The sequence below is a fragment of the Paenibacillus sp. FSL K6-2441 genome (assembly GCF_037964765.1).
Taxonomy (GTDB): Bacteria; Bacillota; Bacilli; order Paenibacillales; family Paenibacillaceae; genus Fontibacillus; species Fontibacillus phoenicis.
This window is the reverse complement of record NZ_CP150174.1, coordinates 4,060,001-4,117,671: the sequence shown is the minus strand read 5'-3', so window position 1 is coordinate 4,117,671 and position 57,671 is coordinate 4,060,001. Positions and strand designations below refer to the sequence as shown.

The window sequence follows — 57,671 nt, the reverse complement described above, 5'->3', positions numbered from 1 at the left end:
GCGAGAATTGAAGAGCGGTCCCACTTGCTCGACACCCGCGTTCGGTTGATGTATACGGATGGCGTCGTTTCCTATTTGGACGTGCTGCTGTCCTCCACCAGCTTTACCGATTTTCTTGAGCGGGCGGACTCCCTGCAGGCGATTGCCAATCAGGACCATATCCTGCTGGATGAGCATAAACGGGACAAGGAACTGATCGTGCAGCAGCAGAAGCAGCTGGAGCAGGATTATGCAAAAGTGAAGCAGCTTTATGCGGATGCCGAGTCGCGTAAGAGCGATCTGGAAGCTAAGGAGATCGAGAAGCAGCAGCTGATCGCGAAATACAACGCTGACATCGAGGAATCCGAAGATATCAGCGAGGAGCAAGAAGCGCTCCTGGTTGAGTTGGCGAAGAAACGGTCGGCGCTTGAGCAAGAGAAGAACAAGCTGAAGGCTGCTCAGGTATACAAATATAAGAAGAGTTCTTCCGGATCCGGCGGATTTAAGGGCAACGGCGGTTCGTTTGGATTGCCGGTGGATGGCGCCCGAATCTCCTCTGGATACGGTTCACGAATCCATCCGATTACCGGCGTGAAGAAAATGCATACCGGTGTGGATTTCGCCGTTGCCCAAGGGACGGATATCCATGCGGCGGAGGATGGCGTCGTCATCGTTGCAGAATGGTGGAGCGGTTACGGCAACACAGTAATCATCGACCACGGTGACAACGTATGGACGCTTTACGGCCATATCCGCAATGGCGGGATTAAGGTAGAGAAAGGCCAACACGTCAAGAAAGGCGAGAAAATTGCCGAAGTTGGAAGCACGGGCAACTCCACCGGCCCTCACTGCCATTTCGAAGTCCGGATCAACGGCAACCCAGTAGACCCGATGCCTTATTTGTAATAAAATAACTATAGTGTTCGAGCGAAAACGGATACCGCCTCTCTGGGGCAGGGTCCGTTTTCACCGTTAAATTGCAATTTTGGGGTTTAGTGATAAGAAGCCAATTTTAAAACCACCTGGTTAGCATGGAAGATTTAAAATTGGGTTATTAGCACCGAGAAGGTTGGATGAAGCTAGAGGCTGAGTAGCGGAGCGTAGGCAAATCCTACGTGAGCAACGGAAGACTCGGCTGAATTCAAGATTCGACGTCGATTATGCTCCTTAGAAAGTGCATCGTGATAAGAAGCCAATTTTAAAACCACCTGGTTAGCATGGAAGATTTAAAATTGGGTTATTAGCACCGAGAAGGTTGGATGAAGCTAGAGGCTGAGTAGCGGAGCGTAGGCAAATCCTACGTGAGCAACGGAAGACTCGGCTGAATTCAAGATTCGACGTCGATTATGCTCCTTAGAAAGTGCTTCGTGATAAGAAGCCAATTTTAAATCCACCTTAAATTGTAAATATTTCTCATGGGTGGAACATATACTATGTGACGTTCAAATTCGGACGTGCCGGGCACGCCGCCCGGACATGTTCATTTTTCGGAGGCGGTGATCAAGGATGTTTAAAGGTCGTACGGTAGCCCTGCTCGTTGTCGCAGCCATGCTGGTCAGCAGCTTGTTGACGTTAACGCTGACGGGGGAATGGAGCTTTGCTGGAACGGGACCGCTGCGCAGCGGAAGTTTTGCCGACACGGCCAGCACCGGCTCGAAGCAAGACATCAAAAAAATCGAGACGGCGTTGCAGCTTGTCCAAAAAAACTACGTCGAGGACGTGGATACGAACAAGTTAATTGATGGTGCGATTGACGGGATGATGAATGCGCTGGAGGATCCATTCTCCTCATACATGGCCCCGGATACGGCGCAGCAATTCTCGGAGCAGATTGAGGGGTCTTTTACCGGAATTGGGGCAGAGGTGTCCATGGAGAACGGCAATGTCGTCGTTGTTTCCCCGATCAAGGGCTCTCCTGCAGAAAAAGCTGGCATTCAACCGAAGGATATCCTGTTGTCGGTGAACGGGGAGTCGTTTGAGGGCTTAAGCTTGAATGAGGCGGTGGCCAAAATTCGCGGCCCGAAAGGCACAACGGCTAAGGTGAAGGTTAAACGGGCGGGAGTTGCGGATACGCTGGAATTCGAGATCGTCCGTGATGACATTGCGCTGGAAACGGTCTATGCCGAGATGAAGGATGGCAAAATCGGGGTCATTACGGTGACCGAGTTTTCGTTGAATACGGCGGATCATTTCAAGAAAGAGCTGGAAAACCTTGAGAAACAGGGCATGAAGGGCTTGATCATCGATGTGCGTAACAACCCGGGCGGGGTGCTGGACGTCGTTGAGGCGATGTCGGAGCAGTTTGTGCCGAAGGGGAAAGCCATCGTCCAAATCGAGGATAAATATAAGCGTCGGCAGCAGTCGGTTTCCAAGGGAAGCGGCAAATCCTACCCGATCGCTGTGTTGACCAACAAGGGCAGTGCAAGCGCCTCGGAGATTTTGGCCGGAGCCCTGCAGGAATCCGCAGGAGCGAAGCTGGTCGGTGAAACGACTTACGGCAAAGGAACGGTGCAATCCAGCTATAGTCAGGAAATGGGCGACGGCAGCATGCTGAAGATCACCATCGCCAAGTGGCTGACGCCAAACGGCGAATGGATTCATAAGAAGGGGATCAAGCCGGATGTTGAGGTGTCCCAGCCGGACTATTTTACGGTAGCTCCGATCAATAAGGAAAAAACGTACAAATACGATATGCTCGGTGAGGATATCAAAAGCGCCCAAACGATGCTGGACGGACTCGGATACAATCCGGGCCGGAAGGACGGTTATTTCGATAAAAACACCGAGAAGGCGCTGAAAAAGTTCCAAACAGACCAGAAGCTTACGGCAAACGGTGTGCTGGACGCGAAAACCGCCGAGGCTTTGGAAGCCAGCATCATCCAACAAATCCGCGATCCGAAAAACGACATGCAGTTAAATCGTGCGCTGGAGATCATGCGGAAGGAAATTGCGAAGTGAATGTCGAATCCCTTAGAGGGCTGATGTGCGGCCCTCTTTTTTGCTGAATTTCGTTGGAGTACATAGGTAAACCGATCATTACTCCTAGGGCAAGATGACAAGCTTGAACTTATACACCAAAAAAGGAGCGTGAATACCTCTTGGATCTCATTCTGGAAGGATTGTGGAGTCTGGCGGAAGCAGGGGCGCAGCTATTGCTGCAGCCGTTCTACTATATCTCGATCATCGTCATCCTGCTGCTCTATCGCAGACAGGTTGTGCTGGAACGCCGTCTGTTTCATGTTCGCCTGCACAGATGGGGCTTGCAGACTTGGCGAACCGCCCTTGGCGGGCTGCTGGCGGGGCTGGCGGTTTCCGTCGTCTTCGTCTTCCTCGGAATGAATCTGACGATGGAGGGAATTCTCTGCCTTTGGGTGGTTACGCTGGTGCTGATGCTGTTCCGCATCCGCTATTTGTGTCTCGCTTACGCCGTGGGCTTGCTGGGGGTACTCCAGTTTGTATTCAATCTGATCCCGGATACGGCAGGGGTTGCGGTTCTGAGCGACGTCGTTCGCGTCATTCGGGAGCTGGATATTCCGGCATTGCTTTGTCTGGTCGGCCTGCTGCATTTGGCCGAGGGACTGTTGGTCCGGTGGCAGGGCGCTTCGTTTGCGGGGCCGTTGTTTTTTGAAGGCAAACGGGGCAAGCTGATCGGCGGGTATCAAATGCAAAGCTTGTGGCCGGTGCCGCTGTTCCTGCTCGTCCCGGCGCAGACGTTGGGCGGGGTCCTGCCGTGGACGCCATTGTTTGGCGGGGAAGCATGGCAAGACGGCTTTAGCCTGATGGGGCTGCCGATCGTGCTCGGATTTTCGGAGATGACGTTGGGGATGCTGCCTAAGGATAAGGCGCGCGTTTCGTCTGGTCGACTGCTGGGGTATGGTGCAGTCATCACCGTGCTGGCGCTGCTTGCGGCGTGGTGGAGCCCGCTGATGCTGGTGGCCGCAATCGCGGCGTTTGGGCTGCACGAAGCGTTGATTTGGCTGAGCCGCTATGAGGAGCAGCAGCGCAGCCCGATGTTTGTCCATCCGCAAGGGGGACTCAAGGTGCTCGCGGTGCTGCCGGGCAGTCCGGCGGAAGAGCTGGGCATCCGGGCCGGCGAGTCGATCGTGAAGGTCAACGGCATGCCGGTGACAACGAAGGAAGATCTGCATGCGGCGCTGCGGATCAACCCGGCTTTTTGCAAGCTGGAGGTGCAGAATCTCGCGGGCGAGAGCAAATTCCTCCAGCGCGCCATCTACGCCGGCGATCACCACCAGCTCGGCGCGATTCTCGCGCCGGACGAGCTGGCGCCGGCGGCAGTAAGGCTGCAGCCGCTCTCGCTGCTGCAGCTGCTGCGCCCGCGCGCGAGCGCCCGTGCGACGCGCGGCGCTCGGGGCGCCACGCCCGAGCCGCAGCGCGATGCGCGGGCGGGCGGCGGCGCGCCGGCGGCGGCCGATGGGCCGGCCGCCAAGGCGTAAGGGTGCGCCCGCGCCGCGGGGGCTGTGCACCCCGCGGCGCCGTGGCGCCATGCCCGTGCGCAGCGCGGATGCACGCGTCTGCGGCGGCCAATGGCTGCACCGCGGTGGCGGGCTGCCGCGCGGTGCGACGACAAACCCGCCTGGGAGAGGCAAGGCCTCCCAGGCGTTTTTTGCGTTCGCTAACGGACCCCAGGTGACGCTATTTGCATGAGATAAGCAGCCATGAGAATGTAACGGACCCAGATGCTCTTATTTGATTGAAATTAGGGATGAACTGTCCTACTTTACCTGAAATAAGGCCACCTCAGTCCGTTAGAACGGGAAATGATGCGGGAAATCGAAAATAAGGTCATTTGGGTCCGTTGCTATGAACGTTTTTGTCAAGCCCTCGGTTTTAAATCTGCCTGAGCACGTGGCGCGAGAGCAAAAATGCGAGCGACGGTCGGCACGCTGCTATCCGTGGGTTGGTTACTTTCGTCAAGGAGAGCTTTTGCAAGCTAGAAACGCACGGTCAGTTTCTTTCAAAACCTAGTGCAAACGGACCACGCAAATTCTCTCCCAAACCTTCGTTTGCTCCCGGGCCTCGTGCTCCGGCGTGAGCTTGTCAAGTGTCTCAAGGGTAATGGCTGTAAGCAATCCAATCCCCCGTAGGGACTGAAGAGCTTGGATCAGAGAAGCCTTAGAACCGGTCGCAGCTTGCTGGACCAGTGCTTTTTCTAGGCGCCCCTTGCGCTGCTCGATTTCATCTAAGGCATGAAGCATTTCACTGAATGCCACGTGCACGGACTCATATGGGAACGTAAGCTGCCCTAACCAGACGCGATACTTCTTGGTCCAGCGACGCTTTATGGTGGCTGGCGGTTCAATCTGGTGACGAAGCAGGAACTTCAAGATCCGCTGACGAGCCCGATGGGCATCTTCCTTGGCCGTTTCCCGGGTGCGAACCAATTCTCGCAGAGCCTTATCTTCCCGTTCGGGTACGTAAACGGGAGTGAGCTCTCCTGCACGAAACAAACGTGCGAGTTGCTCGGCATCCCGTCGATCTGTTTTCACTTGGTCGCCGGGGCGTTTGGGAATAAGTGAAGGCGCAATGACAACGCACTCGGCTCCCATGGAAGTAATCCACCGGTAAGTTTCATAGCCTGTGGGACCGGCCTCATAACAAAACGAGAGGTTTTCGGCCGGACCCAGTTCCTTGATAAGTTTGCGTAATGCCGCCGCCGTATGAGGGATAGTCCCATAATAGCGGGGTGACTCCCCACCCACATCTGCAATCGCAACCGAAATTTTTTCTTTGGATACATCTAAACCGACGAATTTTGTGGTAGACTACATAGTATCAGCTCTCCTTTGCTATGTAGCTCTGAAATGGTTTGGTTTACACTTTCCATTTTAACCTACGAGATGTAGCAATTTGGAGGGCTGTCTTTTGTTTACGTTCATCTTAGCTAGAAATCCGGAGCAGAGGGCCACGTCTCACATCACATATGGGTAGACCCACCATACGGCAAATCCACTGCTGGAAGTTGCCCGACCCCCGCTTCTCAACGCACAAGACAATATGTCCGATATCGGTGCTTCCCGCTTGCAACAGATAATTGCTGTTTTTGAGCTAACCCGTGCAATATGCGTCTGGCGTGTCGATCCGTAATCCGCAAATGCTCCGAAAGTTCCAATGGACTGAAGGGCCGTAGCAGACGTCTCGCAAAACGTACTGTTTCCGCCTCAAGCCAATCTAAATCTGGTTGTACTGCAAGGGTCATGAATTTGCCGACAAAAGACAGGACCAGCTGTTGGCATTGCTTCGGCTCCTCTACAATAGACAAGTAAGCGATAGGGAGTAACGTCCAACCATCCAAAGCCAATAAACTGTGACGCCAACATAAATCTTTAAAACGTCGGACATCTAGATCTCTTGCATGGGGGCCGTATCCTTGAATCTCAATCGCCCCCTTAGCCGAGCCTGCCCCTGGGAGATAAGCGAGGTCCAAGTATCGGTAACCGTTATTAAAGTCGCGTACCTCCCATTCTGGATATAAGTGATCAAATTGTCCAACGGCAGGGAACCATACGAACCTCAAAAACTCCATGGTGCCGTGCCCCAACCCCTTTTTGAGGAGCTCCAATCGTCTAGGATTCTTCTCCTCCTCCATTTGTTGTGCCATCCACGCATCAAATGCTTGTTCAAATTTCATCCCATCTCCACCTTTCTCCAATTGTGAAAACAAAAACGCCGTCCCGATACCTTTTCACCACTAAGGGGCGAGGTATCAAGACGGCGTGTGCTTCACGTCCGATTTGAGCTTAGTTTATCTCGTTTGACGTATGCATGCAATGGTTGAGTGCTTCATAAAAAGCTCAGGTGTTATGTTGTCTGTAACGGTAACGGACCGTAGAGCCCTTATTTCGTTCACAGTTCCCCCTCGTGAAATCTAACGGACTCCAGTGACGTTATTTGGCGTGATATCAGACATAAATAACGAAAAAACAAGTAATAAGGTCATTCCGGTCCGTTAGCCGGGGAAATCGTCCGGGAAATAGCAAATAACGTCATTCCGGTCCGTTAGAGCGCGGGATAAGGGAAAAGAGCACCAGCATCATTGCGGACGCTCAAACAAACGTAGTCCCATTCCACATCCCCCCTACTGCTGCAACTGCCGCAACACCGTGATTTCCACCCGGCGGTTCTTCTGGCGGCCTTCGGGGGTGTCGTTGTCGGCGGCGGGGCGGGTGTCGGCGTAGCCGGCGTATTGGAATTGCTGCGGATCCAGCTTCTCCTTGTCGACGAAAAACCGCAACACCGAAAGTGCCCTTGCCCCCGACAGCTCCCAGTTGTCTTTGAACTCCGACGCGTACACAATCGGCAGGTTATCGGTATGGCCCTCGATACTGATCACGGTGTCGAGCTGCCGGAACAAGCTGGCTAGCTTGGCGAGCGTTTTGGCGGAGCCGCTTTTGAGGTCGGCCTTGCCGGTGTCGAACAGAAACCGGTCGCTTAACGTGATCGAAATGCCCTGAGGCAAGTCAGCCACGTGGATTTGATCCTCCAGCGAATTGTCCTTGATGTAACTCTCAATGAGCTTCATCAAGTTGGCGAGCTCTTCCTCCTGCTTGCGAAAAGCAAGCTCCCGTTCGGTCAACGGAGCCTGTCCGCTGCTGTCCGCTTGTCCTGTCGTGCCTTGTCCTTCGCCTTGCTTGCTGCCGCTATCTGCCGAGGCCGGCGGATTTTTGTGACTGTACCGGGCTGCGGTGCCTGTAATCCCGCTGCCTAACTCCAGAATGGAATCGCCGCCTTTAAACGTTTGCTGGAGGGAGGAGGTCACAACTTCATATTTTTCCACGTCTAACCGGCTCATGGCATACATCATCACGAAAAAAATCAACAACAGCGTAATCAAATCCGCATAGGTGATCATCCAGCGGTCCTTCGCATCGTTTCGTTCCGAGCGGCGTGCACGCCTGCGGGATTCACGCGTCGAAACGTCCGGCTCGTTTATTTTCCCCGATTTGCTGGACGGTCTCATAGTTCATTCTCCTCGGAGGCTTGAATGCGAGCGCCGCTTCCGAAGCTGGCGGGTTTTTCCGCCGGACCGTCATCCGGCAGAAGACGCGCGGTTTCCGCGGTAAAAGACTCCAGCTTCCGCCGCACAAGCAGAGGATGGTCGCCGTTTTGGATCGACAAAATCCCCTCCAGCATCATCTCCATCCGGTCGATTTCGTCTTCGCCGCGCGCTTTGATTTTGGAGGCGATCGGAAGAAAAATCAGGTTGGCGCTGGCCACCCCGTACAACGTCGCCGTAAAAGCAAGCGCAATCGAAGGCCCCAATGCCGTTGGTTCGGACAAGCTGCCAAGGACGTGGATGAGCCCCATCACCGTACCGATGATCCCCATCGTTGGGGCGTATCCGCCGGCTGATTCGAAGATTTTGGCGTAGCCGTCATATTTTTTCGATACCGCATCGATTTCCAGCTCCATGATTTGCCGCACCATCGCCCGATCCGTTCCGTCCACCACCAGTTGAATACCCTCGCGCAAAAAAGGATCCCGATGCTCCGCCGCCTTCTTCTCCAAAGCCAAGACGCCTTCGCGCCGGGAAGTGGAAGACATCTCCACGATATCCTCGATCACGCCGTCCTGCGCCGGGGATTTGGTCATAAACGCGAGTGCCAGCGCCTTCGGAACCGTTCGCAGCTTGGCGACCGGGAAGCTGATCAACACGGCTGCAAAGGTGCCGCCGAACACAATTAAAGCGGCTGTAACCTGCAACAGACCGCCTAATTGACCGCCTTCGAGCGTAAATCCGCCAACAAGGGCGGCGAGACCAACAATGATGCCTATCAACGTTGCAATATCCATGAAATATGAACAACTCCTATCTTCGACTTACCGTTTGCATCTATAGGATGAAAAAGGTATAATACATGGGAACACCTATTCCTATTTTGATAAATTTAGGAAAGGCTCAGGCGTTAAGCTTGGTTTATTCATCGGAAGGATGACGATCCTAGTTTATATGTAGAAACAAACTTCTTGAGTAACCAACTCATGTCATAGATAAAAATAATGTCAAATGATGCCTCTAGTATTCCATTTTAGACGATAGGGTGATGTTGGACAATGAGTGAAATCGTGGTTAGCGACAATAAATTCGAGCTGATCTCCGAATATACGCTGCAAGGCGACCAGCCGGAGGCGGTGCGTCAATTGGTGGAAGGCGTGCTGGCCGGGAAAAAGCACCAAACTCTGCTCGGGGCCACGGGGACGGGTAAAACGTTTACGATCGCGAATACGATAGCGAAGCTCGGACGGCCCACCCTCGTCATTGCGCACAACAAGACGTTGGCAGCGCAGCTGGCCAGCGAATTTCGTGAATTTTTCCCCAAAAACTCTGTTGATTACTTCGTCAGTTACTACGACTACTACCAGCCGGAAGCCTACATTCCTTCCTCCGACACCTACATCGAGAAAGATTCCAGCATTAATGAAGAAATCGATAAACTGCGGCACTCGGCGACTAGCGCGCTGTTCGAGCGGCGGGATGTCATCATTGTGGCGAGTGTGTCGTGCATTTACGGTCTCGGTTCGCCGATGGAGTACCGGAATTTGGTGCTGTCTCTGCGGGTAGGGATGGAGAAACCGCGCAATCAGATTTTAAGCCGGCTGGTGGATATCCAATACCAACGGAACGATATCAATTTTGTACGCGGTACGTTTCGGGTGCGCGGCGATGTGCTCGAGATCTTCCCGGCTTCGCATGGGGAGAAGGCGATTCGCGTGGAGTTTTTTGGCGATGAGATCGAGCGGATTACAGAGATTGACGTGCTGACCGGCGAGTTGGTTGGCGAACGGGAGCATGTGGCGATTTTCCCGGCGTCTCACTTTGTGACCCAGGAAGAAACGATGAAGATCGCCCTCCAGAACATTGAACGCGAGCTGGAAGAGCGGCTGGCGGAATTCCGCGCGCAAGGCAAGCTGCTGGAGGCGCAGCGCCTGGAGCAGCGGACACGGTACGACATCGAAATGATGAGGGAGGTCGGCTTCTGCTCCGGCATCGAGAACTACTCCGGACCGTTAACCTTCCGTGAGCGGGGGGCGACGCCGTATACGTTGCTGGATTATTTTCCGGACGATATGCTGATCGTCATCGACGAGTCTCACGTCACACTGCCGCAGATCCGGGCGATGTACAATGGAGACCAGGCGCGTAAGAATGTGCTGGTAGAACACGGCTTCCGCCTGCCGTCGGCGCTGGATAACCGTCCGCTGCGGTTCGAGGAGTTCGAGGAGAAGGCGACGCAGCTGATTTACGTCTCGGCGACGCCGGGGCCTTACGAATTGGAGCACTGCGACACGATGGTCGAACAGATTATCCGTCCGACAGGTCTGCTGGATCCGGTCATCGAGGTGCGGCCAACGAAGGGGCAGATCGACGATCTGATCGGAGAAATCCGCGATCGCATTGCCAAAGACGAACGCGTACTGGTGACGACGTTAACCAAGAAGATGGCCGAGGACTTGACCGATTACCTCAAGGAAGTCGGAATCAAGGTAAGGTATCTTCACTCCGATATCAAAACGCTGGAGCGGATGAGTATTTTGCGCGACCTGCGATTGGGGACGTTCCATGTCCTGATCGGGATCAACCTGCTGCGGGAAGGGCTGGATTTGCCGGAAGTTTCGCTGGTGGCGATTTTGGATGCCGACAAAGAAGGGTTCCTCCGCTCGGAGCGATCGCTGATTCAGACGATTGGGCGGGCTGCGCGGAACGCGGACGGCCGCGTGCTGATGTACGCCGATACGATCACCGAGTCGATGGATAAAGCCATCAAGGAAACCGAGCGGCGGCGCAAAATCCAGATCGCGTACAACGAGAAGCACGGCATCACGCCGCAGACGATCCGCAAGAAGGTCCGCGACGTGATCGAGGCGACCAAGGTCGCGGAGAGCAAAGCGGACTACCTGGCCGATGCCAAGGGCAAGATGTCCAAGCGCGATCGCGAAGCGATGATCGCTCGTCTCGAGGCCGAGATGAAAGAAGCGGCCAAGAACCTGCAATTCGAACGCGCTGCCGAGCTGCGCGACGCGATCCTGGAGCTGCGGGCAGAGGCATAAGCGTAGGCGAGCTGCTGCCCCGTTTAGCAAATATGAGCCAGCCATAGGGTAGCCAAACAAGAGCGCTGACCTATGGCACTTGGCTTGGGGCGGCTGATACGGGGCTCTTAGGTTGTAAGTTGCTGTAACGGAACGGAGAGACCTTATTTGCTCTAGAGAGCAAGGTTTCTCGTTCTAACGGAACGAGGAGACGCTATTTGGCTTGATAATGCACTAAACGTCGTTATAGCTGGTGAATAAGGTCTCTGGGTTCCGTTAGGACGGGAAATATCCAGGAAATCAACGAATAACGTCGCTACGTTCCGTTAGAATCCGGGCGCCCTGGAGTGGAGCGTCGGCAAACCAACCCTATGTGAATAGCATCGTGATGGGAAGCCGGTTTTAGAGAAGTGAAAGTTAAATCAAGTTTAAAAATCGGGTTTTCAGCACCGAGAAGGTTGGATGAAGGAGGGAGTGAGTAGCGGAGCGTAGTTAGGGCTACGTGAGCAACGGAGCGACTGACTGAATTCAAGATTCGACGTCGAAGATACTCCTGTGAGTGAATAGCATCGTGATGAGAAGCCGATTTTTAAACATCATATAAAAAAGGGAGATGAAGTTGTTGGGTCGCGAGAATATAGTCATCAAAGGCGCCAGAGCGCACAATCTGAAAAACATAGATGTCACGATACCGCGCGACAAGTTTGTCGTGCTTACGGGGTTGAGCGGCTCCGGCAAATCATCGCTTGCCTTCGATACGATTTATGCCGAAGGGCAACGCCGTTACGTGGAGTCGTTGTCTGCGTATGCCCGGCAGTTTTTGGGGCAAATGGATAAGCCGGATGTGGATTCGATCGAAGGATTGTCCCCAGCCATCTCCATCGACCAGAAGACGACAAGCCGCAACCCGCGTTCAACGGTAGGGACCGTTACGGAAATCTATGACTATCTTCGTCTGTTGTACGCCCGGATCGGTCATCCGCACTGCCCGGAGCATGGCATTGAAATTACGTCGCAGACCGTTGAGCAGATGGTTGACCGCATCATGCAATATCCGGAGCGAACGAGATTGCAGATCTTAGCTCCTGTCATTTCCGGCAAAAAGGGCGAGCACAAAAGCCTGCTCAGCGAAATCGCCAAGCAAGGCTTCGTCCGGGTTCGGGTGGATGGAGAGCAACGCGATTTGTCGGAAAATATTGAACTGGAGAAGAACAAGAAGCACACCATCGAGGTCATCGTCGACCGGATCGTGGTGAAGGAAGATGCGCGCAGCCGGCTGGCTGATTCTATCGAAACGGCGCTCAAAATGTCCGGCGGGCAAATTCTCGTTGATATTATTGGCCAAGAGGAGCTTCGCTTTAGCTCGAACTATGCTTGCCCGATCTGTGGGTTCAGTATCGAAGAGCTGTCGCCGCGGATGTTCTCGTTTAACAGTCCGTACGGGGCTTGCCCAGAGTGCGACGGACTTGGTGTGAAAATGATCATCGATAAGGACCTGCTCATCTCGGATCCTTCCAAATCGATTGAGGAGGGTGCATTTGAGGCTTGGGCCGGCGGCACCTCCAACTACTATCCGCAGTTTTTGAGATCGGTTTGTGAGCACTTTAATATCCCGCAAAATGTACCGGTTTCCGAGCTGACAGCGGACCAGATGGACAAGTTGCTGTATGGCACAGGTGATGTTAAGGTTCGGTTCCGCTATGAGAATGATTTTGGCATGAGTCGAGAAGCCTATGTGACGTTTGAAGGGATTATCCCTAACCTGGAGCGGCGCTACCGGGAAACGGCTTCGGAGGGCATTCGTGAGTTCATCGAAGAGTTTATGGGCTCCAAGCCCTGTGGTACCTGTCATGGCCACCGTTTGAAGAAAGAGGTTCTGGCCGTAACGGTGAACGGTCAGAACATCGCCCATGTGACGTCTTTGTCGATCGGCCAAGCAAGGGAGTTCTTTGGGAATCTGGAGCTGACGGATAAGGAAAAATCCATTGCCCACCTGATCCTGAAAGAGATCAATAACCGGCTTGGGTTCTTAGTGAACGTCGGCTTGGACTATTTGACGCTTAGTCGTGCAGCTGGAACCTTGTCCGGCGGCGAAGCGCAGCGCATCCGGCTGGCAACGCAAATCGGCTCGAGCCTGATGGGCGTCCTATACATCCTGGACGAGCCTAGTATCGGGCTGCATCAACGGGATAACGATAAGCTGATCTCGGCGTTAACCCACATGCGCGATCTCGGCAATACATTGATCGTCGTTGAGCATGACGAGGATACGATGCTAGCCGCGGACCATATCATCGATATCGGGCCTGGGGCAGGGATTCACGGGGGTCAAGTGATCTCGCAAGGGACACCTCAGGAAATCATGAACGATCCGCGTTCCCTAACGGGTCAATATTTGAGCGGCAAGAAGTTTATCCCGGTACCTTTGTCTCGGCGGAAGCCGGATGGCCGTTGGTTGGAGATCAAAGGGGCGAAGGAAAACAACCTGAAGAACATCAACGTGAAATTCCCAATCGGTGTGTTTACGGCGGTGACCGGGGTATCCGGCTCCGGTAAGTCGACCCTGGTCAACGAGATTTTGTATAAAACGTTGGCTCGCGACTTGAACCGGGCGAGAGTGCGTCCAGGCCAATACAAGGAAATCAAAGGCCTCGAGCACGTGGAGAAAGTCGTTGATATCGACCAGTCCCCAATCGGGCGTACGCCGCGATCCAATCCGGCAACGTACACCGGAGTGTTTGACGATATTCGCGACCTATTCTCGCAGACGAACGAGGCGAAGGTACGCGGCTATAAGAAAGGCCGCTTCAGCTTCAACATCAAGGGCGGTCGCTGCGAAGCCTGCAAAGGCGACGGGATCATCAAAATTGAAATGCACTTCCTGCCGGACGTATACGTTCCTTGCGAAGTCTGCAAAGGCAAACGGTACAACCGGGAGACGCTGGAAGTCAAATATAAAAACAAGAGCATTGCCGATGTGCTGGAGATGACGATCGAGAATGCTACGGAGTTCTTCCAGAACATCCCGAAAATTCACCGCAAGCTGCAAACGCTGATGGACGTTGGTTTAGGTTATGTGACCTTAGGGCAGCCGGCAACGACGTTGTCTGGCGGGGAAGCCCAACGTGTGAAGCTGGCTTCGGAATTGTATCGCCGCAGCACCGGCAAAACGATTTATATTCTCGATGAGCCTACAACCGGCTTGCATGTCGACGATATCGACCGATTGCTCAAGGTGCTTCATCGCCTGGTTGATTCCGGCGAGACGGTGCTTGTGATTGAGCACAATCTGGACGTGATCAAGACGGCCGACTACTTGATCGATCTAGGGCCGGAAGGCGGCAGCGGGGGAGGAACGGTGATCGCTACCGGCACGCCGGAGGACATCGTGAAGGTAGACAAATCCTATACCGGACGATATCTGGCGCCGATTCTCAAGCGGGATACGAAACGCACCGCGGAACTCAACCAAGTCGAAGAGAAAGATCGGGAAGTCGTTTAGAAGAAAAAGGAGCAGTCTCTGTTTAGAGGTTGCTCCTTTTTTGGCTTGATCGATAAACGAGGACAATATAGCTGTCCGATCCCCTCTTGGCCCCCTCTTTTTGAGGATTATCCCGTTGCATCAGATCGTGGAAATGAGATACAGAAAGTAAGGCATGCCCTTTTCACACGGCACTCCCAGTCTCGCTTGATCCACACTCTGAACGAAAGGGATAATCGTGCAAAAAGGGCCAAAAGAAAGAACTAGACCGGCCCCCATAGGGTACCAGTCTAGTTCAATAGATGTCGAGTGAAGATGCTCAAGCATCTCTACTTAAGAGGCGATTCCCGCAGCTAAAATTTGGTTCAGCTGTTCTTGGAATGCCGGAACTCCGACGCGCCGAACGAAATCATGGAAGGATTCGGAGGCATTGCGATTCGTTTTATAGAATAATAGCAACTGCTCGAGAACATATGCCACTTGGTCGCCTTTGACGCGGCCTTTAAGCGCTTGGTTAAACTGGGCATGCGGCCCGTTTGCTCCACCGCCTAATGTACCGCCTACGGCAATATCAAATGCATCCACCATACCTTCCGGCGTCTTGATCAGAGAGCCCTGCAAGCCGATATCGGCAATATGCTTGTGGCCGCAGGCATTCGGGCAACCGATAAAGTGGATGCGAACCTTCTCGTCCAGTTCGACATGCTGGTCCAGGTATTCTGCAACTTCAGCGGCACGGCGTTTCGTTTCAACGATGGCCAAGTTGCAAAATTCATTGCCTGTGCAGGAAACGGTCCGGCTCATAAAATGCTTCGGAAACGGAGTTAACCGCTGAAGAACTGGCGCTTTGAGCGCTTCTTCCACCTTGTCGTCCGGAATACCGCTGATCAAAATATTTTGCGACATTGTGGTGCGGATTTTGCCTTCGCCGTATTGGTCAGCTACATCGGCCAGTTGCTCCAGTTCATCGGCGTTTAACCGGCCAACCGGTACATTAAGGCCTATATAATTGAGGCCTTCCTGTTTCTGCGGGTGCACCCCGTCGAAATAGGCAGCTTGCCAGCCGACGGTTTTATCTTCCCCGCGCGACTCCAGCTCACCAACCAGCTCGATCAGCTTCTCTTTAAATTTCTCCGGTCCCCAGTCGGCGACGAGGAATTTCAGGCGAGCGTGGTGGCGTTTCTCCCGGTAGCCGTAATCGCGGAAAATCGTGGTGACTCCAATCGCAACCTTCAGCACTTCCTCCGGTCTGACGAAAATATCCAGCGGTTTCGCTAAATGCGGCTTCGCGGATAAACCGCCGCCTACCATGACATGGAACCCGATGGTCTCTTTTCCGTCGATCACCTTGACCGCTGGTGTAAAGGCTAAATCGTTGATTTCCGCTTGCGCATTATTGTAGATGTTTGCGGAGATCGACATTTTATATTTTCTCGGCAGGTTGGAGAAGTCACGGTTTAGCAGGAAGAATCGGTTCACTTCCTCCACGATCTCCGTCGTATCGATTAATTCATCCTTGTCGATCCCGGCGAGCGGATTCCCTACGATGGTACGCGGGCAGTCACCGCAGGCTTCAAACGAATACATACCAACCTTATCTAGACGCTCGAAAATATCCGGCAAGTTCTCCACCCGCAGCCAGTGGAATTGAATGGCTTGACGTGTCGTCACGTCCACCAGGTTGCGGCCGTACAAGCGAGAAATTTCCGCCAGCGCACGTGCTTGCTTCGTGGTCATAATACCGGTATTGATGCGCACGCGCATCATGAAGTGACCATCCTTTGGTTTTTGCTGATATACGCCGGCCCATTTGAAACGATCCATATCGTCAGCTGGAATCGAGTCGTAGCCTTTCACCGCGTACTCCTCAATAATCGTGCGGATGACGTCCAGCCCGTCTTTTTCCAATTTGACGAACTCGAATTTGTTTAATTTCTCCGGCTCTTTGGTCCATATCGGTTCATAAGCCATGCGATAACCTCCCTATGTTACGTTTGGGTAAAGAATCCTCAATGGATCCCGTTCATTAATTCCGACAATAAAACTATGAATAAGGTTATTTTTCATGGTACCATAGAAGCCTGAGAGCGTAAATAAAGTAAGGGGGCTTTCGGGCATAAAACTTCCTTATGAACAACTAAAGATCTGGTGATAATGTATTTGTCAATGATATCCTGCATAAAATAAAGCTTGAATCCGGCAACAAACACGTAAATTCAGCGAAAACTTTGACAAAATCTTGTCTTTCCTCTTGCATCCGAACCAGAGGGAAGATAACATAGAAGAAGAGTTGTGATTTCGTGGATTTCAAGAGGAGGTTTCGCGATGTTGCTCCAGGCAGCGGAAGAAACAGCAAAAACAACGAATTTTAACGGGTTCGATATTTTTATGATTTTGTTTACGATTGTGATTTTTATTGGCGTGATCCGCCTGTTGAGAGAGCGTCCGAAGAAGAACCTGTTTGCGATCGCTTTCGGGATTATCAGCTTGCTGGTCTTTTTGGCATCGGATGCGATCATGATTAAGACCTGGTTTAGCTAAGCCAAGGCGAGCGATACATATTTCATTATGTGAAATAAGCCAAGGCACTTTATTCTTGATAAAGGAGTAAGGTGTCTTTTCATTTTACAGGATCTGGATTATAATAAGGCCAGGTGAAGCACACCTTGACATCTTTTGGATGGCGAGGTGTGTTTTTTTATTTGCAACAAATGGATGATTTTATCAGAAGAGCAAGAACAAAGGAGGTATACAGCGAATGGTAGCGAATAAGTGAAGATACATATTTTTCCTTTGCATGAAAATCTAAAAAATTAGGCGTGGGAGTGATGAAAGTGAAAAAGATGCTGATGGTGTGGCTGGTTGGATTGTTGGTGATCAGCTTGATACCGGGTGAGCCTCACCTTCATGCTGCTGGCGGGTTCCCAGACGTTAAGCAGGGGCACTGGGCTGAAGCGGCGATTGATTCAGCCGTGGCCAAGGGATATTTCAAAGGCTATGCAGATGGAAACTTCAAGCCGAATGGAACAGTAACTCGAGCTGAATTTGCGGCCTTATTGGCGCGGGTAGCTAAAGCTGAGGAGTCAGAGGTGACGGGGCATTCGTTTTCGGATTTATCGGGACACTGGAGTGAAGCGGAGGTCGAACGTGCGGTATCCCTTGGTTTTATTCAGCCGAGCGACTATCCGAACGGGTTTCAGCCGAATACGCCGATCACCCGCTTTGAAATGGCCAAGTGGATGACGTCGGGACTGGCAGCCAACAATGATGACTTTAAGCAAGCGTTGGAGGACACCAAGACAACGGTAATCCCGGTGAGAGAATATTTTAAACCGGGGATTCCACAGTCGAAATCTTCGTACGTTGCCGTCGCGTTAGGGACAAAGCTGATGAGCGGGTATCTGGACGGCTCCTTTGGGTTGGATAAGAAAGCGACTCGCGCGGAGACAGCCATCATTCTGCAAAATTACGAGCAGGTAAGTAATAGAGAAGCGGGGAGTTTTTTAGGATTAAATGAACTCCGAGAAGTCGGAACTCAACGTACAAATATGGAAACGATCAGTCCATTTACGACTGGAAATAATCCTTTGACAAATGTAGTAGATAAGACGCTGACGTTCCGAAACCATGCTGGCAGTTTAAAACTCCGCAACTATATCATTACGGATAGTCAGGACTTTAAGGACATTAAAAGTATTTACGCGCCATTATTTATTGATCAAACCGATTTTGACGCTCGCTTGGATCAACCGGGTAGATACAGAGCATACATTCAAATTACTATTTATCCGAAAACAAAGGATTTTGACTTGGATCATTACATGAACGGTTCAATTTATGGCCTTGTCAATGGCAGTAGAATTGCAAATACCAAGCTAACGGAAAAGTATGGGTATCTTACATTACCTAATATGTACACTAAAGAATTTTTTAAAGAGCACAATTCCAGTGACGGTATCACTCTATGGGTAAAAACAATTCTAGATGTAAAGAAGAATCCTAATGATCAACTTACAACAGATGATGGCTCGTTTTCATCATTAAGAGTTAAATAAGGGGGAAAAGAATGAAAAAATGGAGTGTCGGATGTTTATTACTCACTCTATTTATCGTTCCCTGGAATGTTGCCGATGCTGCTTTTGAAAATGGTTACCCTGCCGAAGGAATTGAGATTTCCCCAGCTGGGCCAGCTCAAATGCAAACAGTTAGAGTAGAGGTGAAGGGAGAGGCTTCTGCCAGACCAAAGGTAGTTTGGGTACAAAGCGATACAGATATTTGGACTGCTACCTTTGATGACGGAACTCGTGTAGACACGGGTACACATGATCGAGGCTCCAGTGCTGAGCCCTTAAAAAAACGAATCGATTTCACTCTTGACTTGACTTCATATACTCCAGAAACTATGCAGGATGTTCTTGGTAATAAGTTCTTAAAATCATATATTAGAGATTTGTCCATCGAAGATATGGAGTGGAGAGATGAGGATAGTTATGAGCCGGTTGGAGCTAAACCAGTATTTAATCAAGGGAGCATTAATGCAACAATTAAAGTTTCGACTGGATATCCTTTAATCGTTAGCAACAAGTACAAGTACGCGACCCGGTATGATGGCGAAGATAAATTTATGGCGGAATATTATATCCCTATGTTTGTTAAATTCAAGGGCTATGTAGTTGAGAAAAAGAGAATGCGCGTGTTGGATAATGCTACGTTGGCGGTAGGCCAAACCAAGGAATTGAAGGCTCAAGTCAACACGTTGGAGTACAACATGTCCGACTGGAGCGATAAATGGTTTGATGTTACATCAGCTAGTGAGACGTCTTGGTCCTCCAGTAACGCTAGCGTGGCAACAGTTGATGGGGACGGAAAAGTGACCGCGAAATCACAAGGAACCGCCATGATCACAGCCCAATGGAAAAAAGGACCTTACTGGTTATACGGATCAGCCACAATAACCGTAGGAACCGGTGGGGGAGGCACGCCGAATCCTACAGACCCTCCCCCTGGCGGCCAATGCACGCAGCCAGCCCCGAGCGGCAATGTCATTGATGTTCCCTTAAATGATCCTGCAGTAAGCGCAGTTATTAAAGCAGATAGTCGGGGGGCTGAGCGATTTAATGTGTTGGATGGGATTCCGACTTCCGAAAGCCTTTATGGGAATGTCTTTGCCAAAAGCTACTTATCGAAAAATAAATTCGTTGAGATGGCCGGGAAATGTACCTTTGAGATTACGGTTAATCGTGAGTATACGTTAACGTGGGATCCAGGCAAAGAGGTGGAAGGGCCGGATGGCACAACCTATAAGGAGCCGGATCCGCAAACGGACACGGAAACCGTGACGAAATCGTACACGATTGAACGTCCATACTCTTTTTGGGTGATCGATAACCTGGAAGTGTATCAAATTAACGAGGCCGCATTGATAAATTACGCTTTTGAAGGCAATGGCATTCGGATACGGCCTTCAGGGTACACGCCACCGACATATTCAACGGACCTTTCACATGGGTTTACGCCACCGGATCCGGAAAATCCGGTAGAAGCACCGCCGGGCAGTATGTCAGGAGGGGAGGAGAGACCTGATCCAAGCGGGGAGGATTTGAGTTCTTTTGCTGAGAGTGCCGTAGAAGATGTGAAAGTGAAGAATGACACCCTGATATTCAACGGAAACACCATTATGAATGGTGCTGAAACGAGCCGATCGGGAGCACGGCCGGGTCAGATCCCAGCAGCACCGCAAATCAACGAAAATGTGCTGTACAGTCCAGGTCATGTGATTCCGACCAGCAAGACGAATAAGGCGAACCAACCTGGCACCGGCACGATTTATTACGGGCTGATGAGCGGCAACATCAATGGCGGTTCTGACAAAAGCTTCCCTATTAACGGGATTAACAGTGTGACCGTACATACGCCTGTAGTGATGTACCCCGGTGTCTCCGACGACCAGGCGCATAATCAGAAAACGACGCCAGCGGCGGGACGTTCGGCGGTGATCTTGGACCGGCCGTTTACCGTCACGATGCCAAACAGCGGCCAGCATGCCAATTACCTGGGGTATGGCAACCGGGACTATTTGAAGTATATCGGCAGCAAGCAGGTTCGCTTCCCGTTTGATGTCTATGAGGGGGCGAAAGCGAGATTTTATCCGAAAAATACCTGGATTGAAGTCGACAAGGCTCGGGAGCAATTTGACTTCTACCTGCCCGTTTGGGTGGATGAAGGGTTCTATACCGTGGAATTCCGCACCATCGCGCATAATGCGCCGGCCGGAGCGACGGAGCAGACGAACGCCAACTTGAACCTCACCCATCATATCGCTTATGGCACGGTGCCGGTTGACGTGATTGGGCGGGTGTTCGATCTTAACGTGACGGATATCGCCGATTACAACTGGGAAAGTGTGTTTCGGACGGCTCCGGGAAGTCCGGTGCCCACAGGGGCCGTTTACTGGGTTGGGCTCAACGGAATTGATGGGGCGCCAAGAGGTAATACGCCGCAGTATACGCTGCCGATCCGCCCCGGAAGCCATCCGCTGTACAAAAACGCGGTCATCAAAACGGGATACCACTTCAAGTTTGATCTGAAAACGAAAGGGAATATGTTCGGGCCTTTAGATCAAATCGTGATTACCCCCTCGTTTGATTTCATCGACGCCGTAAGCGGGAAGCGTCAGCCCGTCGATCTGTATTACCATACCGGGAACAGGAGTTACGTTCGGATTGGGTCAGCCCTGGATCAGGTGCAGCGCTACGTGATTCTGAATGATCGTCTGCGGAATGTGCCGATGGAAGAGTTGACGGATACAGCGCTTTACAAATACGATCACGACTACACGTTTGACCAGATAGCCGGGATTGGTCGCAGCCAGTTCGTGCAGCGGTTTATCCAGAAGCAGTCGATGCAAAAAACACCCGTCGGCAGCTTTAGCCTGCTGCGGTTACCGGAGGGCGTCCGCACGCTGATCGGTCCGAAGACGGGAATTCCTGCGGGCGTTGATCCAGCTCGGGTTAATGCCGCAGTGCAACGATGGTATGGCGAATATAGCCTACCAGCTGAGCTTTACGCCGTCCCGGCGGGGACGAACGTAGCGGAGTATGGACGGACGCATGGCGGGTTGACGGATCGGTCGGAGATCTTTTTGAAAAAAGGGTATATCGTGGTGAACTTCAACATCGAGACGGTGCGAAACGGGGAGACGGAGAAGCCATATCTTCAATATATCCGCGCGCCGCTGATGAACCAGTGGACTGGCATGGAAGGATTTGCACGGAGCGTTGTAGACCCTTACGGTCGGCGCTTCACGCTGAAGGATGGGGATGTGGCGTTTTACCATGCGGATCTGTCGAGTCGGGATGATTTCAGGCCGCTCGTGACGCATTAATTGTATTCGGACTAATGGCTCCTTTCCCTAGAGGGAGGAGCTTTTTAGGTTTGGCCATCCTTTTTCATCGTTTTCATAGCTGGATCGGATTGTCTTAATTCCTGGAGTAGTTGACTCACCCGACTCTGGGAAATGCCTATCCTTCTGGCCCATTCGCTCTGTGTGGAGTTGGGGTGGGTGCGCATGGCTTCCAATAGCTTTTCGTAGGTTTTACCGCGTTTTCGACCTCGTTTTCTTGCAGCGATATCCTTGGTGGGACGACCCGGCCCCCTATTTTCTGCGGATGCGGTTACCGCAACCTCCTCTGTTCCCGGCGAGGCAGGTGGTGAACTGAGTTCCAGGGTAGCCTGAAGACGAAGCTCCTGGATGCAAGAGGGACAAATAAATTTTTCATGATAATAGAGCAGGTTATCCAGGGTCTGGCAGAACATGCAGGCTTGAGATTGATATTTACGAATCATGATCCATCGAGAATCGGGGTCAATGAAAAACTCCATCGGATCCTTTTCCTCGATGTCTAATACCCTTCTCCATTCAATCGGCAATACGATACGCCCGAGTTCATCCAGTGCTCGAACGATTCCTCTTCTTCTCATCGGCTTACCTCCTATAGGTTCATCCATACAGTAATTCGACATAACTTCAAAATTTCCTGTAAGCTCAAACCATAAATACCTTTTTCTCCAAATCATTTATCGCCTCTCTTCTACTAGCCTACTTAAAATGAAAAAGCCGTTTGCCTGAATTCTGTGATACAATATTCTAGTCTATTTTTCAGGCAAGTGAGATGTGGGAGGACCCTCAAGTGAAGAAGCCATGCCCGTTTATCGCCGTGGAAGGCGCCATCGGAGCCGGAAAAACCACGCTGGCCACGATGCTCGCTGAGCGGTTTGATTTTCCGCTGTTGAAGGAGATCGTGGAGGAGAATCCGTTCCTGGACAAGTTTTATCAAAATATCGAGGAATGGGCGTTTCAGCTGGAAATGTTCTTTTTGTGCAACCGGTATAAGCAATTGGAGGATACGGTGAAAAACTATGTGTCCCGGGGGGTGCCGGTCGTGTCGGACTATCATATTTATAAAAACTGGATTTTTGCCCAGCGGACGCTGCAAGGGGACAAACGGGAGAAGTATCGGCAGATTTATCATCTGCTGACCGACGATCTGCCTAAACCCAATGTGATTGTGTATATCCGGGCGGAATTGGCGACCTTGTTAAAAAGAATCGAAAAACGCGGCCGCAGCTTTGAGCAGGACATCGATCCCGGCTATCTGGAGCGGTTGATCGAGGATTATGAAACGGCGATTACGCAGATTCAAACGCGTGAACCGGAGACGGTCGTGATTACGATTGATGGCAATATGCTGGATTTTGTGGAGCATCCGGAGCATTTTGAGCAGATCGTTGCGAAGATAAAGGAGCACTTATAAAAGATGAGTCATGAATTGCACATCCCTAAAGACGCCTTAATCACGGTAGCAGGTACCGTCGGCGTTGGTAAATCCACGTTGACCACTGCGCTGGCTGCCCGGCTTGGCTTTCGCACTTCGATGGAGAAGGTCGATAACAATCCGTATCTGGAGAAGTTCTATCAGGATTTCGAGCGCTGGAGCTTTCATCTGCAGATTTATTTTCTGGCGGAGCGGTTTAAAGAGCAGAAGGCAATCGTTGAAGCGGGCGGCGGGTTTGTTCAGGACCGTTCGATTTACGAGGACACCGGGATTTTCGCCAAAATGCATGCCGATCAAGGCACGATGTCCAAGACAGATTACGAGACGTACACCAGCTTGTTTGAGGCGATGGTGATGACGCCGTATTTTCCGCATCCAGACGTGCTTATTTACCTGGAAGGGAATCTATCGTCCATCCTGAATCGGATCCGGCTGCGGGGCCGGGAAATGGAGATCCAGACGGACGTCTCCTATTGGGAGCATATGCATGAACGGTACGCAAAATGGATCGAGGAGTTTGATGCCTGCCCGGTGCTGCGGCTGAACATTGATGAGTACGATGCCACAGATGAAGCATCATTGGATGAAATTATCCGCCAGGCGGCAGAAATCATTCATGCGTCGCGGGCGAAGTGAAACGGTTAAGTATAGCAAGAGGTCAATGGAAGCTGGGGCTTCTGTTGGCTTCTTTTTTTATGTTGATAGGGGATTTCGTGGTGGAGGGTGGGCTTGGCTCGGATAGGATAGGTGTGTTTGGGGCTCTCTTTGATGATTATCCCGTTGCGTCAGAGCTTGGGGACAGAGAATACTTGCAAAAAGAGAATAGGTTGCGCGGACAAGGCTACCTCATTTCGCCCCCTCTCTTGATCCCCTTTTCTGAACGAAAGGGATAATGGTGTAAAAGAGGCCTGAGAAGGGGCGTAAGGACCCTGAGGGCGGGCGCCATGTTTTTCCTTGCGAATGGATGGAAAAGCTAGAGTGCACGGGCAATGTCTGCTAGAATATATAAGTTGATAATTCGCTTAAATTTTGAATTTTTGCAATCAAGTAGAATAGACGCCGGCTGCGGCCGGATTGGGAGGACATACATGAGCAAGACGACGTTAACGCGGCAGGATGTGGAGCTGCTGGCGCCGGCCGGCGATTGGGATTGCATGCGGGCGGCGGTGGCGAACGGAGCGGACGCGATCTTTTTTGGCGTAGAGAAGTTTAATGCCCGGGCGCGGGCGAACAATTTCCGGATGGACGAGCTGCCGGAGATTATGGCTTTTTTGCATAGCTATGGGGTGAAGGGGTTCCTGACCTTCAATATTCTTGTGTTCGAGGACGAGCTGCGGGATGCGCAAGAGTTGGTTGAGGCGTGCATCAACGCGGGGGTGGATGCGGTTATTGTGCAGGACCTCGGGTTGGTGAAGCTGATCCGCGAGTTGTCGCCGGATTTTCCGATTCATGGCTCGACGCAGATGACGATCACTTCGCCGGAAGCGGTGGAGTTCGTGAAGCCATGGAATTTGGAACGCGTGGTGCTGGGCCGGGAAAATAACCTCAAGCAAATCAAAGTCATCGGGGAGCAGGCCAAGCTGCCGATGGAGGTGTTCGTGCACGGGGCACTGTGCGTGTCTTACTCTGGCCAATGTCTGACGTCAGAAATGTGGGGCGGGCGCTCGGCCAACCGCGGCGAATGCGCGCAGGCGTGCCGGTTGCCGTACGACCTGATCGTCGATGGGGAGCAGAAGCCGATGGGCGATGTCGCCTACCTGTTGTCGCCAAAGGATTTGGCGGCGATCGACATCATGCCGGAGCTGATTGAGGCGGGCGTGACCTCCTTTAAGATCGAAGGACGGCTGAAAAGTCCGGAGTACGTTGCCAACGTGGTGAGCAAATATCGGAAGGCGATTGACCGTTATTTTGACGGGGACGATACGCGTCCGTCGAAGGAGGAGATCCGTGAGCTGCAGCAGAGCTTTTCGCGCGGCTTTACGCATGGCTTCCTGGAGGGGACGAACAATAAGAAGCTGGTCGACGGGACGTTCCCGAAAAGCCGGGGCGTGTACCTGGGCCGCGTAGAGAAGGTGCTGCGCGACGGCGTCGTCTGCAAGCTGGAGGCGCCGCTGAAGCGTGGGGACGGGATCGTGTTTGATGCCGGGGATCCGACGCAAAAAGAAGAAGGCGGCCGCGTCTACGACCTGCGCCGTCAAGGCGTGAAGCAGGAAGGCGAAGCCGGAGAGGGTTGGATCGTCGATATCGTGCCGGGACGTAATGACGTGGATCTGCGCCGCGTGCACGTCGGGGATCGCATCTGGAAGACGAACGACCCGGCGCTCGACAAGCGGCTGCGCCAGACGTACGAGACCGAGAAGCCGTACCGCGTCTTCCCGGTGCATGTGCGGGCGGTGGGCTACGCCGGCGGGCTGCTGAATACCTTCTGGACGGATGTACAGAAGGGAACGACGGTGCAAGTCGACTCGGAGCTGGAGCTCGAGGTCGCGCAAAAACGGCCGATGGACGCCGCTCTGCTCGAAGAGCAGTTCGGGCGTCTCGGCGGCACGGTGTTTCAGCTCGAGAAGCTGGATGCGGAGCTTTATGGCGACGTCATCCTGCCGATTCGAGAGCTGAACAGCATCCGCCGGCGGGCGGTGGAGCTGCTCGCCGCCGAGCGGCCGAAGCCGCCCGTGTGGACGCGCACACGGGCGGCGGGGGTGTTGGACGCCCCAGCCGTGGGCGGGGCGTCTTCGGCGCCGCTGGCGCCGGCGGCGGCAGCCGCTGCGGTTGCGGGGCAACCGCAGCAGGCGCAGGGCCGCGGGCCCGCAGCGCCCGTGAAGCACGGCGAAGCGCAGCTCGCCGCGCTGTGCCGCAGCCTGCCGCAGGTGCAGGCTGCCTTGGAAGCCGGCGTATCGTTCATCTACGCCGACTTCGAGTTTATCAAGCAATTCCCGGCAGCAGTTGAAGCCGTTCGCGCAGCCGGAGCTAGAATCGCGCTGGCGACGCCGCGCATCCACATGCCGGGCGAAAACGGCTACCACAACAACATCCTGCGCCTCCAGCCCGACGCAGTGCTGGTGCGCAACACCGGGGCGCTGTATTACTACCTGCGCCACCGGCAAGAGAACCCGTCGGCCGTGCATCCGCGGTTGATCGGCGATTTTTCGCTGAACATCGCCAACCACCTGACGGCCGAGCTGTTCCTGGAGGTCGGCTGCGACGTGGTGACGCCGTCCTACGACCTGAACATCCAGCAGATGGTCGACCTGCTCCGGGTCAGCCCGACGGCCGACATGGAGATCGTTATCCATCAGCATCTGCCGATGTTCCATACGGAGCACTGCGTGTACTGTACCTTCCTCAGCGAAGGTACGGACTACACCAACTGCGGGCGCCCGTGTGAAAAGCACCGCGCTTCCCTGCAGGACCGGATCGGCATGTCCCACCCTGTCCGCGTGGACGAAGGCTGCCGCAACACGGTGTACAACGCCATCGAACAGTCGGGCGCAGAGTATCTGAACCATTTTCTCGAGCTGGGCGTGTCCAAATACCGTGTTGAGTTCCTCGAAGAAACGCCGGAGCAGGTGCATGAGGTCATCGACCTCTACAACAAAGCGTTACGCGGAGAAATCAGCGGCACCCAGGTATGGAAAACCCTCAAAGCGACCAACCAACTCGGCGTCACGCGCGGACAGTTGGTAAAATAAAAAACGAAGGGAGCCCCATGGTTCGCGGTAGCTATACCGTAGGGGGCTCCCTTCCATAAACACAAATAGACCGCCCTCGGCAAAGGAATCGGTCTATTTGTGCCCATTCTTACACAGCCTACCGCCCTTAAAAGCGGTTGTTGCCCGGGGCCGTGCCCCAAGCACGGCTCCTTAATCGTTACTTTCATTGTATCACAATCAAAATAAAATATACACGTTTGCGAACATTTTTCGCAGAGAAGCCTAACATTGCTCGTATTCAGGACATTTTCCACTAGACGCCAAACGGAACCAAGCAAGCCGACACGAACCAACCGCCTCAACGCAAATCACCCCGACTCGCTCCTGCCATCCAAGGTTTGCGAGATCTAAGGGGTGAGAGGATGTCGGACAAGCTCATCTGTACCGGTGAGTACTTCCGTGAGGAGGGAGGCGCCAAGCCTGAAACCGTATTTAAACACTGCCATCGAATGCATGTCGTTAGCTTGTGCCTGCAGATCCATCAGGTATTCCAGTTCGCTAAATTCTTCTTCGGTCAGCTTCTTACGCCATGATTCCGTAAGCTCCGAGATTTGCCGGCATAGAGGACGATACTTCGGATCTCGGGAGACAATCATTTCGTCCGGCAAAATATGCCCGGTATAAAGCTCTTCAATCAGACTACTCATACGCATCCTCCTTATTGATAGAGAGGCAGCGCCTTGAAAGGGAGGGCAGCACATGGTAGCATATTTATGCGGCCTTCCTTTGGAGGGTTGCCTCTGGGGGGAAGTGGCGGGTTCTTTTGCGAGATTGCGCCGCTTCCCTTTACTTTTGTTCGGACAAAAGCTTCTTGATCCCCAGCCGTATCGCCTCGGTGACGGTAAGTTGATGCTTGTCACAGTAAGCGATTAAGGCGTTATAAGTTTCTTCATCAAAACGTGCCTTGATAATGTATTTCTTGGGACTTTCCGCTTTTGGCCGCCCTGTTCGTGGGCTCAGTTTACCCACCTCACTTTCTGTGCCACACAATAAATATAATATTTTGTGACACAAAAAGTCAATCCTAAAAATTCCAGAATCTTGAAGAAAAACACCCTGCAAAGACATCTGTTTTCCTATCAAATACAACTTGTGGAACGTTTGTGAATTCGCTGTTCAAAGAGGCGATAACCCTTCTTTATCGCTTATAAAAATCTTGTCGATATGCTATAATGAAAGCGTAAACAAGCGAGTTGTAGAGCGGGTTTTAGCGATGTTCAGATCGCGTTGAAAAACTAGACGATTGTAAGTTGAACCCCGTCTAAATCTCGCTTGTGCCGTAGTTTTCACAAACCTTTAGGAGGGTGAAGGTGATGTTTGAAGGTTTCCTCGAGATGCAGTCAGTCGTGACTCGTGTACACGGACAATTGGAAATTGACGGCGAACAAGAATACCGCAAAATCGAGTTCGGCACGGAACGTTTCCTGCACACGCCGGAACCGGGGAATCGGATCCGAAACGAGGAAGAGCTTCCTCAGCGCTTCACATGGCGGAGATTTTGGACTCATTAATTTCGTTCTGTTTCTAAGAAATAAAATATCTTGTGCTTTAAGTCGGGCTCGGGGGAATCCCCGGGTCTTTTTTGCTAACCGTCAACTTGGAGTATGATATAATGATACTAGATAGATCATTTAAGAACGAGGGAGTCACAATTTCATGAAAATCCGCAAAGCCATCATTCCCGCGGCCGGGCTGGGAACGCGTTTCCTGCCTGCCACGAAAGCCATGCCCAAAGAAATGCTGCCCATCGTCGATAAGCCGACGATTCAATATATTGTAGAGGAAGCCGTGGCTTCGGGGATCGAGGATATTATTATTGTAACCGGTAAAGGGAAACGGGCGATTGAGGACCACTTTGACGCTTCATTTGAACTAGAGTATAACCTTAACGAGAAGGGCAAGTACCAATTGCTTGAAGAGGTCCGCAAATCATCGGAAATGGCGGATATTCATTACATTCGTCAGAAGGAACCAAAAGGTCTTGGACATGCCATTTGGTGTGCGCGCAAGTTCGTCGGTGACGAGCCCTTCGCGGTATTGCTTGGCGATGATATTGTGGAGTCGGAAGTCCCTTGCCTGAAGCAGATGATCGATGTATATAGTGAACATCAGGCTTCCATCGTAGGGGTTCAACCGGTGAGCTGGGATGAGGTATCCCGTTACGGGATCGTTGATCCGGTGGCGGTTCGGGATCGCGTCTACGAGGCGAAGCAACTGGTGGAAAAGCCAGAGGTTGGCCAAGCCCCATCCAATCTGGCGATTATGGGACGTTATATTTTAACACCCGCGATTTTTGACATCCTGGACAACCAGCGCATTGGAGTTAACGGTGAAATCCAATTAACCGACGCCATTTCGCGGCTCGGCGAAACTGAACGAGTATTGGCCTACCACTTCGAAGGCACCCGCCACGATGTCGGCGAGAAGTTGGGCTTCATCAAGACTTCGATCCACTACGCCCTCGAAAATCCGGAGCTTCGCGATGAGTTAATTAAATATATGTCAGAGATTATCTTGGATAGCTTAAACTAAATAAAGCCGGCCTCTCCTTAAGGAGAGACCGGTTTTTTGTTGTACGTTTTTAGAATGTTAGGTTAGCCAACTGCTCAATCGATTCCTTCTCGGACGGATCGACCTTCAGCAATTGGTCGTACACCGCTTGGTCGGTAGCTCCCGTCTTCTGCAAAGCTGCTAGATACCAACGAGCAATTTCGCGGTTTGTACTATCGGACAAATCATCCTTAATTCCGACTTTGAAGATTTCCGCCGCCTTGGCCGGTTCATTCATCATAAATTGCATTTTACCGGCATTTAAGACCATTGGCTGCGTAATCTCAAACGGATTCCCCTGCATTTGCCCCTTAGGCAACGTCTTCAGGTGCTCTACACCATCGACAACATGCTGATAGGCAGCTAACCCGGTTTGGAAATATTGCTCCTTCTGAGCGATATCCTGCTCACCAAGCTTTTGATATCCAAGCTCATAGGATTGAACGATCAGGGTTTCGTACCAACTCATATCATATGCATAACGATTCGCGTTATCGCGGTAAACCTCATAAGCCTTGTCGTATTCGCCTTTGGACTGGTATAGCTTAATCAATTGTTTATACATGTCCTTATTGAAAGGTTCTTTTTTCAGCGCATTCGTAAGGAGCGCCTGCTCCTGATTGTAGAATGCTTCGTCTTTCGTTTGATCAAACCCGGCTTGCAACAGAGAGCTTAAGTACAGCACCGCATCGGGTTGGCCGCTGCGTTTCTTGAGCGCTTTATCCAAAGGAGCCTTGATCTCCTGGAAATCTGTGCTGGTCGCGATCAATTCTTTGCCTTTGGCCGCAGCATCGACGGCTTGAATATTCCGGATCGATACAAAGATCAAGATCAAGGAAGCGACCACCATGATCGTACTGTACAACCCGCGCATCATTCCCGGTTTAACGGTGAATTTTTCGACCGGTCGGCTGTCCATCGCTGCTGCCATCCCTGCAAGCCCCAGGAATACTAAGATGCCCAGGAACACATAGCTCATGTTAAAGTCCATCAAGCTGTGCATCAGGATCGAAAGGACAATGATGAAGTAGACGAAATAGGACTCCTGCTTCTGTTCATCTGCTTGGATATATCCACGAATATATTTATAGAAAATAAAAGCCAAAAATGCGATCAACACAAGGAAGCCTAAGAGGCCTACCTCAACCAAGTACTGCATCACAAAGCTGTGTGCTTGACGGCTGGTGTATGGGTTGTTCTGGTATTTTTCATAGATCGACGCCCAGGCACCGCCGCCGGCCCCAATAATCGGATAGTCTTTGACAACCTTCGCTGCATCCTTATAGAAAGTCATCCGTTCCAGGAAGCTGTGCTGCTGCAGGTTAAGGTTCTCCAGGCGTTCCCCGATATTCCCCGGCAATATATGCTTCAGGTTCGTCCCGAGGAATAACGCAGCTAAAACAGCAACCGCAAGTACCGAAACGAGAGGCAGCCACAAGCTGGCAAGTTTCTTGCTTGCCCATTTGCGAGTTCCGTTCTCCAATCGAGGAGCAACAAAACGTTGAATCAGGCAAGCAATGACAGCCAGCACGATGGAAGCTGCCAGGACGTAGAACCAGCCCTTGGCCGGGTCACCGATCTGTCCCAGATGGAATTGCTGTCCCAGCTCTGTGACAGGCTTGGCAATGACCAGCGTACCGATTCCGGCGATCAGGCAGTATACGATCCAGAGGATTTGTTTGGCCGGCTTTAGGAACAACAGTAAGATGATAAATACGATCGGCAAAAACACCAAACCGCCCCGGGATAACGTTAATAGAATCGAAAGGGCGATCGGTACAAGCATAAATGCATGGATTGCTTGGCTGTACCATCTTTTTGAACGTGTAATGGCGAAGACGGCTACAAAGAAAAATGCCATCAAAAACGCCGCATACGTATTCGGATATTGGAACACCGAAGCGAGACGTGGACCGTTCGCGTCCACCCAGATCGCTTGGGTGTATTGCCCGTTAACTACCGTACCTGTAAACCAGCCAACGATGGCCGACACAGTTTTCCCTTGTCCCAGCCAGTTGAACAGGCCAAAAAGCATAATGATATATCCAACGGTGATTACCGTCGTTTCAATGACAAGGTTCGACTTGCGGTTTTGCAGCAAATACAATGAAATGACAAACATAAAGGCATAAAGCGACTGAATCAGCACCATATTGGAAGCAAAGTACTGGCTTGCTGCCGAAATCAGTGCGATAATGTAAGTTATGGGAATAAGCAGAACGAACAAAACCGTCCAATCCCGCTGGTCTTCTAGCTTGAGGCTTTTGAAATAGGTGGCAACCCAACCTAGCATTAGTAGACTTCCCACAAGCACCGCCCAATAGATGGGTCTCTCGAAGTCTAGGACAAGCCCGTTAAACAACCCGGCTTGAAACGGCGCCCAAACCAGGAACAAAATCAACCCAATCATCAACACCAACAGCGCCGCAGGTAACTTCTCCCGATTTCTCGACGCTGCGGCCATTTTCCCGTATACTGGTTTCGACACGTGTTTATCTCCTTTGCGAATAGATACGGGTATTATTTTAGCATAAATTTGTTTCTTGTAGGTACCAGGACACAGTACTTACAAGTTTCATAAGGAGAATGGCATGAGAACTCATATTTATAATTTTATTAAATATAAGGATTTATTTTTTGAGTTAATAAAGAAAGATATAAACTTGAAATATAAAAACTCATATTTGGGAGTGCTCTGGAGCTTACTTAATCCTTTACTGATGATGGTCGTGCTGACGATTATCTTTTCTGAGGTTTTTAAAAGCAAGATCGAAAACTTTCCTGTATATGTCCTTACTGGCAGGATGCTGTATTCCTTCTTCTCGGAAGCAACCAACTTTGCCATGAACTCCATTATTAATAACAGCCAATTAATTAGAAAGGTGTATGTTCCAAAGTATTTCTTTCCGTTATCACGAGTTTGTTCATCGTTCATTACATCATTAATTTCACTGATACCGATTATATTGGTAATGCTGATCACGGGTGTAAACTTCTCTGTATATAATTTTCTTATCGTTATTCCTTTGGTTCTATTATTAGTGATTGCAATGGGGGCGGGTTTGATCTTGTCCACCATCTTTGTGTTTTTTAGAGATATGGGACATTTGTATTCTGTAGTTCTAATGATCCTGATGTACATGACACCAATATTTTACCCGGCCACCATTATTCCGGATAAATACCATTGGATAATTGAATTGAATCCACTGTACCCACTGCTTAAGATGTTTAGAGACCTGATGCTGTATGGACAAATGTTTGAATGGAATGAACTGCTTATTGCTGGTGTGTATGCCGTCATCTACTTCTTGATTGGAGTCTTCGTCTTTTATAAAAAGCAGGATCGATTTATATTCCATATTTAAGTTATGGAACCAGATAAGGGGAGCATTATGAACGCAATTGAAGTCAATAATGTATCAATGAAATATAAACTAGCTACGGAGAAAGTTGATTCCATTAAACAATATCTGATTAAGCGCGCCAAAAAAGAGATTCATTATGAGGATTTCTATGCACTTAATGATATCACCTTTTCTGTACCAAAAGGCGAAGTATTTGGAATTATTGGACTGAATGGCGCTGGTAAAAGCACATTGCTAAAAGTTATTTCGGGAATATTGAAGCCTACTTCGGGTTCAGTGAAGGTTCATGGATCAATTGCTCCACTGATTGAACTTGGTGCAGGATTTAATGGTGATTTAACCGGAATAGAGAACATTTATCTTAATGGACTTATTCTTGGATATTCCAAGAAGATGATTCGCTCAAAAATTGATGAAATCGTAGAGTTTAGCGAATTAGGAAAATTTATTCATACACCATTGAAAAACTATTCCTCTGGTATGAAGGCCAGACTAGGATTTTCGATTGCTACAATTGTTCAACCCGAAGTACTGATTGTTGATGAAGTATTGTCCGTGGGGGATATCAAGTTTAAAGAGAAGAGCGAGAAGAAAATAGCAAGCATGATGAATCAAGGTGTAACGGTATTATTCGTTTCTCACTCACTAGGTCAAGTTGAAAAGCTTTGTAAAAGGGTAGTGTGGCTGGAAAGTGGTAAAGTTCGAAAAATCGGGCAAACGAAGGAGATCATCGAAGAGTACAAGAAAATTACACTAAATAAATAGGGGAATGCCTCGTGTCTTACTGGATTTCTGTAATAATACCTATATATAATGTTGAGCAATATATTGAAGACTGTTTGGATTCGATTGTGAATCAGTCAATTGGTATTGATCATATTGAGGTTATCTTAGTAAATGATCAATCTACAGACAATAGTTTGAAGATTGCACAACGTTATGCGAATAGATATCAAACAATCAAAATCGTTAATCATGTAACCAATTTGGGATCAGGCTCTGCAAGAAACACTGGGCTTAACCTTGCTTCCTCTGATTTCATTGCCTTTGTTGATGGTGATGACTTTATTTCGTATAACACTTTCGAAATAGCGATGAATAGCATGCGCGAGACCAACTCCGATTTATTCATTTATGAGTACGAGTATTATAGTCCTTCGAATACCTTATATCCAAGGAATCCCTCTGCCAAATTATTTTCGGAAGATAGGTCCATTGTTGATATTCTCCAATTCCCTGAAATTATCTTTGCAACTTCCGTTTGCAACAAAGTTTTTAATAAAGAACTTATTGGAGAATTAAGATTCGCCGAATCGCGAATTGAAGATGTGATGTTTTCTACTATAACTACTTTTCGCGCCCGTAAAATTTCAATTAGTAGTGAATGCAAATACTTTTATAGAAAACGTGAACAAGGCAAATCTAAAACTGATGAATACTATACTAATAAGGCAAGCTACTTGGATCATTTAGATGTGAACGTCGAGATGCACCAGTTAATAAAAAAATATCCCGAATATAAAGAGTTAATAGAGTGGTTCAACGCTCGCTCACTTCACCCATTTATTTATGGTATGTTAAATAACAACTTGTTTTCCTTCAGCGAAAAGAAGGCTTTCTACAATAAATCTAAAGAAGTTTTAGCTGAAGTTAGACCTGAAATTATTGATCAGTTAGAAAAGCCAATTTCCAAGAAGATCGTCAGATTAGTTCAAAGACAATCATTCTTAAATTTTTATGCAACGAGATATTTTATAAGGGTGTATAATTTACCAAGAAGATTATTCTCTGGAATGAATAAAGCGAAGAAGTTAGTTATGTTAGCTGGATGTTTAGCTGTTTCCTTCTTTCTTCGCTTTAACAAGAAATATAAGAATGTATGGCTCATATGCGAACGTGGAAATGACGCAAGGGATAATGGATTCAGTTTCTATAAATATTTACGTGAGAAGCATCCCGAAGTTAATGCTTATTATCTAATTGATGATTCGAATGTTCATGATTTAATTAAGGTTAAATCCATAGGACCGTTCGCATATTACGGGGGGTATCAGCACAAAATTCTTTTCATTTTGGCAAAGTATTTGGTTACGGCACACCGAGGGACGATTGAACCATGGAATTATCAGAGTTACAGAAAATACTTTGGTTTTTTTTCCAAAAATCAAAAATACATTTTTTTGCAACATGGAATTACTAAAGATGATGTCAGTAACGTGCTTGGAAGGCTCAGTACATCATTTGATCTCTTTATAACTGGGGCTAAACCTGAGTATGAATATATTAACTCTACATTCGGATACAAGAACGGCGAAGTGGTTTATACCGGATTTGCCAGATTCGATGATTTGTATGAGGTACAGACCAAGAAACAGATCCTATTAATGCCAACTTGGCGTAAAAAATTAGCGTGGTCTCATGTTCAAAACTTAAGAGACTCATTTGTTCAATCTGAGTATTATCATAGATATCAATCACTAATTAGCAATGAAGAATTAATCAGAGAGTTAGAACGTACAGGTTTCGAACTAATATTTTATCCTCATCATGAAATGCAGCAATTTATTAATTGTTTCTCAACTCGTTCTGTACGTGTTGTAATAGCTGAGGAACACAAATTTGATGTTCAGGCATTACTTAAGGATTCTGCAATATTGATTACTGACTACTCTAGCGTGTTTTTTGATTTTGGCTACATGGACAAACCGGTATTATATTACCAATTTGATTCAAATGATTTTTTCAAAACACATTACAAACAGGGTTATTTCAGTTATGAGTTGGATGGATTTGGCCCAGTCCTGACTGAAGAGGCTGAAGTTGTTGATTACCTGAAAAACCTTATTCATTATAACTGCCAGGTTGATGAAGAATATCGTCAACGAATTAAAAAATTCTTTACAATTAAAGACCGCAATAATTGTGAAAGAATTTATGAGTCAATTATCCAATTGAAATGAGTGGTTGCATGGAAGAACATGTTCCCAGAGTCTCAATCATTATTCGAACACATCAAAGGCCTTCTTATCTTGTTCAAGCATTACATAGTCTGGCGGGACAAAAATATAAGGACTTTGAGATTGTAATTGTTGAGGATGGTCTACCAGCATCTCAGCCTGTTATAGCAAAATTTGATTACTTAAATATCAATTATATTTATACAGGATATTCTGTTGGGAGATCCCGGGCGGCTAATATCGGATTGAGTCACTCAAAAGGTAAATATATTAACTTTCTAGATGATGACGATATATTACTGCCTACTCATGTGGACTCAATGGTAAAAGTCTTGGATATATATGAAAATGTCGATGTTGTTCATGCTGCTTCTATTGAAAGAAAAGTGAGGGTTGCCTCATCAGATCCATTAGTAATTACAACGATTAGTGAAAAAGTAAAATACAACAGACCGTTTGATCACAAAAGGATTTTCTTTGAGAATATGTTCCCCATTCAAGCAGCTATGTTCAGAAGGAGACTGTTTGAACAGTATGGTGGTATAGACGAGAGCCTTGAATTGCTTGAAGATTGGGATTTGTGGATCAAATATAGTATGTTTTGTAAATTTAAATATAATGATGAAGTAACATCAGTCTTTCATGTTCCTGGGGATAAAAGAAAATTAAGGATAAGACATCAACAATTAAAGCAATATGAAATTAAAATAATAAATAAGTATTATGATTATATAAAACAGAAAAATTATAAGCCAATAAATAAAATAAAAAAGCTGATTGAAAGAATACAACATATATTTTAGCGAGAACTATCGGGAGGACGAAAGTTTGGACACTGCAAAGGAAAAAAACTATTTATTTTCTATTATTATGGCGATTTACAATGTCGAGGAATATCTAGAAGAGGCAATTGAGAGTGTAATTAATCAAACACTAGATTTCCGTAATCATGTTCAGCTTATACTCATTAACGATGGTAGTCCTGATCATAGTGAACAGATTTGCCTTAGATATAAAGAGAAATATCCGGAAAATATTGTTTATATCGCTAAAGAAAACGGTGGAGTAAGCAGCGCTAGAAATAAAGGGTTAGAGTTAGCTCAGGGTAAGTATATAAATTTTTTAGATCCAGATGATAAATTTTCAGAGGGAACATTGGAGGACGTTTTTTGTTTTTTTGAAAGTAATTATGAAGAGATTGATGTAGTTGCAATTCCGATGTATTTTTTTGAAGCTTATAGTGGTGAACATATATTAAACAATAAATTTAAAAGTACAAGAATAATAGATCTTAATCAAGAATATGATAAAATTTTATTGTCAGCTTCTAGTTCATTTATTAAATATGAGGCAATAGAAGATCGGAAATTTGATGAAAAATTGAAATTTGTTGAAGATTCTGAGTTTGTAAATAAAATACTACTAAATAAGAATAAATTGGGTGTCGTATCATCATCACAATACTATTATAGAAAACGTTGGGCTGGAAACTCTGCGGTGCAAGGAAGTACATCATGCCCTGAATGGTACACTCAAAGTTTAATTAACTACTCATTAAATCTCATTAATTATTGTGCTAACATTTTTGGCTATGTTCCAAAGTATATTCAATACTTATTAATGTATGATTTACAATGGAAATTTAATGTCAAACATATTGAAAACGGTGTTCTTAGTGAAGAAGAATATAAAAATTTCTTTTTAAAATTGAAGGAAGTCTTATCTTATATTGAAGATTCAATTATTTTAGAACAAAAACATATGGATATACACAGAAAACTATTTGCTCTAAAAATAAAATACTCAATACAAAATTTTTCAAGTATTACTAAAAAAGTCGCTACCCGAAATGATTTATTAGTCTGGTTTAAAGGAAATCAGATTACTTCGGTTGTAAAATCTCCTGTATATATTGACTTTATTGACATAATTGAAAAAAAACACAAACAATTACTTCATATTGAAGGAACTTTTGGGTCTGTTTTTTATATTGATGAAATTAAGTTAATTGCCAAAGTTAATGGAGAAATTATTAATACTTCTTATATAAAAAGACCAAGTAAAGATGTTTATTCTTTAAATTGTTTAATTAAGGAATATTACGGATTCAATATCGATATTCCAATCGAGTCAGCCAAAAATGAAGTGAAATTCTACTACCAATATGATGAGAAAGAATATGAATTAAAATTGATCCCTTTGAAACATACAAAATTAAGCAATTTTAATAATAGTTATAAAATAAGTAATTTCTATAAAATTCAAATAGTCGGTTCACAAATAAATATTATCAAAGCTACACACTTTGTAAGATTGACAAGTGAATATAACTTCCTTTTTGAGCTCATAAAATCAAATGCACCGGGTACTAAGAAGGCTATAATAGTAAGGTTGTTTTTTTGGATGTTAAAATTGCTTAAAAGGAAGCCTATATGGCTTTATTTTGACCGGCTTGATAAAGCTGATGATAATGCTGAACATCTTTATAAATATGCAATTAATCAGCCTGATAAAATTAAACACTATTTTGTTATAAAAAAAGATTCACCAGATTATAATCGCATAGGTTTATATGGAAAAGTAATTAAGTATGGGTCCTTTAGGCACAAAATAAATTTATTATTATCAGAGAAATTAATATCGTCACATGTTGATGAAATGAGTATTAATCCATTTAAAGGAATGGAAGTCTATTATAGAGATTTGTTTCAATATAAATTTGTTTTCTTACAGCACGGAATTACTAAAGATGATATGTCAAAATGGCTAAATAAATATAACAAAAATATAGAGAAGTTTGTAACTGCAAGTTATTTTGAATTTGACTCAATTATTAATGGTAACTATGGTTATAACAAAAATAACATAGTTCTTACTGGTTTTCCAAGATATGATAATTTATCGAATGACAATAAAAAGCAAATATTAATTTCACCGACATGGAGGAGCTATTTAGTTTCTAAAGTTAACCAAGTCACGGGAGAGAGACCTTATAGGGATAGTTTTAAGAAATCCCATTACTTTAAAAGAATCAATGATTTGATAAATGATGTAAAATTATTAGACACAGCTGAAACAATGGGTTATAAAATAGTGTTTTTCCCTCACCCAAATATTAGGCAACAGATGAAAGATTTTAATATTAATCAGAAAGTAGAGGTTCCAGATTATAATACTAGTTATCAGAAGCTTTTTAATGAATCAAGTATTCTAATAACAGATTATTCGTCAGTTGCTTTTGATTTTGCATATTTAAAAAAGCCGGTTATATATTACCAATTTGATGAAAATCATTTAGAAAAAGGGTATTTTGATTACAATACGATGGGTTTTGGAGAAGTGATCAATGACCATGAAATTTTAATTCAATTGATAATACAATATCTAAAAGAAAATTGTGAAATGAAAGAAGAGTATGTGAACCGGGTAAATGCTTTTTATGCATATTCAGATAAAGATAATTGCAAACGAGTATTTCAAGTTTTAAAAGAATCTTAGGTTTATTTGTTAAAAGGATTCATATGAATTGGGAGGCCAATATGAAAGCCATCATCCTTGCAGGCGGGACAGGCTCCCGCCTGTTTCCCTTAACTAAAGTCACCAACAAACATCTGCTTCCCGTTGGAAAGTACCCCATGGTTTTTCATGCCGTATATAAGCTTAAACAAGCAGGACTTACCGACATTCTCTTAGTTACCGGTAAAGAGCACATGGGTGACGTTGTGAGTTTACTCGGCAGTGGAAGTGAGATGGGGGTTTCCTTTACTTATAAAGTACAGGATGAAGCCGGGGGAATTGCGCAAGCTCTCGGTTTGGCCGAGCAGTTTGTGGGAAATGATCAAATGGTCGTCATACTCGGCGATAATGTGTTTGCTGATGACATCACACCGTATGTTGAGCACTTTAGAAATCAGCGGACTGGAGCAAAGATATTGATTCAGAAAGTCCCAGATCCCTCTCGCTTCGGCGTGCCTGAACTTGAAGGAGATCGGATCATTTCCATCGAAGAGAAGCCTCAGAATCCGAAGTCAAGTTATGCGGTGACCGGTATTTATATGTACGATCACCATGTTTTTGAGATTATACGGAGCTTAAAGCCGTCTGCCCGTGGAGAATTGGAGATCACGGATGTCAATAACGCATATATTAAACGAGGAGAACTCACCTTTGACGTGCTGCAAGGTTGGTGGACGGATGCAGGAACGCATTCGTCATTGGCTAGAGCTAATGAATTAGCTAAGGATTTAGTATATGGTGAGGAATTTGGGCAACTCAAGCTTTGACGGGGAGGGAACTTGGTTATGAAATTAACCCCATTAAAGTTGGAAGGGGTTTTCTTGCTTGAACCGGTGGTACATGGAGATCACCGGGGTTTTTTTATGGAGAGTTATAATGAAGCTGTATTGAAGCAACTGGGGATTAACTATCATTTTGTCCAAGATAATCAATCCTTGTCTTCAGAAGTAGGTGTCCTGAGGGGATTACATTATCAACTGAATCCGAAGGCGCAAACCAAACTGGTTCGCGTCCTGACAGGTGCCATCTATGATGTTGTATTAGATATCCGCAAGTCCTCACCAACTTTTGGTCAATGGATTGGGGTTACTTTAAGTGAAGAAAACAAGCGTCAGCTTTTAGTACCTAAAGGCTTTGCGCATGGGTTTTGCACCCTAGAACCGAACACCCAAGTTTTCTATAAAGTAGACGAATATTATTCTCCGGAACATGATCGCGGCATACTATGGAATGATCCAGCTTTAAAGATCAATTGGCCGGTCAGTGAACCGTTGCTTTCGGACAAAGACCGGAGGCATCCAATATTTGCGGAGGCTGAAATGAATTTCGATTAGGAGGATTCCTTCAGATGAAACTTCTCGTTACAGGCGGTGCCGGCTTCATCGGCAGCAACTTTGTTTTATATATGCTGAAGCAGCATCCGAGCTATCAGATTCTTAACGTGGATGCACTTACTTATGCCGGAAACCTGGAAAACTTGAAGTCGGTGGAAGGCAATCCCAATCATACGTTTATTAGAGCGGACATTACAGAAGCTAAGGCCATGGACGCTTTAATCGGCCAAGGCGTTGACGTTATCGTTAACTTTGCGGCAGAGTCGCACGTGGATCGCAGTATCTTGGAACCGGATATTTTTGTGAAAACGAATGTACTGGGGACGCAAGTCTTGCTTGATGCGGCGAAAAAGCACGGGGTCAAGAAGTTCGTTCAAGTCTCTACTGATGAAGTTTATGGAACGTTGGGAGAAACGGGATTGTTCACGGAAGAAACGCCGCTTGCTCCGAACAGTCCTTATTCGGCAAGTAAAGCTGGCGGGGATTTGCTTGTTCGTGCTTATCATGAGACCTTCGGACTTCCTGTAAATATCACGCGCTGTTCCAATAACTACGGCCCTTATCAATTCCCGGAGAAGTTAATCCCATTAATGATATCCAGAGCCCTTGCGGATGAAGCGTTGCCTGTGTATGGGGATGGTCTCAATATTCGCGACTGGCTTTATGTAGAGGATCATTGCAGTGCGATTGACCTCGTCATTCATCAAGGACGTGATGGCGAAGTTTACAATATCGGTGGAAATAACGAGCGGACCAATTTGCATATTGTACGTACGATTCTCGAGCAGCTTGGTAAACCGGAATCGTTGATCAAGCATGTGCAGGATCGTCCTGGGCATGATCGCCGCTATGGAATTGATCCTACTAAAATCATGAAGGAGCTTGGCTGGAAACCAAAGCACACGTTTGAAACGGGGATAAAGGAAACCATTCGTTGGTATTTGGACAATAAGGAATGGTGGACCCGGATTCAAACGGGGGCCTATCAAGAGTATTATGCCAAACAGTACGGTCATCGTTTGGGTGATCCATCATGAGAGTGCTTGTAACCGGAGCGAATGGTCAGCTGGGCCATGATGTTGTGGAGCTTTTTGGGAGTGCAGGGCATCTTGTGCTGGGATGTGATCGGGACTCGTTGGACATCACTGATGAGACGATGTGTCTCGAACGTGTACAACAGTTTAAGCCGGATGCGATTATCCATTGTGCAGCATATACGGCGGTCGATCAGGCGGAAACCGATGTTGATGCCGCATATGCCGTGAATGCTGTAGGAACGCGTAACATGGTGTTAACGGCAGAGCGAGTGAAGGCGAAGTTCTGCTACATCAGTACGGATTATGTTTTCGATGGAACTGCTGTTTCACCTTATCAGGAATACGATAATACCAATCCCCAGAGTGTATATGGGAAGTCGAAGCGAGCTGGAGAAACATTGGTTCAAAGCCTGTCTTCCGCGTTTTTTATTGTTCGGACATCCTGGGTATTTGGTTTGCATGGACAAAATTTCGTGAAGACGATGCTGAAGCTTGGTCAGGAAAAGCCATTACTTAATGTTGTAAACGATCAAAAGGGTTCCCCTACTTACACGGTAGATCTGGCTGCATTTCTGCTGGAATTGATTCAGACCGAGAAATATGGGATCTATCATGCTTCAAATACTGGGGAATGCACATGGTTTGAATTTGCACAGGCAATTTTTGAAGAAGCATCTAGCGTGTTTGGGCAAGGTTATTCGGTACGTGTAGATCCATGTACAACCGAAGATTTTCCGCGCCCAGCTCCAAGGCCTCGAAACTCGGTTATGGATCATCTATCCATTCGCACAAATGGCTTTCAGGATATACGGCCATGGAGAGAGGCTCTTAAAGCATTTCTGATTGAACTAAAAGCTAACCAGGAGATATAAATTCTGGTTAGCTTTTGCTTTTAACTTCTGAATTACCACGATACATAGAGGGTTTGATATAATACATACAACAAACTATAGCAAAGGAAACCCACCCCATGAATCCAACCGTCAGCATCCAAATCGTTACCTATAACAGCGCGAAGGACATCGAGGAATGCCTGAACGCCGTTCGACAACAAACCTATCCGATCCAGGACATTATCGTTATCGATAATGCGTCCACAGATGGTACGGTGGAGCGGGTACGAGCCTATATTGAGCAGACCCGAGCGAACAACATCCACTTGGTTGCTAATGCAACAAATACCGGATTTGCTCCAGCCCACAATCAGGGGATTCGCATGACGCAAAGCGATTATGTGTTGGTGTTGAATCCGGACGTACAGCTTGGAACCGAATATGTCGAGCGGCTTGTGGGTGTCATGGAGCAACGTCCAGAGGTGGGAAGTGCTACTGGGTTGCTTATCCTAAAGTCGTCCCCGGATATCGTGGACAGTACCGGTTTGCTGATGAATGGGATATGGCGTGCTTTTGATCGTGGGGCAGGGGAACCGGCGAGTCGATGGAGCGCATCCGGCGGAGTATTTGGCGTATCGGGTGCCGCGGCCATGTACAGACGCAAGATGATCGAAGAGCTATCGATGGATGGCGAGTTTTTTGATGCGGATTTTTTTGCTTACAAAGAGGATGTTGATGTCGCTTGGCGAGCTAACTTGCTTGGCTGGAAAGCCTATTATTGTGCGGAAGCCGTAGCCACTCATGAGAGAGGGTGGAAGAAGGGGAGCCGTCATACGCAGCCTTTGTTCATTCGCCGGTATTCTTACATCAACCGATATAAAATGATTTATAAGAATCTATCGGGAGCACGATGGATGAAGCATTTGCCGAAGCTGCTGGCTTATGAGCTGGCGAGCAATGGATATATGCTATTAAGAGAACCTAAGGTGCTTGGGGCCTGGAAGGACTTTTTTGATAAAATGCCAGAATTGAAAAAGAAACGGCGGGAGATCCAGCGCAGAAGATGAATGGAATAGCTGCAATGTTCACCTTTTCTTCCGCCTTCTCCCTCTTTCACCTCCCTCATGCCATGATGTGCTATAATGTCGATAGATTAATTTATTTGTAGATTCGGAGCGCACATATCATGGATTTAAGTATATTGATCGTCAATTATAATACACGCCAGCTGACGTTGGACTGTCTGCGGTCGGTATACGACTCCGAGACGGTCTATTCGTATGAAGTCATTGTCGTGGACAATGCTTCAAGGGATGGTTCGGTGGAGGCCATTCGAGCCGAGTATCCGGAAGTGGTGCTGATTGCGAATCAGGAGAACACGGGATTTGCCAAAGCGAACAATCAAGGGATGGCGATCGCCAAGGGACGCTATGTTCTTCTCTTGAATTCAGACACCGTAGTGCAGCCCGATACTTTTCAAATTATGGTTTCCTATATGGATGAACACCCAGAGCTCGGGGCATCAGGATGCAAAGTTATCCTGCCGGACGGCTCGCTGGATAAAGCGTGTAGAAGAGGATTTCCTACACCGTCCGCGTCCTTTTACTATGCTTTCGGATTCTCGAAGTTCTTTCCAAACCATCCGCGCTTTAACCAGTACCAGCTCGGGTATATGGATCCAAACGAGACGTATCCGGTCGACTGTCTGGTTGGCGCCTTTATGCTGGTGAGACAGGAGACCATTCGTCAGGTGGGCGGTTTGGACGAAACCTTTTTTATGTACGGAGAAGATGTGGATTGGTGCTATCGCATCAAGCAAGCGGGTTGGGGGATACATTATCATCCTGCTACATACATTGTTCACTATAAGGGAGCTAGCAGCCGGCGTAAGCCTTTCAAGATCATCTATGAATTTCACCGCGCGATGTGGGTTTTTCATAGGAAGCATTATCTTCGCAACTACTCTTGGGTAACGAATGCAGCCGTGTACTGTGGTATTTCACTAAAGTTCCTCTTATCTCTAGCAAAAAACAAATTACTCCCGGTAGGCACGAGAACTCCATCGGGCGCAAACCAGCCGGAGTCGGCGGAAGTCAAAGTGGAGGTGAGATCATGATCCGTAAGAACCAACGGTTCTTAACTCAATTATATATTCTGACGGATTTTGTTTTCATCCAAATTTCCTTTCTGCTTGCTTGGTGGGTGAAGTTCGAAAGCGGTTGGATTCAGTACGAGCAGCCGCTTCCCGTGGAAATTTACGCTTTCTGGAGCGTCGTCTATGGTGCGATTGCGGTGATTGTGGGGATCTTAATTTCTTTGTACACCCCGAAACGCAAAAAGCGCTTCGCCGATGAAGCCTGGAAGATCTTGCAGGTTCATGTTGCTAGCTTGTTCCTTCTGCTGAGCTTGATGTTCTTCTTCCGGCAAGTGGACATCTCCCGTCACTATTTGGCGATATACATGACGTTCAATTTGCTCCTGATCATGTTCTATCGGTATTTCTTGAAAAATGCCCTAAAGCAGCTGCGGAAGAAGGGCTACAATAAACAGTTTGTCTTGATTCTTGGAGCCGGATCATTGGGCCAACGCTTCCATGATAATTTGCGGCAATATCCTGAACTTGGCTATGAGATCGTCGGATTTCTAGATGATCAGAAAGTTTGGGGGAGAGGCGAGGCAGCTCGTTATAAACCGATCCTCGGAAGGATCGATGAGTTGGAGCGTATCCTGGAACAGAAGTTGATTGACGAAGTGGTTCTGGCGCTCCCGCTGGAGGCGCATCACCGATATGCTCGAATTATATCCATATGTGAAAAAGCCGGCGTAAGAACGTTAATTATTCCGGACTTCTTTGATTATTTGCCGGCCCGGCCTTACTTTGACAACTTCGCGGGAATGCCGATGATTAACGTTAGAGATATTCCGCTGGATTTGGCCGGGAACCGGGTCGCCAAGCGGATATTTGATATCGTCTTTTCGCTGCTGGCGATCATCATCACCTCACCAATTATGTTGATTGTTGCGATTGGCGTCAAACTGACGTCCAAAGGCCCGATCATCTTTAAGCAGGAGCGGGTAGGGCTGAATCGGCGGACATTCCAAATGTACAAGTTCCGTTCCATGCGGGTATTGCCCGAAGGGGTTGAGGACACGGGATGGACGACCCAAAACGATCCGCGTCGCACCAAGTTCGGGGCGTTTATTCGGAAGGCGAGCCTTGACGAGCTGCCGCAGTTTTTTAATGTACTGGCCGGGCATATGAGTGTGGTGGGCCCGCGTCCGGAACGGCCTTATTATGTGGATCAGTTTAAGGAGGAGATCCCGAAATACATGGTGAAGCACCATGTCCGGCCGGGCATCACCGGTTGGGCACAAACACATGGGCTTCGCGGAGACACGTCGATCGAGGAGCGGATTAAATACGATATTTTCTATATTGAGAACTGGTCAATCTTATTAGATATAAAAATCGTGCTAAAAACCGTCGTAAATGGTTTCGTCAATAAGAACGCGTACTGACGGGGCTATCCCTGGCAGTAAAAACGGTCTCTTCATTTCGAAGAGGCCGTTTTTATTTCCAACCCCTCACCCTGCCATCCCTCGATCCGCACCAACTTGCACCTTCCGCCAACGATCTCTCATTTTTCGGTAACCGATGCACAAGCCTACGCTGACGCAGGCGCACAGGATAAAGGAAATGAGAGTCTGGGCGTATACGCCAAGGCCGCCGAGATAATTTAAGGCCAGCAGGTTCGTATATCGCAGAATAAAGGCATGCACCAGATAGGCGCCAAAGGAGTATTTACCGATGAGGCTTAACGTTAGCCCCGCCTTGGTGGGCCGGGTAAGTAGACGCTGTACCGCATAAAAAAGAAACGGAAGCATCGCGAGCGTGGCCAACAGCATCAGCGGCTTAAGCGGCCCTGTAACGTTGGCACTAGCCAGGTAGTCGCCAGCTGCCGCGCCTTGGTTGATGGCGGCTATTTTGGTTCCTATATAGATCAAGAAAAGTACAGTAAGCGCAAGGCTGATGCCCCAGAGGGAGCGTACGGCTTTTTTCCAGCGTTCATAGTACAAGCCGACTAATCCGCCCAATACAAAATAAAACGTCCAGAACAGAAAGTTACGGTCCAGGTAGCGATTGAGGGTGTTCAGGATAGGTTGATCCGATTGAAAAACGCCCTTCGCCAGCGCCTCCAGCAAGAACAAGTTGGCTGCCAGGAACGCTAAAGTTACAGCCAGGTTCATCGGAGCCGGCCGCTTACCGGACAGAAACAGGCGGAACACGGGAAACAGCAGATAAAACGGGATAATCATGACCATAAACCACAAGTGATACGAGGCTTTTCCCGTCAGAGCCAGCTCCAGCACATGAAGAAGGTCCTTCCAATGGATGAAAACGGCATCTCCGCTGCGAAGACTCACCCATATATAGTAGAAGACCGTCCAAAACAGATAGGGAAGGACGACCTGCTTCCCTCTTCTTTTTAAGAAACGTCCATATTGAAAGGATCGGTCGTAATTATAAAACAACACCACGCCGGTGATAAACACAAAGAGCGGTACAGCGAACCGAATCAATCCCAGAAAGGTTGTCCCCAAGCTGACGGATAACGGCGACATGTCGGGTTGAACAAACAAGCCGGCAATGGCGTGCTGCAGCACGACCGCTAAGAAGGCGATCCCGCGAAGCGCTTCAATCTCTTCCAGTTTTGTCTTTCTCTCCATAATGTCCTCCATAGGGGTTTGGCATAGAAAGACCATAAAGAAAATGTGCGCATTCGTCAACCGTATTCCTGAATCTACCGGAACTCTATGACGTTGTGAGATATGCTATAATGACCATTGACAATAAACGACATTTTTTAGGTCGAACACCTCCAAGTAGAATAGGATCATATACTCATGAAAAATAAACTTTTCTACAACCTCCTGCTGATCTTGGGCATCGTGCTGCTGGCGCTAAGCTGGCTGCCGGAGACGCCAAAGTCGGAGGAAGATGGCTTTCGAGCCCATCGTATGGTCGCGCACGCTATGGGCGGGATCGAAGGTCTGACGTATACGAACACTTATGACGCCTTTCTCGTAAACTATGATCAAGGCTTCCGCGTGTTTGAAGTCGATTTGCTGCTCAGCAGTGAAGGCAGACTCGTGGCGCGTCATGAGTGGGGAGAGAGCTTCACCCGGCAATTAGGGCAGGAGGACGAGTTGGCAGCGGATCGACAAGGTGCGGTTCTGAGCTACGCCGAGTTTAAGGCGGCGAAAATTCAAGGTGTGTACGAGCCGTTGGATTGGGACGATGTGCTGGAGTTGATGGAGCAGTACCCGGATGTGTATATCGTCACCGACACAAAGCAGTCTAGCCCGGACGAAATCCAGCAGATCTTCACCCAGATTGTCGATGAGGCCAAGGCGAAGGACCCAGAGCTCCTGAAGCGCGTGGTGCCGCAAATCTACAACCGGGAGATGTTGGAGCCTGTCCAATCGATCTATCCGTTTGACTCGGTGATTTTTACGTTATACCAAACACATGATACAGACGATGAAGTGGTGGCTTTTGCAGCGGACAAGCATCTCGCAGCCGTCACCATGTCGGATACGCGGGCGAACGCGCAGTTGATCCAGGAGCTCAACCGGATTGGCGTGCCCTCTTACATCCATACGATCAACGACCTGAAGACCATCGCCAAGTTCAAAAGGATGGGGGCTTACGGCTTCTACACCGACTTTTTGACGGAGGCGGATTTGGCGAAAAACACGGGAATGCTGTCCTTGTTAGACGGGTTTGCCTGGTAAAAACCGCATCTTGAAGGGGGACTCATAGGTTGTAGGTTGTCCGCTCTCTTCTCAAGATTATCCCTTTGCATCAGGGAGTGAGGAAGTGATCCGCTCTCCAGTCAGCCTCATCTACAAGATCTCCTCTATGATCACGCCAGCTAGACCTCACCCGTCTGAACGAAAGGGATAATCGCGCAAAGAGGCGCCAGAAAGGTTATAAGGAACATCATAGAGCCGCAAGAACTGCGGCGTTTTTGTGTTCGCATCTGACGCGAACATTGACAGGGTACCCCCGGTAACATAGACTAGAAACAGAACTGGAAATCTAGTCATGAACAGTAGTCATATATCAGATGGATGAGAGAGCGGGGCGGAGCGAAATGCCCCGTTTTTCGCGGTCCTTCTGCTGAATTTGTCGTTGGAGGAATGGAAATTGAAGCAGATGATAGCTGGCTGGCGGCATGTGTTTAAGCTGGATCCCGACCGTCAGCTGGACGATCGGTCACTGGAAGCGGTGTGTCTGTCAGGGACAGACGCCGTGATGATCGGCGGATCGAGCGGGGTGACCTATGAGAATACGGTGGACCTGCTGTCTCGCGTACGCCGTTTTGAGGTTCCTTGCGTGTTGGAGATCTCCGATCTTGAGGCGGTGGTGCCGGGATTTGATCTCTATATGATTCCGATCGTACTGAACGCAGGACATCAAGATTGGATCATCGGGCAGCATGCCAAGGCGATCGAGCAGTACGGATACCTGATCCCTTGGGAACTGCTCGTGCCGGAGGGGTATCTCGTGCTCAATCCGGAGGCAACGGTCGCTAAGGTAACGGAGGCGCAAGCCCTGTTGGAGCCGGCGTCAGCCCGGTCATATGCCCAAGTGGCTGATCGTTTGCTTCAGCTTCCGATTGTCTATTTGGAATACAGCGGGCAGACCGGAGATTTTGAGTTGGTAGCGGACGTACGGCGAACCTTAGATCAAGCCCGTCTATTTTATGGCGGCGGGATCGTGGATGCCGAAATTGCGCGCTGCGCAGCTGCCGTGAGCGATACGGTGGTTGTAGGCAACGCGGTGTACGATAACCTGGAGCGGGCGCTGGAAACGGTAGCGGCGGCGAAGGATACCGCTAAGAAATAAAGGTGCACAATGACGATAAGAAGATGTTTTCTATGGAAGGAGCAAGTTTGATGCAACCTGTGAACATACAAGAGGCGGTAAGCCGCCTGAATCCGCAGCAAAGACAAGCCGTCGAGGCGACCGAAGGGCCGCTTCTGATTATGGCCGGCGCAGGCAGCGGCAAGACGCGCGTGCTAACGCACCGCATCGCCTACCTGATCGCAACGCGCAAAGCTCCGCCGTGGGCGATTCTTGCGATTACGTTTACGAACAAAGCCGCCCGTGAAATGCAGGATCGGGTATCTCGATTAGTAGGCGGTCCGGAGGGACGGGACATTTGGGTGTCTACGTTTCACTCGATGTGCGTACGCATTTTGCGGCGGGATATTGAGCGGATCGGGTTCACCTCCAACTTCTCCATCCTGGATTCCACGGATCAGCTGTCGGTCATTCGCAACTGCATGAAAGAACAGAACATCGACACGAAGAAATTTGAGCCGAAGGCGGTTCAAGCGGCCATCAGCACAGCGAAGAACGAATTGATCACGCCGCAGCAGTATGAGCATAAGATCGGCGATTATTTTGAAGGCATCGTGGCGAAGATTTATGCCCAATACCAGAGACAGCTGCGCCAAAACAACTCCCTGGACTTCGACGACCTGATTATGAAGACCATCGAATTGTTTAAAGCAGCGCCGGATGTGCTCGATTTTTATCAGAAAAAATTCCAATACATCCACGTTGACGAATACCAGGATACGAACCGTGCACAGTATATGCTGTGCCGGATGCTCGCGGACAAGCATCACCGCATCTGCGTCGTTGGCGACAGCGACCAGTCGATCTATCGTTGGCGCGGGGCGGATATCAGCAATATCCTGAATTTCGAGAAGGATTATCCTGAGGCCAAGACGATTCTGCTGGAGCAGAACTACCGTTCCACGTCGACGATTCTGAACGCGGCCAACGAAGTCATTGGACATAACACCGGACGCAAGCCGAAGAAGCTGTGGACGGACAAGGCCGGCGGGGACAAGATCAAGGTGTACCGTGCGGAAACGGAGCATGACGAGGGGTATTTTGTTACAACGGAAATTCATAATAGCGTCAAAAGCGGGCGTAACTACCGCGATCATGCGATTTTGTACCGGACCAACGCGCAGTCCCGGGTCATCGAGGAAATTCTGATCAAATCGGATATCCCGTACCAGATCGTGGGCGGTATCAAGTTCTATGACCGCAAAGAGATCAAGGACTTGCTCGCCTACCTGCGCGTGCTGTCCAACCCGGATGATGATATCAGCTTGACGCGGATCATCAACGTGCCCAAACGGGGCATCGGCGATACGACCGTGGCTAAGCTGGCAGATGCTGCAGCGCAGCGAGGGACGTCGATCTACCGCGTGCTTGAGGTTGTGGACGATCTGGGGATTGCCGGGCGGACGCGGAATGCGTTGGTTGAGTTTTTTGACATGATTCATGGGTTGCATCAGATGGTCCCGTATTTGTCTGTTACGGAGTTGACGGAAAAGCTGCTGGAAGTCACCCAATACCGGCTGGAGCTGCAAAATGAAAATACGCTCGAAGCACGCTCGCGGCTGGAGAACATCGACGAGTTTCTCTCCGTTACGATGGAATTCGAGAACAATAATGAAGACAAGTCACTGGTTTCCTTCCTGACGGATCTGGCGCTGATCGCCGATATCGACAGCATGAACGATAACAGTGACGCGGAGAAACCAAACGACGACGCGGTTGTGCTGATGACGATGCACAGTGCGAAGGGCCTGGAGTTCCCCGTCGTGTTCATCATCGGCATGGAGGAAGGCGTCTTCCCGCATAGCCGGGCGTTCCTCGATAACGAGGAACTGGAGGAAGAGCGCCGCTTGGCGTACGTGGGCATCACCCGGGCCGAGGAGAAGCTGTACCTCTCGTGCGCGCAGATGCGCACGCTGTTCGGCCGCACGACGGCGAATCCGCCGTCCCGGTTCCTCGATGAAATCCCCGAGGAACTCAAGGAGGACGGCGGTCGCGTGCCGCGCGACCGCTACGGCCGGGGCGCCGGCGTGGGCGGCGCCTACAGCGGCCGCGGCTTCAGCAGCGCCGGCGGCGGCAACTTCGGCCGCCCGGCCACGGACGCGGCCGGCGGCCCATGGGGCCGGTCCGCTGCTGCGCCTAGCGGACCGGCCGGGCGCGGCACCGCCGCTCCGATGCGGAGCGGCGTGACCGTGACCGGCGGCGGCGCGTCAGGAGCCGCCGCCAAGACCGCCCCCGGCGATTTCAGCGCCGGGGACAAGGTCGCCCACGCCAAGTGGGGCGTGGGCACGGTCGTTGCCATCAAAGGCACCGGCAACGACACGGAGCTGCAGATCGCTTTCCCCGCACCGGTGGGGGTCAAGCGGCTGCTGGCCGGATTCGCTCCGATCACGAAGGTGACCAACGGCGAGTGACCGATGGCGGATAACCGAGTATATTTGCCTCAATCCGGGGAAGGTTGAGGAGAATAGAGGTGGGGTGGGCTCCATCAGTAGAAAATAAGGGTAATTTATGTCCTTATGATCATTGAATCGGGCCTTCCTCGTGAAATAAGACCATTTTATGTTCTTATTTTGCTCCTATGGCCCAGATTTGCTTGGATTGGCTAGGGATAGCGCCATATTTTTCCCTTATTCCCCGCAAACTAGCGTATTCCCGATAAATAGCGGTAAAAAATACCCTTAAGATCATGGGCGGCACATAGTGCACTTGCCCCAATCGCTTAACCTACGGAGTGAACCCAATCGGGTTCCTCCGTTGCTATACATAACATACCTGCATGAAGGAGGGTTGTCCCTGCATGGATGCGATGCAAAGGATGGAGCAGCTCGTCGAGCAGCTGAACCGCTACAACTATCATTACTACACCTTGGACGAGCCGATCATCAGCGACAAGGAATACGACCAGTTGTATGATGAACTGACCGCGCTTGAGGCGGAGACGGGGATCACCCTGCCCGATTCGCCGACGGGGCGCGTGGGCGGCGAGCTGCTGGAGGGCTTCAAGCCACACCGCCATCTGGCTCCGCTGTGGAGCTTGGACAAAGCGCAAAACGAAGAGCAGTTGCTGAACTGGAACAACCGGGTTCTCAAGCTGATCGCCGACTACAACAGCAAAAACCCAACTACACCGCTGCCAGATCCGACCTACGTGGTCGAGCTGAAATTTGACGGGTTGACGCTCAACCTCACCTATACCTATGGACAGCTCGTTCAGGCTGCCACCCGGGGGAACGGCGTCGTTGGTGAGGGGATCTTACCCCAGGTCAAAACGATCAAATCCGTGCCGCTGACCATTCCTTACCGGGATGGCACCATCGAGGTGCAAGGCGAAGGCATCATGAATTTGTCGGTGCTGGCCAAATATAACGAGACGGCGGCTGAGCCGCTGAAGAACGCCCGGAATGCCGCTGCCGGCGCTTTGCGCAACTTGAACCCGCGGACAACGGCGGAGCGCAAGCTCAACGCTTTTTTCTACAATGTGGGGTATTCGGACAACCTGAAATTTCAGGATCATCGGGAAATGATGGCCTTCCTCAAGGACAACCGTTTCAAGGTGAACCCTTATGTCACCTACCATGCCAGCTTTGACAAGGTGATCGGAGCGCTTCATGAAATCGTGGAAAAGCGTCCGACCCTCGATTACCTCATCGACGGGGCCGTCATCAAAATCACCGATATGCGCACACGCGAAGTGCTGGGATATACGGACAAGTTCCCGCGCTGGGCGGTGGCTTTCAAATTTGAAGCGGAAGAGACGACAACGATATTGGAGTCCGTCTCTTGGAACGTCGGGCGAACCGGGAAAATCACGCCGCTGGCCAAAGTCGAACCGGTGGAGCTGGCCGGCGTCACCGTCCAAAACTGTACGCTCAACAACATCGGCGATATCGAACGCAAAAACTTGAAGTACGCTTTGGGCACCCGCGTATTCATCCGTCGGTCTAACGATGTCATTCCGGAAATTCTCGGCAAAGTGCCTGACGAACCGGAAGGCGGAGAGATCATCTACCCTGAGGTTTGTCCGGCCTGCGGCACGCCGCTGGAGCAGCGGGGCGCGCATTTGTTCTGCAATAATCGCTTGGGCTGCAAACCGCAAATTGTGGCGCGGATTACGCATTTTGCCTCCCGGGACGCCATGGATATTGAGACGTTCAGTGAGAAAACCGCCGAGCAGCTGCACGATGAGCTGAACCTTCGGGAGCCGGCTGATCTGTATACGTTGACGTTTGATGACCTAATCAAGCTGGAGCGCTTTGGCGAAAAGAAAGCCAACAAACTCCTCCAGGCGATCGAGGTGAGCAAAGGGCGCGATCTGGCTTCCTTCTTGTTCGCGTTGGGCATTCCGAACACCGGTAAATCGACGACCAAGGTGCTGGCCGATCATTTCGGCAGCCTGGAAGCGGTAATGTCCGCCACTACGGAAGATCTGACGGCTCTGCCGGACATCGGCGGGATTGTGGCCGACAGCATTGTGAACTTCTTTGCCGATCCGTTCTATCAGGCGGGCATCCGCAAAATGCTGGACCTTGGCGTTTCGCCGAAGGCTCCGGTTAAGTCGGCCGCACCGGTGACGGGCTCCTTCTTCTCCGGCAAAACGGTCGTGCTGACGGGCACGCTGCATCAGATGAGCCGGGACGAAGCAACCGAACGGCTTGAGGCGCTGGGCGCCAAGGTGACCGGCAGTGTATCGAAGAAGACCGATCTGGTCATCGCCGGCGAGAAGGCCGGCAGCAAGCTGGCGAAAGCCCAGGAGCTGGGCATCCCGGTCATCGAAGACGAGAACGAGTTGATCCGGCTGTTAAACGAAAGCGAATAGAAATCAGAACGCATAGAGAGCTTACACCAATTCCTTTTCCTATCCCTGAGCACATCTGCGGACATCCGCGGGTGGGTTCGGGGATTTTTTTGCGGCCAGCGATCACAAAAGTGACGAGAATCATGGCAAACCAGCGGCGTTTTCTTCATCATAGGGCGGTGGACCGGAGGGTTCGATAGTTAAATATCATCATAAAAAGGATGGAGAACACATGAATCACGATGCGTTACAGTGGAAGCCTTCGCGCTTTAATGCGCACAGCGAAACCGATGACGGCGGACTGATGCTGTACAACAGCTACACCGGGGCGATTGCCGCCTGTTCGCCTGCCGAACGGAATCAGGTTCTGGAGTGGCTGACCCCGGCCGCGCCCGTTCCTGAACCTGCGCCTCCGCTGTACGAATCGCTGATTGAACAGGGGTTCCTTGTCCCCGGCGATACGGACGAATTGCGGCGTGCCTTGTTCCTGCATCAATCCATGCATGCGCAGGATGCGATGCATCTGGTATTACTGGTGACGGAGGCGTGCAATTTCCGTTGCACGTATTGTTATGAATCGTTTCCGCGGGCGACGATGCGCGAGGAGGTGATCCGGGGGCTGGAGGCTTATATGGCTGAGCGCGCCCGCACGCTGAAGCAGCTGACGATCAGCTGGCACGGCGGAGAACCGCTGTTGGTCCCGCATGTCATTGAACGATTATCCCGTTCGTTCATGGCCGCCTGCGAGGCAAACGGAGCGGTATACGGCGCGGAAATGTCGACAAACGGATATTATTTGACGCGTGACAGATTCAAGCAGATGCTGGATCTTCGCGTGGAGCGGTTTATGGTGACCTTGGATGGAGAAGGCGAGACGCACAACGCCCGCCGCGGCCTGAACGGAGGCGGGGACACCTACCAAACCATCGTAAATAATTTAATGTCATTAAAAGAGGTAGACCGGCCGTTTGAAATCAATTTGCGCGTGAACTTCGATAACAGCAATCTGGAGGAGGTTTCCCGGTTCATCCCGGTGCTTCGCGATTTATTTGGGGATGATCCGCGGTTTAAAGTTTATTTTCGCCCCGTTGGGTGTATGGGCGGGGAGAACGATCTCAATCTGCCGGTATGCGATGAGCGAACGAAAGATCGCAGCATTTGGGCTTTCAACGAGCAAGCGATCGCTGAAGGGCTTACGGTCAGTTCGTTTATCTCGGATATTTTGCTGCCAACGGGAGCGGTTTGTTATGCGGCGAAGCCCAACTCCTTGATTGTTGGATCGGACGGTATGCTGTATAAGTGCTCGGTTGCACTGGAGCAGGACAATAACCGCTTAGGCCGGATTTATGAGGACGGCACGATGGATCTCGATGTTGACAAGCTGGCGCTGTGGACGACTTCCGGCGAGGAGACGGATGAGAAATGCCAGGCTTGTTTCTTCCGGCCGGCCTGCCAAGGGAACCACTGCCCGCTGTACCGGATGCGGACGGGGAATCGCCCTTGCTCTTATGAGAAACGTCAAATCAAAAAGACCTTGCGCACGATTTGCCTGCAAGCGCAGCGGGAAGCGACGGCTCCTACTTCCGAAGCTTTGTCTTAACGTTGTTGGGGGGCGCCTAGTTCCTGTACACCCTAGCAAGGAGGTGATAGGCATGAAGGTCATCCGTTCCGCGGCACAGCCCGCACACGTCAAAACCGGCCGGGTATCCAAATCCGTTCCGGGTAACCTGAGCTAATCTGATCTCGCTCATCTATAGACCGATTCTCAAGGCAGGTAGCTGCAAAGAGGATCGGTTTTTTTTACCAAAATATGAAACTATCACTACTTACATACGTTATTATCATAGAGTCATCATTAAAAAACATTCATTTGGAGGTCGTAATGAAGAGGGACAAGTTCATGAAGGGGCTGCTGATTGTACTGGCCTGCATGCTGTTTGCAGGTTGTACCAGCCGCCCTGCGCAGGAGAAGGAGCAAACGTCGAGCTTTAAAATCATGTTTTGGGATGAACAGTACTTTTTTCAGCAATACGGTGATTTATTCGCGATCGGGCACCCGAACGTAAATATCGAAGTGGTCAACATGAACAGCATCTACAACAGCTCGAATGGTGAGCAGATCGATTATGAGAAAGCCTTCTCTGATTTCCTCGAGAAAGAACAGCCGGACGTCATCCTATTGGACTCCAGCAACTACGAGAAATACGTGAATGATGGGAAGCTCATGGAACTGGATACGTTCATCGCGCGGGATAAATATGATACGGAGAGCATTTATCCGGCGCTCATCGAATTGCTGAAGGAGAAAGGCGGCGGCAAGTTATACGGGCTGGCTCCGACCTTTAGCGGCAACGCGATTTTTTATAACGCCGATTTGTTTGCGAAATATGGTATCGAACTTCCGCATGACGGGATGACCTGGCAGGAAATTCTCGACTTGGCGCGTCGCTTCCCAACGGAAGGGGATAAGGATACCCGCGTCTATGGATTTGGAGTGCAATACGGGATGTCGATGGAAAATCTGGCCTCGTACATTGCATCCGCCCAGGGGTTGCAGTTCTTGAATCCGGACACGATGAAGGTAACGATCAATACGGATTCCTGGAAACAAACGTATAAGCTGGCGATGGATGCGATTGACTCCAAAGCGATTTATATTCCCGACGAAAATGGCTTCCAAGGCGGGACGATGGAAGAGTACTATAAGAGCCGGCCTTTCTTGATGGGACGGGTGGCTATGTCTGTGGAAAGCCCCTACTTATTGCAAGACATGAAGCAGGCTCAGGATGTCATTACAGATTACAAGCCATTCCAGCTTGGTGTTGCTGCCGGGCCGGTGGATCCTGCCGATCCTCAGACGACACGGTCTTTGTACTTTAGCGATATCTTCGCGATCCGGGCCAATTCGCCAAATGCGGATGCGGCATGGGAGTTTATCAAGTTTATTAATGGTGAAGAATTCGCCAGGGTCAAATCCAGAACGTTGAATAACGGATTGCTGTCCCGGATGGGGATTTCCACCGAATACAACGGGGTCAACCTGGAGGCTTTCTATAAACTGAAACCGAAGTTCGATTCGAATTCAAGCCGCGACTACGCGAAAATACCAGACGATTTCCATATGCAATACCGGCCGATTCTGGAGCGAGAGATCAAGCTAGCTCAGGAGAAAAAGAAATCGATTGATGAAGCATTGCAAACGGTACAGGACGAAGCCCAGGCGCTGTTGGACAAAGCGTTGAAAGACGAAACGGCCAAAAAGGGCTCCGAAGGCAGCGCGGAATCCGACGCGTCCGGAGT

The 57,671-nt window shown here is 49.3% G+C and carries 39 protein-coding genes and 1 pseudogene (2 of these 40 running past the window's edge); 31 read left to right on the top strand and 9 right to left on the bottom strand.

What is annotated here, in order from left to right; all coding sequences use genetic code 11:
- The 3 genes from NSQ80_RS19040 to NSQ80_RS19030 form a co-directional block, all read left to right on the top strand.
- A protein-coding gene (locus tag NSQ80_RS19040) for a M23 family metallopeptidase (RefSeq protein WP_260071106.1) crosses the window boundary here: on the top strand, positions 1 to 885 show its 3' portion. 333 nt of this gene lie to the left of the window's left edge; only the last 885 of its 1,218 coding nucleotides appear in the window; its start codon lies off the left edge, out of view; it ends in the stop codon at positions 883 to 885.
- Positions 886 to 1,485: 600 nt separating this feature from the next.
- Complete coding sequence (locus NSQ80_RS19035; protein ID WP_009225390.1) at positions 1,486 to 2,937, top strand: S41 family peptidase; 1,452 nt, start codon at positions 1,486 to 1,488, stop codon at positions 2,935 to 2,937.
- Between the two features lie 140 nt (positions 2,938 to 3,077).
- Entirely contained in the window at positions 3,078 to 4,433 is a 1,356-nt protein-coding gene (locus NSQ80_RS19030; protein WP_339300386.1) for a PDZ domain-containing protein, read from the top strand.
- 528 nt (positions 4,434 to 4,961) lie between these two features.
- Here the strand turns inward: NSQ80_RS19030 and NSQ80_RS19025 are convergent.
- The 4 genes and pseudogenes from NSQ80_RS19025 to NSQ80_RS19010 form a co-directional block, all read right to left on the bottom strand.
- Positions 4,962 to 5,738, bottom strand: a pseudogene (locus NSQ80_RS19025) (IS110 family transposase); the annotation flags it as partial.
- A 239-nt stretch (positions 5,739 to 5,977) separates the two neighbouring features.
- Positions 5,978 to 6,628 carry a hypothetical protein gene (locus NSQ80_RS19020; protein WP_036645353.1) on the bottom strand — a complete coding sequence of 217 codons (651 nt, stop codon included), beginning with the start codon at positions 6,626 to 6,628 and terminating at the stop codon, positions 5,978 to 5,980.
- Positions 6,629 to 7,075: 447 nt separating this feature from the next.
- Positions 7,076 to 7,957 (bottom strand): flagellar motor protein MotB, encoded by an 882-nt coding sequence (locus tag NSQ80_RS19015; RefSeq protein WP_339300384.1) that lies wholly within the window; start codon positions 7,955 to 7,957, stop codon positions 7,076 to 7,078.
- Positions 7,954 to 8,790 (bottom strand): flagellar motor protein, encoded by an 837-nt coding sequence (locus tag NSQ80_RS19010; RefSeq protein WP_323077909.1) that lies wholly within the window; start codon positions 8,788 to 8,790, stop codon positions 7,954 to 7,956. The genes NSQ80_RS19015 and NSQ80_RS19010 overlap by 4 nt, the downstream gene beginning before the upstream one ends.
- Before the next feature lie 261 nt (positions 8,791 to 9,051).
- Between NSQ80_RS19010 and uvrB the strand changes: the two genes are divergently transcribed.
- A complete protein-coding gene (gene uvrB, locus NSQ80_RS19005; protein WP_009225396.1) occupies positions 9,052 to 11,046 on the top strand; it encodes an excinuclease ABC subunit UvrB in 1,995 nt (664 codons plus the stop codon).
- A 601-nt stretch (positions 11,047 to 11,647) separates the two neighbouring features.
- Complete coding sequence (gene uvrA / locus NSQ80_RS19000; protein ID WP_339300381.1) at positions 11,648 to 14,527, top strand: excinuclease ABC subunit UvrA; 2,880 nt, start codon at positions 11,648 to 11,650, stop codon at positions 14,525 to 14,527.
- Positions 14,528 to 14,839: 312 nt separating this feature from the next.
- Here uvrA and NSQ80_RS18995 read toward each other — a convergent pair whose 3' ends face one another.
- A complete protein-coding gene (locus NSQ80_RS18995) occupies positions 14,840 to 16,477 on the bottom strand; it encodes a nitrite/sulfite reductase (RefSeq protein WP_339300379.1) in 1,638 nt (545 codons plus the stop codon).
- A 354-nt stretch (positions 16,478 to 16,831) separates the two neighbouring features.
- On the opposite strand from NSQ80_RS18995, the gene NSQ80_RS18990 reads away from it, so the two are divergent.
- The 3 genes from NSQ80_RS18990 (at position 16,832) to NSQ80_RS18980 (ending at position 21,890) form a co-directional block, all read left to right on the top strand.
- A complete protein-coding gene (locus tag NSQ80_RS18990) occupies positions 16,832 to 17,047 on the top strand; it encodes a DUF2759 family protein (RefSeq protein ID WP_016314089.1) in 216 nt (71 codons plus the stop codon).
- Positions 17,048 to 17,349: 302 nt separating this feature from the next.
- Entirely contained in the window at positions 17,350 to 18,561 is a 1,212-nt protein-coding gene (locus tag NSQ80_RS18985; RefSeq protein WP_339302190.1) for an S-layer homology domain-containing protein, read from the top strand.
- 632 nt (positions 18,562 to 19,193) lie between these two features.
- Positions 19,194 to 21,890 carry a DUF5704 domain-containing protein gene (locus NSQ80_RS18980; protein WP_339300373.1) on the top strand — a complete coding sequence of 899 codons (2,697 nt, stop codon included), beginning with the start codon at positions 19,194 to 19,196 and terminating at the stop codon, positions 21,888 to 21,890.
- A gap of 44 nt (positions 21,891 to 21,934) precedes the next feature.
- Here the strand turns inward: NSQ80_RS18980 and NSQ80_RS18975 are convergent, their stop codons facing one another.
- Positions 21,935 to 22,486 (bottom strand): AbrB/MazE/SpoVT family DNA-binding domain-containing protein, encoded by a 552-nt coding sequence (locus tag NSQ80_RS18975; protein WP_326251089.1) that lies wholly within the window; start codon positions 22,484 to 22,486, stop codon positions 21,935 to 21,937.
- A 191-nt stretch (positions 22,487 to 22,677) separates the two neighbouring features.
- Between NSQ80_RS18975 and NSQ80_RS18970 the strand changes: the two genes are divergently transcribed.
- The 3 genes from NSQ80_RS18970 to NSQ80_RS18960 all read left to right on the top strand — a co-directional run bounded on the left by NSQ80_RS18970 (position 22,678) and on the right by NSQ80_RS18960 (position 27,029).
- Positions 22,678 to 23,319, top strand: a complete 642-nt coding sequence (locus NSQ80_RS18970; RefSeq protein ID WP_036645364.1) for a deoxynucleoside kinase — start codon at positions 22,678 to 22,680, stop codon at positions 23,317 to 23,319.
- A gap of 3 nt (positions 23,320 to 23,322) precedes the next feature.
- Entirely contained in the window at positions 23,323 to 23,976 is a 654-nt protein-coding gene (locus NSQ80_RS18965) for a deoxynucleoside kinase (protein ID WP_009225404.1), read from the top strand.
- Between the two features lie 452 nt (positions 23,977 to 24,428).
- Positions 24,429 to 27,029 carry a U32 family peptidase gene (locus NSQ80_RS18960; protein WP_339300368.1) on the top strand — a complete coding sequence of 867 codons (2,601 nt, stop codon included), beginning with the start codon at positions 24,429 to 24,431 and terminating at the stop codon, positions 27,027 to 27,029.
- 368 nt (positions 27,030 to 27,397) lie between these two features.
- On the opposite strand, the gene NSQ80_RS18955 is transcribed toward NSQ80_RS18960, so the two are convergent.
- On the bottom strand, positions 27,398 to 27,697 hold the full coding sequence (locus tag NSQ80_RS18955) for a DUF6809 family protein (RefSeq protein ID WP_323077902.1): 300 nt from the start codon (positions 27,695 to 27,697) through the stop codon (positions 27,398 to 27,400).
- Between the two features lie 666 nt (positions 27,698 to 28,363).
- Here NSQ80_RS18955 and NSQ80_RS18950 point away from each other — a divergent pair.
- Both NSQ80_RS18950 and galU read left to right on the top strand, forming a co-directional pair.
- Positions 28,364 to 28,561, top strand: a complete 198-nt coding sequence (locus tag NSQ80_RS18950) for a hypothetical protein (RefSeq protein WP_036645370.1) — start codon at positions 28,364 to 28,366, stop codon at positions 28,559 to 28,561.
- Positions 28,562 to 28,706: 145 nt separating this feature from the next.
- A complete protein-coding gene (gene galU, locus NSQ80_RS18945) occupies positions 28,707 to 29,582 on the top strand; it encodes a UTP--glucose-1-phosphate uridylyltransferase GalU (protein WP_323077901.1) in 876 nt (291 codons plus the stop codon).
- A 49-nt stretch (positions 29,583 to 29,631) separates the two neighbouring features.
- Here the strand turns inward: galU and NSQ80_RS18940 are convergent, their stop codons facing one another.
- Complete coding sequence (locus NSQ80_RS18940) at positions 29,632 to 32,088, bottom strand: O-antigen ligase family protein (RefSeq protein WP_339300364.1); 2,457 nt, start codon at positions 32,086 to 32,088, stop codon at positions 29,632 to 29,634.
- Between the two features lie 103 nt (positions 32,089 to 32,191).
- Here NSQ80_RS18940 and NSQ80_RS18935 point away from each other — a divergent pair, with 103 nt between their 5' ends.
- The 12 genes from NSQ80_RS18935 (at position 32,192) to NSQ80_RS18880 (ending at position 46,164) form a co-directional block, all read left to right on the top strand.
- Entirely contained in the window at positions 32,192 to 32,968 is a 777-nt protein-coding gene (locus tag NSQ80_RS18935; RefSeq protein WP_339300362.1) for an ABC transporter permease, read from the top strand.
- 27 nt (positions 32,969 to 32,995) lie between these two features.
- Positions 32,996 to 33,733: an ABC transporter ATP-binding protein gene (locus tag NSQ80_RS18930; RefSeq protein WP_339300360.1), complete on the top strand. Its 738-nt coding sequence runs from the start codon at positions 32,996 to 32,998 to the stop codon at positions 33,731 to 33,733.
- Between the two features lie 11 nt (positions 33,734 to 33,744).
- Positions 33,745 to 35,928, top strand: a complete 2,184-nt coding sequence (locus tag NSQ80_RS18925) for a CDP-glycerol glycerophosphotransferase family protein (protein WP_339300359.1) — start codon at positions 33,745 to 33,747, stop codon at positions 35,926 to 35,928.
- Between the two features lie 8 nt (positions 35,929 to 35,936).
- Complete coding sequence (locus NSQ80_RS18920) at positions 35,937 to 36,728, top strand: glycosyltransferase (protein ID WP_339300357.1); 792 nt, start codon at positions 35,937 to 35,939, stop codon at positions 36,726 to 36,728.
- Between the two features lie 25 nt (positions 36,729 to 36,753).
- Entirely contained in the window at positions 36,754 to 39,423 is a 2,670-nt protein-coding gene (locus NSQ80_RS18915; protein ID WP_339300355.1) for a CDP-glycerol glycerophosphotransferase family protein, read from the top strand.
- Positions 39,424 to 39,464: 41 nt separating this feature from the next.
- Positions 39,465 to 40,208, top strand: a complete 744-nt coding sequence (locus tag NSQ80_RS18910; RefSeq protein ID WP_339300353.1) for a sugar phosphate nucleotidyltransferase — start codon at positions 39,465 to 39,467, stop codon at positions 40,206 to 40,208.
- An 18-nt stretch (positions 40,209 to 40,226) separates the two neighbouring features.
- Positions 40,227 to 40,775, top strand: a complete 549-nt coding sequence (rfbC, locus tag NSQ80_RS18905) for a dTDP-4-dehydrorhamnose 3,5-epimerase (RefSeq protein WP_339300352.1) — start codon at positions 40,227 to 40,229, stop codon at positions 40,773 to 40,775.
- 14 nt (positions 40,776 to 40,789) lie between these two features.
- Positions 40,790 to 41,812, top strand: a complete 1,023-nt coding sequence (gene rfbB / locus NSQ80_RS18900; RefSeq protein ID WP_339300351.1) for a dTDP-glucose 4,6-dehydratase — start codon at positions 40,790 to 40,792, stop codon at positions 41,810 to 41,812.
- Positions 41,809 to 42,684 carry a dTDP-4-dehydrorhamnose reductase gene (gene rfbD, locus NSQ80_RS18895; RefSeq protein ID WP_339300350.1) on the top strand — a complete coding sequence of 292 codons (876 nt, stop codon included), beginning with the start codon at positions 41,809 to 41,811 and terminating at the stop codon, positions 42,682 to 42,684. The genes rfbB and rfbD overlap by 4 nt, the downstream gene beginning before the upstream one ends.
- A gap of 98 nt (positions 42,685 to 42,782) precedes the next feature.
- A complete protein-coding gene (locus NSQ80_RS18890; RefSeq protein ID WP_339300348.1) occupies positions 42,783 to 43,712 on the top strand; it encodes a glycosyltransferase family 2 protein in 930 nt (309 codons plus the stop codon).
- A gap of 119 nt (positions 43,713 to 43,831) precedes the next feature.
- Positions 43,832 to 44,761 carry a glycosyltransferase family 2 protein gene (locus NSQ80_RS18885; protein ID WP_339300346.1) on the top strand — a complete coding sequence of 310 codons (930 nt, stop codon included), beginning with the start codon at positions 43,832 to 43,834 and terminating at the stop codon, positions 44,759 to 44,761.
- On the top strand, positions 44,758 to 46,164 hold the full coding sequence (locus tag NSQ80_RS18880; protein ID WP_339300344.1) for an undecaprenyl-phosphate glucose phosphotransferase: 1,407 nt from the start codon (positions 44,758 to 44,760) through the stop codon (positions 46,162 to 46,164). Before NSQ80_RS18885 ends, NSQ80_RS18880 begins: the two co-directional genes overlap by 4 nt.
- A gap of 66 nt (positions 46,165 to 46,230) precedes the next feature.
- On the opposite strand, the gene NSQ80_RS18875 is transcribed toward NSQ80_RS18880, so the two are convergent.
- Positions 46,231 to 47,373, bottom strand: coding sequence for an acyltransferase (locus tag NSQ80_RS18875; RefSeq protein ID WP_339300342.1), 1,143 nt, complete (start codon positions 47,371 to 47,373; stop codon positions 46,231 to 46,233).
- Between the two features lie 177 nt (positions 47,374 to 47,550).
- On the opposite strand from NSQ80_RS18875, the gene NSQ80_RS18870 reads away from it, so the two are divergent.
- The 6 genes from NSQ80_RS18870 to NSQ80_RS18845 form a co-directional block, all read left to right on the top strand.
- A complete protein-coding gene (locus tag NSQ80_RS18870; RefSeq protein ID WP_009225429.1) occupies positions 47,551 to 48,441 on the top strand; it encodes a phosphatidylinositol-specific phospholipase C/glycerophosphodiester phosphodiesterase family protein in 891 nt (296 codons plus the stop codon).
- A 415-nt stretch (positions 48,442 to 48,856) separates the two neighbouring features.
- A complete protein-coding gene (locus NSQ80_RS18865; protein ID WP_339300340.1) occupies positions 48,857 to 49,558 on the top strand; it encodes a heptaprenylglyceryl phosphate synthase in 702 nt (233 codons plus the stop codon).
- A 50-nt stretch (positions 49,559 to 49,608) separates the two neighbouring features.
- Positions 49,609 to 51,987, top strand: coding sequence for a DNA helicase PcrA (gene pcrA / locus NSQ80_RS18860; protein ID WP_339300338.1), 2,379 nt, complete (start codon positions 49,609 to 49,611; stop codon positions 51,985 to 51,987).
- 386 nt (positions 51,988 to 52,373) lie between these two features.
- Complete coding sequence (gene ligA / locus NSQ80_RS18855; protein WP_339300337.1) at positions 52,374 to 54,392, top strand: NAD-dependent DNA ligase LigA; 2,019 nt, start codon at positions 52,374 to 52,376, stop codon at positions 54,390 to 54,392.
- A 211-nt stretch (positions 54,393 to 54,603) separates the two neighbouring features.
- Positions 54,604 to 55,971, top strand: coding sequence for a radical SAM protein (locus NSQ80_RS18850; protein ID WP_339300335.1), 1,368 nt, complete (start codon positions 54,604 to 54,606; stop codon positions 55,969 to 55,971).
- A gap of 282 nt (positions 55,972 to 56,253) precedes the next feature.
- Positions 56,254 to 57,671, top strand: the 5' portion of a protein-coding gene (locus NSQ80_RS18845; protein ID WP_339300333.1) for an extracellular solute-binding protein. 43 nt of this gene lie beyond the right edge of the window; the window shows 1,418 of its 1,461 coding nt (coding positions 1-1,418); the start codon lies at positions 56,254 to 56,256; its stop codon lies off the right edge, out of view.

Coding starts and splice junctions, on each gene's coding strand:
- NSQ80_RS19035 (WP_009225390.1), top strand. CDS start 1,486: ATGTTTAAAGGTCGTACGGTAGCCCTGCTCGTTGTCGCAGCCATGCTG.
- NSQ80_RS19020 (WP_036645353.1), bottom strand. CDS start 6,628: ATGAAATTTGAACAAGCATTTGATGCGTGGATGGCACAACAAATGGAG.
- NSQ80_RS19015 (WP_339300384.1), bottom strand. CDS start 7,957: ATGAGACCGTCCAGCAAATCGGGGAAAATAAACGAGCCGGACGTTTCG.
- NSQ80_RS19010 (WP_323077909.1), bottom strand. CDS start 8,790: ATGGATATTGCAACGTTGATAGGCATCATTGTTGGTCTCGCCGCCCTT.
- uvrB (WP_009225396.1), top strand. CDS start 9,052: ATGAGTGAAATCGTGGTTAGCGACAATAAATTCGAGCTGATCTCCGAA.
- NSQ80_RS18995 (WP_339300379.1), bottom strand. CDS start 16,477: ATGGCTTATGAACCGATATGGACCAAAGAGCCGGAGAAATTAAACAAA.
- NSQ80_RS18990 (WP_016314089.1), top strand. CDS start 16,832: ATGTTGCTCCAGGCAGCGGAAGAAACAGCAAAAACAACGAATTTTAAC.
- NSQ80_RS18985 (WP_339302190.1), top strand. CDS start 17,350: ATGCTGATGGTGTGGCTGGTTGGATTGTTGGTGATCAGCTTGATACCG.
- NSQ80_RS18980 (WP_339300373.1), top strand. CDS start 19,194: ATGCGCGTGTTGGATAATGCTACGTTGGCGGTAGGCCAAACCAAGGAA.
- NSQ80_RS18975 (WP_326251089.1), bottom strand. CDS start 22,486: ATGAGAAGAAGAGGAATCGTTCGAGCACTGGATGAACTCGGGCGTATC.
- NSQ80_RS18970 (WP_036645364.1), top strand. CDS start 22,678: ATGTGGGAGGACCCTCAAGTGAAGAAGCCATGCCCGTTTATCGCCGTG.
- NSQ80_RS18965 (WP_009225404.1), top strand. CDS start 23,323: ATGAGTCATGAATTGCACATCCCTAAAGACGCCTTAATCACGGTAGCA.
- NSQ80_RS18960 (WP_339300368.1), top strand. CDS start 24,429: ATGAGCAAGACGACGTTAACGCGGCAGGATGTGGAGCTGCTGGCGCCG.
- NSQ80_RS18955 (WP_323077902.1), bottom strand. CDS start 27,697: ATGAGTAGTCTGATTGAAGAGCTTTATACCGGGCATATTTTGCCGGAC.
- NSQ80_RS18950 (WP_036645370.1), top strand. CDS start 28,364: ATGTTTGAAGGTTTCCTCGAGATGCAGTCAGTCGTGACTCGTGTACAC.
- galU (WP_323077901.1), top strand. CDS start 28,707: ATGAAAATCCGCAAAGCCATCATTCCCGCGGCCGGGCTGGGAACGCGT.
- NSQ80_RS18935 (WP_339300362.1), top strand. CDS start 32,192: ATGAGAACTCATATTTATAATTTTATTAAATATAAGGATTTATTTTTT.
- NSQ80_RS18930 (WP_339300360.1), top strand. CDS start 32,996: ATGAACGCAATTGAAGTCAATAATGTATCAATGAAATATAAACTAGCT.
- NSQ80_RS18920 (WP_339300357.1), top strand. CDS start 35,937: ATGGAAGAACATGTTCCCAGAGTCTCAATCATTATTCGAACACATCAA.
- NSQ80_RS18910 (WP_339300353.1), top strand. CDS start 39,465: ATGAAAGCCATCATCCTTGCAGGCGGGACAGGCTCCCGCCTGTTTCCC.
- rfbC (WP_339300352.1), top strand. CDS start 40,227: ATGAAATTAACCCCATTAAAGTTGGAAGGGGTTTTCTTGCTTGAACCG.
- rfbB (WP_339300351.1), top strand. CDS start 40,790: ATGAAACTTCTCGTTACAGGCGGTGCCGGCTTCATCGGCAGCAACTTT.
- rfbD (WP_339300350.1), top strand. CDS start 41,809: ATGAGAGTGCTTGTAACCGGAGCGAATGGTCAGCTGGGCCATGATGTT.
- NSQ80_RS18890 (WP_339300348.1), top strand. CDS start 42,783: ATGAATCCAACCGTCAGCATCCAAATCGTTACCTATAACAGCGCGAAG.
- NSQ80_RS18885 (WP_339300346.1), top strand. CDS start 43,832: ATGGATTTAAGTATATTGATCGTCAATTATAATACACGCCAGCTGACG.
- NSQ80_RS18880 (WP_339300344.1), top strand. CDS start 44,758: ATGATCCGTAAGAACCAACGGTTCTTAACTCAATTATATATTCTGACG.
- NSQ80_RS18875 (WP_339300342.1), bottom strand. CDS start 47,373: ATGGAGAGAAAGACAAAACTGGAAGAGATTGAAGCGCTTCGCGGGATC.
- NSQ80_RS18870 (WP_009225429.1), top strand. CDS start 47,551: ATGAAAAATAAACTTTTCTACAACCTCCTGCTGATCTTGGGCATCGTG.
- pcrA (WP_339300338.1), top strand. CDS start 49,609: ATGCAACCTGTGAACATACAAGAGGCGGTAAGCCGCCTGAATCCGCAG.
- ligA (WP_339300337.1), top strand. CDS start 52,374: ATGGATGCGATGCAAAGGATGGAGCAGCTCGTCGAGCAGCTGAACCGC.
- NSQ80_RS18850 (WP_339300335.1), top strand. CDS start 54,604: ATGAATCACGATGCGTTACAGTGGAAGCCTTCGCGCTTTAATGCGCAC.